The organism is Hydrogenophaga defluvii (assembly GCF_042665235.1).
GTDB classification, from domain to species: domain Bacteria; phylum Pseudomonadota; class Gammaproteobacteria; order Burkholderiales; family Burkholderiaceae_C; genus Hydrogenophaga; species Hydrogenophaga defluvii_A.
The window spans coordinates 1-54,689 of the sequence record NZ_JBHTBZ010000034.1 but is presented as its reverse complement, the minus strand read 5'-3'; the positions used below and the strand labels follow the sequence as shown (position 1 = coordinate 54,689).

54 protein-coding genes and 1 pseudogene (1 of these 55 running past the window's edge) are annotated in these 54,689 nt (G+C 66.3%); 30 read left to right on the top strand and 25 right to left on the bottom strand.

The window, feature by feature from the left end:
- The 6 genes from ACFQU0_RS12600 to ACFQU0_RS12575 all read left to right on the top strand — a co-directional run.
- Positions 1–530, top strand: the 3' portion of a protein-coding gene (locus ACFQU0_RS12600; protein ID WP_382201273.1) for a PulJ/GspJ family protein. 226 nt of this gene lie to the left of the window's left edge; 530 of the gene's 756 nt are visible here — the last part of the coding sequence; the start codon falls outside the window, past its left edge; the stop codon is at positions 528–530.
- A 9-nt stretch (positions 531–539) separates the two neighbouring features.
- Complete coding sequence (locus tag ACFQU0_RS12595; RefSeq protein ID WP_382201271.1) at positions 540–1,724, top strand: pilus assembly PilX family protein; 1,185 nt, start codon at positions 540–542, stop codon at positions 1,722–1,724.
- Positions 1,725–1,806: 82 nt separating this feature from the next.
- A complete protein-coding gene (locus ACFQU0_RS12590) occupies positions 1,807–3,957 on the top strand; it encodes a hypothetical protein (RefSeq protein ID WP_382201269.1) in 2,151 nt (716 codons plus the stop codon).
- 509 nt (positions 3,958–4,466) lie between these two features.
- Positions 4,467–5,120, top strand: coding sequence for a hypothetical protein (locus ACFQU0_RS12585; RefSeq protein ID WP_382201267.1), 654 nt, complete (start codon positions 4,467–4,469; stop codon positions 5,118–5,120).
- Positions 5,121–5,546 carry a type IV pilus modification PilV family protein gene (locus ACFQU0_RS12580; protein ID WP_382201265.1) on the top strand — a complete coding sequence of 142 codons (426 nt, stop codon included), beginning with the start codon at positions 5,121–5,123 and terminating at the stop codon, positions 5,544–5,546. It abuts the gene before it with no gap.
- 43 nt (positions 5,547–5,589) lie between these two features.
- On the top strand, positions 5,590–6,504 hold the full coding sequence (locus ACFQU0_RS12575) for an NAD(P)-dependent oxidoreductase (protein ID WP_382201262.1): 915 nt from the start codon (positions 5,590–5,592) through the stop codon (positions 6,502–6,504).
- 439 nt (positions 6,505–6,943) lie between these two features.
- Here the strand turns inward: ACFQU0_RS12575 and ACFQU0_RS12570 are convergent, their stop codons facing one another.
- The 5 genes from ACFQU0_RS12570 to ACFQU0_RS12550 all read right to left on the bottom strand — a co-directional run bounded on the left by ACFQU0_RS12570 (position 6,944) and on the right by ACFQU0_RS12550 (position 9,387).
- Positions 6,944–7,594 carry a BON domain-containing protein gene (locus ACFQU0_RS12570; protein ID WP_382201252.1) on the bottom strand — a complete coding sequence of 217 codons (651 nt, stop codon included), beginning with the start codon at positions 7,592–7,594 and terminating at the stop codon, positions 6,944–6,946.
- Positions 7,591–8,199 carry an SIS domain-containing protein gene (locus ACFQU0_RS12565; RefSeq protein ID WP_382201250.1) on the bottom strand — a complete coding sequence of 203 codons (609 nt, stop codon included), beginning with the start codon at positions 8,197–8,199 and terminating at the stop codon, positions 7,591–7,593. The genes ACFQU0_RS12570 and ACFQU0_RS12565 overlap by 4 nt, the downstream gene beginning before the upstream one ends.
- 69 nt (positions 8,200–8,268) lie before the next feature.
- Positions 8,269–8,637, bottom strand: coding sequence for a HepT-like ribonuclease domain-containing protein (locus ACFQU0_RS12560; protein WP_382201248.1), 369 nt, complete (start codon positions 8,635–8,637; stop codon positions 8,269–8,271).
- Positions 8,634–8,924, bottom strand: coding sequence for a nucleotidyltransferase family protein (locus tag ACFQU0_RS12555; protein WP_382201246.1), 291 nt, complete (start codon positions 8,922–8,924; stop codon positions 8,634–8,636). The genes ACFQU0_RS12560 and ACFQU0_RS12555 overlap by 4 nt, the downstream gene beginning before the upstream one ends.
- A gap of 40 nt (positions 8,925–8,964) precedes the next feature.
- Positions 8,965–9,387 carry a YraN family protein gene (locus ACFQU0_RS12550; RefSeq protein ID WP_382201245.1) on the bottom strand — a complete coding sequence of 141 codons (423 nt, stop codon included), beginning with the start codon at positions 9,385–9,387 and terminating at the stop codon, positions 8,965–8,967.
- Here ACFQU0_RS12550 and rsmI point away from each other — a divergent pair.
- Complete coding sequence (gene rsmI, locus ACFQU0_RS12545; RefSeq protein WP_382201400.1) at positions 9,387–10,316, top strand: 16S rRNA (cytidine(1402)-2'-O)-methyltransferase; 930 nt, start codon at positions 9,387–9,389, stop codon at positions 10,314–10,316. The two genes, ACFQU0_RS12550 and rsmI, sit on opposite strands and share 1 nt — an antisense overlap.
- On the opposite strand, the gene ACFQU0_RS12540 is transcribed toward rsmI, so the two are convergent.
- Positions 10,317–10,652 (bottom strand): hypothetical protein, encoded by a 336-nt coding sequence (locus ACFQU0_RS12540; protein ID WP_382201243.1) that lies wholly within the window; start codon positions 10,650–10,652, stop codon positions 10,317–10,319.
- A 141-nt stretch (positions 10,653–10,793) separates the two neighbouring features.
- On the opposite strand from ACFQU0_RS12540, the gene ACFQU0_RS12535 reads away from it, so the two are divergent.
- The 6 genes and pseudogenes from ACFQU0_RS12535 to ACFQU0_RS12510 all read left to right on the top strand — a co-directional run.
- On the top strand, positions 10,794–11,390 hold the full coding sequence (locus ACFQU0_RS12535; protein WP_382201241.1) for a DUF502 domain-containing protein: 597 nt from the start codon (positions 10,794–10,796) through the stop codon (positions 11,388–11,390).
- Positions 11,387–14,062: a bifunctional acetate--CoA ligase family protein/GNAT family N-acetyltransferase gene (locus ACFQU0_RS12530; protein ID WP_382201239.1), complete on the top strand. Its 2,676-nt coding sequence runs from the start codon at positions 11,387–11,389 to the stop codon at positions 14,060–14,062. Before ACFQU0_RS12535 ends, ACFQU0_RS12530 begins: the two co-directional genes overlap by 4 nt.
- Positions 14,063–14,108: 46 nt before the next feature.
- Positions 14,109–14,735: a dioxygenase family protein gene (locus tag ACFQU0_RS12525; RefSeq protein ID WP_382201238.1), complete on the top strand. Its 627-nt coding sequence runs from the start codon at positions 14,109–14,111 to the stop codon at positions 14,733–14,735.
- A 44-nt stretch (positions 14,736–14,779) separates the two neighbouring features.
- On the top strand, positions 14,780–15,796 hold the full coding sequence (locus ACFQU0_RS12520; RefSeq protein ID WP_382201236.1) for a metal-dependent hydrolase: 1,017 nt from the start codon (positions 14,780–14,782) through the stop codon (positions 15,794–15,796).
- 176 nt (positions 15,797–15,972) lie between these two features.
- Complete coding sequence (phaP, locus tag ACFQU0_RS12515) at positions 15,973–16,503, top strand: TIGR01841 family phasin (protein WP_382201234.1); 531 nt, start codon at positions 15,973–15,975, stop codon at positions 16,501–16,503.
- Positions 16,504–16,663: 160 nt separating this feature from the next.
- Positions 16,664–18,414 (top strand): annotated as a pseudogene (locus ACFQU0_RS12510) (carboxyl transferase domain-containing protein); the annotation flags it as partial.
- A gap of 2 nt (positions 18,415–18,416) precedes the next feature.
- Here the strand turns inward: ACFQU0_RS12510 and ACFQU0_RS12505 are convergent.
- Genes ACFQU0_RS12505 through ACFQU0_RS12495 form a run of 3 tightly spaced genes read right to left on the bottom strand, consistent with a single transcriptional unit; the run spans position 18,417 to position 24,987 of the window.
- A complete protein-coding gene (locus tag ACFQU0_RS12505) occupies positions 18,417–21,776 on the bottom strand; it encodes a tetratricopeptide repeat protein (RefSeq protein ID WP_382201232.1) in 3,360 nt (1,119 codons plus the stop codon).
- A 19-nt stretch (positions 21,777–21,795) separates the two neighbouring features.
- The gene (locus tag ACFQU0_RS12500) at positions 21,796–23,460 is read right to left on the bottom strand and encodes a sensor histidine kinase (protein ID WP_382201229.1); all 1,665 of its coding nucleotides are present in this window, start codon (positions 23,458–23,460) and stop codon (positions 21,796–21,798) included.
- 30 nt (positions 23,461–23,490) lie between these two features.
- On the bottom strand, positions 23,491–24,987 hold the full coding sequence (locus ACFQU0_RS12495; protein WP_382201227.1) for an FAD-linked oxidase C-terminal domain-containing protein: 1,497 nt from the start codon (positions 24,985–24,987) through the stop codon (positions 23,491–23,493).
- A 161-nt stretch (positions 24,988–25,148) separates the two neighbouring features.
- Here ACFQU0_RS12495 and ACFQU0_RS12490 point away from each other — a divergent pair, with 161 nt between their 5' ends.
- Entirely contained in the window at positions 25,149–25,571 is a 423-nt protein-coding gene (locus ACFQU0_RS12490; RefSeq protein WP_382201225.1) for an Hsp20/alpha crystallin family protein, read from the top strand.
- A 30-nt stretch (positions 25,572–25,601) separates the two neighbouring features.
- On the opposite strand, the gene ACFQU0_RS12485 is transcribed toward ACFQU0_RS12490, so the two are convergent.
- Both ACFQU0_RS12485 and purU read right to left on the bottom strand, forming a co-directional pair.
- A complete protein-coding gene (locus ACFQU0_RS12485; protein ID WP_382201222.1) occupies positions 25,602–26,471 on the bottom strand; it encodes a LysR substrate-binding domain-containing protein in 870 nt (289 codons plus the stop codon).
- Complete coding sequence (purU, locus tag ACFQU0_RS12480) at positions 26,471–27,319, bottom strand: formyltetrahydrofolate deformylase (RefSeq protein WP_382201220.1); 849 nt, start codon at positions 27,317–27,319, stop codon at positions 26,471–26,473. Before purU ends, ACFQU0_RS12485 begins: the two co-directional genes overlap by 1 nt.
- 181 nt (positions 27,320–27,500) lie before the next feature.
- On the opposite strand from purU, the gene aptA reads away from it, so the two are divergent.
- Entirely contained in the window at positions 27,501–28,841 is a 1,341-nt protein-coding gene (aptA, locus tag ACFQU0_RS12475; protein WP_382201218.1) for an omega-aminotransferase AptA, read from the top strand.
- Here the strand turns inward: aptA and ACFQU0_RS12470 are convergent, their stop codons facing one another.
- Positions 28,842–29,693: a ChaN family lipoprotein gene (locus ACFQU0_RS12470; RefSeq protein WP_382201216.1), complete on the bottom strand. Its 852-nt coding sequence runs from the start codon at positions 29,691–29,693 to the stop codon at positions 28,842–28,844.
- Positions 29,694–29,762: 69 nt separating this feature from the next.
- Here ACFQU0_RS12470 and ACFQU0_RS12465 point away from each other — a divergent pair, with 69 nt between their 5' ends.
- Complete coding sequence (locus tag ACFQU0_RS12465) at positions 29,763–30,845, top strand: AbrB family transcriptional regulator (protein ID WP_382201397.1); 1,083 nt, start codon at positions 29,763–29,765, stop codon at positions 30,843–30,845.
- Between the two features lie 55 nt (positions 30,846–30,900).
- Here the strand turns inward: ACFQU0_RS12465 and ACFQU0_RS12460 are convergent, their stop codons facing one another.
- The gene (locus ACFQU0_RS12460) at positions 30,901–31,182 is read right to left on the bottom strand and encodes a BTH_I0359 family protein (RefSeq protein ID WP_382201213.1); all 282 of its coding nucleotides are present in this window, start codon (positions 31,180–31,182) and stop codon (positions 30,901–30,903) included.
- A 125-nt stretch (positions 31,183–31,307) separates the two neighbouring features.
- Positions 31,308–32,378 (bottom strand): DUF3108 domain-containing protein, encoded by a 1,071-nt coding sequence (locus ACFQU0_RS12455; RefSeq protein ID WP_382201211.1) that lies wholly within the window; start codon positions 32,376–32,378, stop codon positions 31,308–31,310.
- A 41-nt stretch (positions 32,379–32,419) separates the two neighbouring features.
- Between ACFQU0_RS12455 and ACFQU0_RS12450 the strand changes: the two genes are divergently transcribed.
- From ACFQU0_RS12450 to ACFQU0_RS12425, 6 genes are read left to right on the top strand one after another with little or no spacing between them, the layout of a single operon-like run.
- The gene (locus ACFQU0_RS12450; RefSeq protein WP_382201209.1) at positions 32,420–33,433 is read left to right on the top strand and encodes a fumarylacetoacetate hydrolase family protein; all 1,014 of its coding nucleotides are present in this window, start codon (positions 32,420–32,422) and stop codon (positions 33,431–33,433) included.
- A 46-nt stretch (positions 33,434–33,479) separates the two neighbouring features.
- Positions 33,480–34,520: an SPFH domain-containing protein gene (locus ACFQU0_RS12445; RefSeq protein WP_382201207.1), complete on the top strand. Its 1,041-nt coding sequence runs from the start codon at positions 33,480–33,482 to the stop codon at positions 34,518–34,520.
- A gap of 15 nt (positions 34,521–34,535) precedes the next feature.
- Positions 34,536–36,032 (top strand): DUF4178 domain-containing protein, encoded by a 1,497-nt coding sequence (locus ACFQU0_RS12440; protein ID WP_382201205.1) that lies wholly within the window; start codon positions 34,536–34,538, stop codon positions 36,030–36,032.
- Positions 36,033–36,064: 32 nt separating this feature from the next.
- A complete protein-coding gene (locus ACFQU0_RS12435; protein WP_382201203.1) occupies positions 36,065–36,286 on the top strand; it encodes a DUF350 domain-containing protein in 222 nt (73 codons plus the stop codon).
- Positions 36,279–37,823, top strand: coding sequence for a polyamine aminopropyltransferase (locus ACFQU0_RS12430; RefSeq protein ID WP_382201201.1), 1,545 nt, complete (start codon positions 36,279–36,281; stop codon positions 37,821–37,823). Before ACFQU0_RS12435 ends, ACFQU0_RS12430 begins: the two co-directional genes overlap by 8 nt.
- Positions 37,824–37,831: 8 nt before the next feature.
- Positions 37,832–39,397, top strand: coding sequence for an FAD-dependent oxidoreductase (locus ACFQU0_RS12425; RefSeq protein ID WP_382201199.1), 1,566 nt, complete (start codon positions 37,832–37,834; stop codon positions 39,395–39,397).
- On the opposite strand, the gene ACFQU0_RS12420 is transcribed toward ACFQU0_RS12425, so the two are convergent.
- From ACFQU0_RS12420 to ACFQU0_RS12405, 4 genes are read right to left on the bottom strand one after another with little or no spacing between them, the layout of a single operon-like run.
- Positions 39,387–39,767 carry an S-adenosylmethionine decarboxylase family protein gene (locus ACFQU0_RS12420; protein WP_382201197.1) on the bottom strand — a complete coding sequence of 127 codons (381 nt, stop codon included), beginning with the start codon at positions 39,765–39,767 and terminating at the stop codon, positions 39,387–39,389. The genes ACFQU0_RS12425 and ACFQU0_RS12420 overlap by 11 nt on opposite strands.
- Positions 39,768–39,774: 7 nt before the next feature.
- Positions 39,775–40,197 (bottom strand): VOC family protein, encoded by a 423-nt coding sequence (locus ACFQU0_RS12415; protein ID WP_382201195.1) that lies wholly within the window; start codon positions 40,195–40,197, stop codon positions 39,775–39,777.
- A gap of 31 nt (positions 40,198–40,228) precedes the next feature.
- Complete coding sequence (locus ACFQU0_RS12410; RefSeq protein WP_382201192.1) at positions 40,229–40,606, bottom strand: hypothetical protein; 378 nt, start codon at positions 40,604–40,606, stop codon at positions 40,229–40,231.
- Between the two features lie 33 nt (positions 40,607–40,639).
- Positions 40,640–41,026: a TraR/DksA family transcriptional regulator gene (locus ACFQU0_RS12405; protein WP_382201190.1), complete on the bottom strand. Its 387-nt coding sequence runs from the start codon at positions 41,024–41,026 to the stop codon at positions 40,640–40,642.
- Positions 41,027–41,186: 160 nt separating this feature from the next.
- Here ACFQU0_RS12405 and ACFQU0_RS12400 point away from each other — a divergent pair, with 160 nt between their 5' ends.
- Both ACFQU0_RS12400 and ACFQU0_RS12395 read left to right on the top strand, forming a co-directional pair.
- On the top strand, positions 41,187–42,182 hold the full coding sequence (locus ACFQU0_RS12400) for a PhaM family polyhydroxyalkanoate granule multifunctional regulatory protein (RefSeq protein WP_382201189.1): 996 nt from the start codon (positions 41,187–41,189) through the stop codon (positions 42,180–42,182).
- A 1-nt stretch (position 42,183) separates the two neighbouring features.
- Positions 42,184–43,467: an FIST signal transduction protein gene (locus ACFQU0_RS12395; RefSeq protein ID WP_382201187.1), complete on the top strand. Its 1,284-nt coding sequence runs from the start codon at positions 42,184–42,186 to the stop codon at positions 43,465–43,467.
- A 22-nt stretch (positions 43,468–43,489) separates the two neighbouring features.
- Here ACFQU0_RS12395 and ACFQU0_RS12390 read toward each other — a convergent pair whose 3' ends face one another.
- Positions 43,490–43,768, bottom strand: coding sequence for a cupin domain-containing protein (locus tag ACFQU0_RS12390; protein ID WP_382201186.1), 279 nt, complete (start codon positions 43,766–43,768; stop codon positions 43,490–43,492).
- A 125-nt stretch (positions 43,769–43,893) separates the two neighbouring features.
- Here ACFQU0_RS12390 and ACFQU0_RS12385 point away from each other — a divergent pair, with 125 nt between their 5' ends.
- The 3 genes from ACFQU0_RS12385 (at position 43,894) to ACFQU0_RS12375 (ending at position 45,419) form a co-directional block, all read left to right on the top strand.
- Entirely contained in the window at positions 43,894–44,760 is an 867-nt protein-coding gene (locus ACFQU0_RS12385; protein ID WP_382201184.1) for a transglutaminase-like domain-containing protein, read from the top strand.
- A 63-nt stretch (positions 44,761–44,823) separates the two neighbouring features.
- Positions 44,824–45,102 carry a YlcI/YnfO family protein gene (locus ACFQU0_RS12380; RefSeq protein ID WP_382201182.1) on the top strand — a complete coding sequence of 93 codons (279 nt, stop codon included), beginning with the start codon at positions 44,824–44,826 and terminating at the stop codon, positions 45,100–45,102.
- Entirely contained in the window at positions 45,102–45,419 is a 318-nt protein-coding gene (locus ACFQU0_RS12375) for a type II toxin-antitoxin system RelE/ParE family toxin (RefSeq protein ID WP_382201179.1), read from the top strand. Before ACFQU0_RS12380 ends, ACFQU0_RS12375 begins: the two co-directional genes overlap by 1 nt.
- Before the next feature lie 29 nt (positions 45,420–45,448).
- Here ACFQU0_RS12375 and ACFQU0_RS12370 read toward each other — a convergent pair whose 3' ends face one another.
- Both ACFQU0_RS12370 and ACFQU0_RS12365 read right to left on the bottom strand, forming a co-directional pair.
- Positions 45,449–46,447 carry a GNAT family N-acetyltransferase gene (locus ACFQU0_RS12370; RefSeq protein ID WP_382201178.1) on the bottom strand — a complete coding sequence of 333 codons (999 nt, stop codon included), beginning with the start codon at positions 46,445–46,447 and terminating at the stop codon, positions 45,449–45,451.
- A gap of 36 nt (positions 46,448–46,483) precedes the next feature.
- Positions 46,484–48,505 carry an alpha/beta hydrolase family protein gene (locus tag ACFQU0_RS12365; protein WP_382201176.1) on the bottom strand — a complete coding sequence of 674 codons (2,022 nt, stop codon included), beginning with the start codon at positions 48,503–48,505 and terminating at the stop codon, positions 46,484–46,486.
- A 96-nt stretch (positions 48,506–48,601) separates the two neighbouring features.
- Between ACFQU0_RS12365 and ACFQU0_RS12360 the strand changes: the two genes are divergently transcribed.
- The 3 genes from ACFQU0_RS12360 (at position 48,602) to ACFQU0_RS12350 (ending at position 51,236) form a co-directional block, all read left to right on the top strand.
- Positions 48,602–49,258 carry a response regulator gene (locus ACFQU0_RS12360; protein ID WP_382201174.1) on the top strand — a complete coding sequence of 219 codons (657 nt, stop codon included), beginning with the start codon at positions 48,602–48,604 and terminating at the stop codon, positions 49,256–49,258.
- Positions 49,255–50,718, top strand: coding sequence for a sensor histidine kinase (locus tag ACFQU0_RS12355; RefSeq protein WP_382201172.1), 1,464 nt, complete (start codon positions 49,255–49,257; stop codon positions 50,716–50,718). The genes ACFQU0_RS12360 and ACFQU0_RS12355 overlap by 4 nt, the downstream gene beginning before the upstream one ends.
- 137 nt (positions 50,719–50,855) lie before the next feature.
- Positions 50,856–51,236 (top strand): cyclic nucleotide-binding domain-containing protein, encoded by a 381-nt coding sequence (locus tag ACFQU0_RS12350; protein WP_382201170.1) that lies wholly within the window; start codon positions 50,856–50,858, stop codon positions 51,234–51,236.
- 1 nt (position 51,237) lies between these two features.
- Here the strand turns inward: ACFQU0_RS12350 and ACFQU0_RS12345 are convergent, their stop codons facing one another.
- The 4 genes from ACFQU0_RS12345 to ACFQU0_RS12330 form a co-directional block, all read right to left on the bottom strand.
- Positions 51,238–51,384, bottom strand: a complete 147-nt coding sequence (locus tag ACFQU0_RS12345; protein WP_382201168.1) for a hypothetical protein — start codon at positions 51,382–51,384, stop codon at positions 51,238–51,240.
- 515 nt (positions 51,385–51,899) lie between these two features.
- A complete protein-coding gene (locus tag ACFQU0_RS12340; protein ID WP_382201166.1) occupies positions 51,900–52,220 on the bottom strand; it encodes a helix-turn-helix domain-containing protein in 321 nt (106 codons plus the stop codon).
- Between the two features lie 5 nt (positions 52,221–52,225).
- Positions 52,226–53,554: a type II toxin-antitoxin system HipA family toxin gene (locus ACFQU0_RS12335; RefSeq protein ID WP_382201165.1), complete on the bottom strand. Its 1,329-nt coding sequence runs from the start codon at positions 53,552–53,554 to the stop codon at positions 52,226–52,228.
- A 79-nt stretch (positions 53,555–53,633) separates the two neighbouring features.
- Positions 53,634–54,317, bottom strand: a complete 684-nt coding sequence (locus ACFQU0_RS12330; protein ID WP_382201163.1) for a ProQ/FINO family protein — start codon at positions 54,315–54,317, stop codon at positions 53,634–53,636.
- Positions 54,318–54,689 lie beyond the last annotated feature (372 nt).

The following is a 54,689-nucleotide window of genomic DNA, read 5'->3' as shown; positions in this document are numbered from 1 at the left end:
GCGCGTCATCGGTTGAATTGGTGTGCCTCAATGCCGCCAGCGGTTGCGACCCTGGCGCCGCCGTGCCAGAGATTGGCGACTGCGTGGTGTTCAACACCAACGTGGACCAGAGCGATGTGGTGGACGTCGTGGTCACGGTGCCCGCTGGCTACCGGGTGCGCAACGGCGTGCTCGAAATGTGGTGGCCAGGCAAGCGCGACACGACCAACCTGACGACCTATGGTTACGCCTCGTCCGCCGGCCAGTGTGCGGTGGACGACCCGAACCGGTGGATACCCATTGTCGATTCGGCCGATTCGGGTCTGCAGAATTTCAGGTTGCAGGTGGCGGCCACCGACACACGTTGCCTCGACCTCTACGTGGCCGACGTGGAAGCCGCGGGGCGCTGTGGTGCTGCCCCGACGGAAAAAATCGAAATGACGCTGCTCAACGTGGTGCTGTCTGGCGATGCCAGGGTGGCCACCGGGGGCTTCCAGCAGTTTTCCTTTTCGGACACCGTCAAGGTCCGCAACGACGCCGTTTTTCAGTAGGAGCCCATGATGAACCCCCTGTCCTCCAATCGGGCCGTGCCACGTGGCCGTCAGCGGGGTGCCGTCACCCTCGTGATCACCATGCTGATTCTGGTGGCGGTGGCGCTGGGCATGTACTCCATGGTGGGCACCACGTCCATCGAGTCGCGCATGACCGCCAACGACAAACGCGGCCGCCAGGCCATGCAGGCGGCGCAGGCGGGCATTGACTACCTGTTGGCAGGCTTGCAAGGCAACGCGTTGGACCGCACTTACCTGTGTTCGAACACCACCAAGGCCACCCACAGCTTTGTGCTCGATTTTGGCCCCACCCCATGCGATGAGATCCCTTTCGAGATCATCACCAAACTCGACAAGGTGCGCTCCTGGGGCTACTCGCCCGATGGCGATGCGGTCCGTGTCATCGAATCCACCATCGACCTGACTTCGGCCTGGAACTGGGGCATGTCGGCGGCCAGCCTGCCCAACTCCGGCGGACTCGCACCCGTGGTGACCCGCAACAACGTGGACTTTCAAGGTACACCCGAGGTGGCCAACTGCAACCTCACGGGATCGGCGCCGCTGTGTTCCAGCCTGGCCACGCCGGGCAACAAGAGCGGCATCATCTCTGGCACCCTGGTGCGCGCAGGCGGCTCCATCATCGAAGGCGGCAACGTGCCCATGGGCCAGGAAAACTACGCTGCCAGCGACAGCACCCTGGCCAACATGGGCAGCGAGCAGCTGTTCCAGGATTTCGCCAGCGGTGGCATGACGCAGGCCGACTTCAAGACCAAGGCCTACACCTATGGCCAGACCAGCGGTGTGCCCAATGCGGGCAACAACCAGCTGATTTATGTGCCGGGCGACCTCACCTTCAACAACGGCGAACTGGGCAGTCCGACCAAACCCGTCATCCTGTTTGTGGACGGCAACCTCCAGTTGAAGGGCAACGTTGTCATCTGGGGCGTGGTCTACACCAAAAGCACCGACTTTTCGGTGGGCACCAACAAGATCATGGGTTCGCTCGTCTCGGAAGGGGCGGTCAACATGAAGGGTAACGCGTCGGTGTACTACAACGCCGACTTGCGGCCTAACCCCACCACCATCGATCCCGCCACCCTGCTGGCCAACCAGACCGGCAAGACCACCACCGTGCGCGTGGGCTCCTGGCGTGAACTCACGCTGCCGGCCACCGCTGCACCGGTGACCCCCTGACCTGAAACCGACAGAGCGCCCTGGAGCGCGGCTGCTCTGCCCATGGCCTCGTTCATTTGCCCCAGTCCCGTGAGGTGATCACATGATCCGCAACAAACCGTCCCAACCCACCCCACTGCGAACGCGGATGTCGGGCATCGCGCTCATTGAGGCGATGCTGGCCCTCGGTGTGGTCATGGCCGCTGTGGTCGGCGTGTTGTGGTTCAACGCCACCATCCTGGGTGCCAGCGCCGGTGGGCGTGTGAATTCGGCCGGCATGTTGGCCGCGCAGGCCAAGCTGGAGGAGTTGCGCAACACCCCCTTCACCGCTATCGCCGGCGGCAACGACGTGGTGGCCTTTGACTCCCCCGGTTTTGTCGGCCAATCCTCCGTCAGCGTGAACCGTTGCTGGTCCGTCCAGGCCTTGCAGCACGGTGGCGCAGCCGTGCCCGACATCGTTCGTGTGATCGTCTCGGCGGTGGCCCAGGGCACCGCCTGCGACACCTCGGACGCCGACGCCCCGGTGCGTCTGGTCTCACTGCTGGCCAAAAGCGACCCGCGCCTGGCCGCCCAGAACAGCATTGCCAACGCACCCGCCGACGGCAAGGGCAAGCTGGTCAGCGCCTACACCCCGCCTTCTGGTGCGGACGCTCCCCAGCCCATGCCTTCTGGTTTCAACATCATCACCAAAGACGGTGTGGTGGTGGCGATCACCCCCCCTGCAGGCGGGCCGGCCCTGGTGTCGGAGGATGGCAGCAGCCTGAAGTTCGCCACCATCAGCGGCAACATCATGTTCGATGGTGCGCGCACAGCGGCCGAATTCAGCAAACTGCTGCTCCGCATTGAGGGCAACGCCATGTGCCGTGTGTACTACCCGGCCTACAACCCGGCCACACCCACGGCCACCGTGCCTCCCACCATCACAGACGGTGGCAGCAACACCATGGCCTACGTGCAGTACGCCTGTGTGGTGGGTGATGGGTGGCGACGCTCCATCTCGGTGCTCACTGGCAACGTCGATGAAAAAGTGTGTGTGGGCTACCCCGCCATGCAACCGGTGGATGAATTGACGGATTTGCTGGAGTCTTCGGGGCGCCAATACGTGGGGCGCAAGGCCGGTGCCACGGCGGGCGAATGGGTGTGGGAAGGTGTGCGTGGCGCCACCGACGGCACGGCCGCCATCGGCAGCGTGTGCTCCAGTGACGACGCCTCGGGCTGCTGGGCCAACGACAGCCCCAATGGCACCCGGGGCTGGGTGCCCGGTGGCCACCACTATTTTGTGATGGACAAATCGGCCGGCCTGTGTGCCGACCGCATCGAAGCCTTGGGCACGGCCATCGACAACGCCAGCGCAGGCCAGTCCAGCGTGGCGTCCTCGCTTTTCACTAACTACTTCTTCCGCAATCCGCACAAGGTGTACTGCACCAACGACAAGGCCTACACCAACACCTTGCCGGCCATCCCGGCCAACGAAGATTTCACCACCAGCGACTGCTATTCGTATACCAAGGTCAGTGGTTTCATCAACCAGAACACCGGCATCGTCATCAATGGCAATCAGATCGTGTTCGGCTCCAGCTCGCCCTATTACGCGCCGTGCCGGGCCATGGGGGCGTATGGCAACTTCGGTGGCGGCTACGTGTGTGGTTTTCCTGAAAACGTGACCACCTCGCTCACGCCTTTGTTGAGTGGCTACACCTTCACCCCGGGCAGCTATTCCGGCCTGTCTCCGTTGAGCACGCCGTTGGATTTTGTGCGCAAGTCGTTTGCGCTGGGCAGTTCAGGGGGAACGTGTGGTTCTGAAACTAAAACTTGGACGGTGGGTGCAAACACATGCCAAGGGACGATCTCTGTGGCAAATAACGGCCAATCGATGGTCGCGAATTCCTCTACTTCTGGCCTAACCGGTCAGGCTACGTATGCTTGTGGGGCGTCGGGTTGGGCTTCGACGCCGACTGGTGCGACTTGTAGCAGCAGTTCTACGCCCCCGCCAGTGACGGAGTGCAAGCCGTTGGAGGCGAGTGTCGCGCTTGCAAAGAATAATTATTCGGCCACCATAACGTACGGTGCGACTTCAATTGCATGCACGCAGAATTCCAATGGTTCAAAGAATTTCACTTGCAAAATTGGTGCGATTGCTGAAGGTATAGGCTACACAATTACGCAAAAGAACAACAAAGGTGTCAATGAGGGAACGCCAAAAACCGGGGTTGTTTCCTCAACGAATTGCTATCCATCTCACGGAAGCTTTTGAGTTTCCCCGTGAGGACAATTCATCGCGAACGTATTCGGAGAGACGGTAGTCTTGGCGGCTTGTTTATTCCGATTGCAATGATGTTGGTTCTGTTGTCATCTGTCGCCGTCATTTTCTTGAACCGCCCCCAGATCGCAGAGCAGCGCGCCGCCACGAACACGTACCATGCCGCCCGAGCCGCCCATGCCGCGTCGGGCGGGCTGGCTTGGTCGCTCGCCACTCTGAATGGCCCCAAGCCCGCTGGCCGTGTGTGCGCGCCCAGCGGGCAAACGCCTTGGAAGGCGGCATGCGAATGGACCGAGCAGGGTGGGTTGTCTTGTGATTGTGCTGCGCCACACGGCGGCGATCAGGCCCGCCTGGGTGTGGGGTTTCAGGTGGCTGTGTCGCCAGTCAATCGGGCAGTGGCTCAGACCGACGCGTTGGCCCTGTGGGATGTGGCCGTCACCGGCTGTTCGGTGCCCTCCGAGCGGAACGCTCCCGGCGGGTGTTCGGCGTCAGAGGGGGTGGCCTTGTCTGCTCTCAAAACCCGGCTTCGGTTTGTGTCGTTGTTGGGCCAACGCCCTGACGTGGCGTTGACCGCTGGTGGCCCCATCACGTTGCCGTCGCCATCCGCCAACCACGGGCTGGCCTGGGGGGGCTACGCCATGGGGGTTTACTGGACGCCCACGGTGCCTGATGCCGCCACCCAACCGGGGTCTGCCGCGTCGGAGGTGGCCAGCGCCCTGTTGCCGCGCGACAAGCTGCTGGGTGTCGGCAAGGCTGCGCTGCGAGATGTGGCATGGCGCCTCGCGTGCGAAGCCGACTGCAGCGAACAGCTCCAGCGTGTGGTGCAAAGCGGGCACGCGGTCATATGGGTGGATGGCGATCTGACCTTGGCGTCGGCATTGACGCTGGGCAGCGACGAACACCCGGTGCTCTTGTGGGTGGAGGGTGACGTGCGCCTCGGCCCCCGGGTGTCTCTGACCGGCCTCTTGTTGGCACGTTCGGTGGTGTGGGGGGCTTCTGATGAGGGCGAATCCCATGTCAGGGGCGCCATCGTGGCCGACGGCCCGATCACCGTGACCGGTTCACCCGCCATCGAGTGGGCGCCCCAGGTGCTGGACCGCCTGGCCGCCTCCGCAGGCTGGTTCGAGCCGGTGCCGGTTGGAAGCAGGGTGAACTGAATGGACAAGCCCACGGGTTCACGGCGATTGGCCCACAGGGGGGTGGCTTTGGTGGAGGCCTTGGTGGCGCTCCTGATCCTGGGGTTGAGTGCGCTCTCGTTGTCGGGCGTGCAAAGCCTGCTGTGGCTCAATGGCGAGACGGCCCGGCAGCGCGAGCATGCCCTGCTGGTGGCCACCCAGCAGCTTGAAGCGCTCCGAATGCAGGCGCGCACCGTTTACGACCAGGTGGACAGCCTGCCACAAGCCGACACCCAAACCGACGCCGCAGGCACCGCCTATGCACTCACCCAGACGGTGGTGGCTGGCGAGCACTTGCCCTACAAGACGGTCAGCGTGGTGGTGCGTTGGAACGACCGCTCGGGCCGACCGCAGGACGTGGTGCTGGGCACGGTGGTGTCGCGGCCCACGCCCCATGCGCCAGGCTGACTGATGTGGTGGAGGCGGTAAACATTCCCGATACATTTCAGGTATGAGCACCATCTCCTCCAAAACCTACGATCCCACCCCTTCCCAATCCGTCGCCTTCCTGGGCCTCGGCGTCATGGGCCACCCCATGGCCGGGCACTTGGTGTCGGCCGGACACCGTGTCACCGTCTACAACCGCTCGGCCGCCAAAGCCCAGGCGTTTGTGGCCGAGTTCGGCCCCACCGGCCGTGCCATCAGTGCCGCCACGCCGCGCGAGGCCGCCGTCGGCGCCGATATCGTGTTTTGCTGCGTGGGCAACGACAACGATTTGCGCTCGGTGGTGCTGGGCGCCAACGGCGCGCTTGCGGGCATGAAGCCGGGCGCGGTGTTGGTGGACCACACCACGGCCTCGGCCGATGTGGCGCGCGAGCTGTACACCGCCGCGCGCAACCTGGGCCTGCAGTTTGTGGATGCCCCTGTGTCGGGCGGTCAGGCCGGGGCGGTCAATGGCGCGCTCACGGTGATGTGTGGTGGCGACGCCGCCGCGTTTGACGCGGTCAAGCCGGTGGCCATGGCGTTCTCGCGTGCGTTCACCCTCATGGGTGCCAGCGGTGCAGGCCAGCTCACCAAGATGGTCAACCAGATCTGTATTGCCGGCTTGGTGCAAGGCCTGAGCGAGGCGGTGGCCTTTGGCCAGAACGCTGGCCTGGACATGAACCAGGTGCTGGACGTGATTGGCAAGGGCGCGGCCCAGAGCTGGCAGATGGACAACCGGGGCAAGACCATGGTGGCCGACAAGTTCGACTTCGGTTTTGCCGTGGACTGGATGCGCAAAGACCTGGGTCTGGTGCTGGACGAGGCCAAGCGCAACGGTTCGCGCCTGCCGGTCACGGCGCTGGTGGACCAGTTTTATGCCGACGTGCAGCGCATGGGCGGCCACCGCTGGGACACGTCCAGTCTGATCAAACGCTTGAAGTGAGCGCCTCGCGGGCCGACATGGCGTGAACACACTCAAATGTCACAGATGTGGGCGTTTGATTTAACTAAAACACCTACAGTTGAGCCCAAGGGAGCAAGAACAAGAAGCACCAAAAAACGGCAGACCGACACAGCGCACACAGGGAGTGGACACAACAACAGCGCGTGACCGGGCAAGCCCAGAAAAGCAGGGAGTTGGGGTTGGGACGTCAGGGGGAAGGAAACGGAAGGCGCCACAGAGCGACCGAAATCACAAGAAGCTCAGGGAGAAAAAGTGAGGCACCGCAGAGTGCCACAAGAAGCAGCAGGGATACAGGCGGGCTGCCACGGGAGCCGGTCGATGCGAACGACATCGACCGAACTCCGGGAGGCGTGGCGGACCCGCCCTGATCCTGGCCTGTGGTTCAGACTGTGGCCCCAGCGGCCAAGCCCAAATAACCTTACTGCAGGGGTCGGTTTTCCACCGGCGCCTGTGTGGCTGCGGCCGCCTGGATGCGGCGCAGCTCGTCGTCGCTGATGATTTCCAGCACGCGCACCACACGCGACACACCGGTGATGTTGCGGGCCACTTCGGTGGCTTTGTCGGCTTCGCGTTGTGTCACCCGGCCCATGAGGTACACCGAGCCGCGTTCCGTGATGACCTTGAAGGCGCTGGCCGACAGGTCTTTGGCGTCCACCAGGCCGGCTTTGACCTTGCCGGTGGTCAGGGTGTCGTTGGCTTGCTGGGTCAGCGTGGGGCTGGCGGTGATGGACAGCTCGTTCACCAGGCTTTGCACGTTGTCCACCTGCGAGACGATTTCTTCGGCCAAGGCTTTGTCGCGGGCGTTGGCCACTTCGCCGGTCAGCAGCACACGGCGGTTGTAGCTGGTCACGCTGATGCGGGCGCGGGTGCCGATCTGATCGCGCAGGCGGTTGGCCGCGCGCAGTTCAATGCCCTGGTCTTCCAACTGTGCGCCCGAGGTGCGGCGGTCGGTGGCCACCAACACACCGGTGCCCACGGCACCGCCCACCAGCAGGGGGGCGCAGGCGCTCAGGGCCGCACCCAGCAGGGTGGCGGTCAACACAGAACGAAAAGGAAATTTCAGGCTCATGCGGAGGTCTCCGGTTCCGGGCTGTCGCCCAACAGTTGTGCATCGACGCCATCAAACAGGCAGTGCAAGGTGAGCAACTGCACTTCCTGGGCGCGTGCCAGGCGGTCGTGTGGCACGCTGACCAGCACGTCGGTGTCTTTGAGCAAGGCGCCCATGGGGCCGGGGCGTGGGCCGGTGATGGCCACCACGGTCATGTCGCGTTCGTGGGCGGCACTCACGGCGTCGCGCAGCGATTCGCCATTGCTGCCCACGGCCAACACCAGCAACAGGTCGCCGGTCTGGCCCATGGCGCGCACCTGGCGGGCAAACACCGCCCGCGGCTCAAAACCCTGGGCCAGTGCGGTCAGCACCGTGGTGTCGGCGCTGAGCGCGGTGGCGGCGAGTTCGGGGCGGTCGCGTTCGAAGCGGCCCACAAAACTGGCGGTGAAGTACTGCGCCGCCGCGGCTGAGCCGCCCAGGCCACAGGCCAGCACCTTGCCGCCGCTGGTCACACAGGCCAGCAGCGCATGGACGGCCGCCTCCACCGGGGCGGCCAGCAACTGGGCGCATTGGTAGTTGAGATCGGCGCTGTCGATGAAGTGCTGTTGTATGCGTTGGGAAAGCATGTTGGGGTGGTGTGCGGTGGGGTGTGCGCTGCTGCGCTGCCGCAAAGGCTTGAATGATAGCGGTGGCGGCTATGGGGCCTGAAAGAGCGCCAGCAGCGCCTGCACTTGAACACCCAGTGTGGGCAGATCGTGTGTGACGGTTGTCCAGACGATAGGCAGGTCCACCGTGAAGTAACCGTGGGCGAGCGCATTGCGCATTTCGTACGCAAACCCCCAGGGCACCTGCGTGTGAAGCTGCGCAAACGCCGGGTCGTGCTTGAGCACGTTGCGGCACGCCTCGCCAATGATCTCCAGATTGCGAATCACGGCGTCTTGCGTCTTGCGGTCGCCCAGGAAGTCGCTGGCGTCCATGCCAGCGGTATAGGTTTGGATGAGGGCGATGGCCTCAGCAATGTGGGACAGGTAGTCGGGTGTGCGCAAGGGCCGAGCGCGCGTCACAAGCGAACCGCCTCACGCAGCACTTGTTCACGAAACTTGCCTGGCAATGCTGCGGGCGTCAACACGTCCACGTCCATGCCGAGCAGTGCCTTCAATTCATGGCGGATGGCCCCAATGTCCAACAAGGTGGTCGCCTCGGTGGGGTCCACCAGCACATCCAGGTCGCTGCCTTCTGTGTCGTCGCCGTGGACGGCCGAGCCAAACACACTCACGCCAGCCACACGGTGGCGCAGCGCGATTTCGCGTATTTGCAGGCGGTGCCGGGTCAGTGCTTCGGAGGGGCGCATGGCGGTAGTCTAAGTGGTGGTTTTCACTTGGAAACCGATTCTATGCAGCGTCGGCGTCAAACGCGGCGCGTATCCAGTCAAGCGACGGTAAAGCCTGGTGACCGTTTGCATCGCCCTGCACCAGCACCACGTCAAACCGGCAGGGCGGCACCTGGCCCAGGCGCAGCAGGTAGTGCCGCGCGGCAAACACGATGCGGCGCTGCTTGGTGGCGCCCACGCTGGCGGCTGCGCCGCCATGTGTGCTGCTCGCGCGCCGGCGCATCTCCACAAACACCAGCGTGCCGTCGCGCTCGCGCATAATCAAATCGATCTCGCCGCCGCCCCGTCCGGGCGTGCGGAAGTTGCGCGCCACCAGCCGCAAACCAGCCGCTTGCAGATGCGCCAGCGCCGCGTCTTCGGCGGCGTCGCCCACCGCCTTGGTGCTGGGGCCGTTGTTTTTTGTCTTGAACCGGGGCCATGCCATTGTCTGCCGCCTTCCTCCCTGCCCGCAGTGCCGCCGAGGCCGCTGCCGGTGCCCAGCATTATCCGCAGGCCAGCGTCTACATGGTGGCCACACCCATCGGCAACCTGGCCGACCTGAGCCTGCGCGCCCTGCATGTGCTGGGCCTGGTGGACGCCATCGCCTGTGAAGACACGCGCCACACCGCCGGGCTGTTGCAAGCCTTTGGCCTGCACAAGCCCTTGCTCGCCTTGCACCAGCACAACGAACGCGAGGCCGCCCAACAGGTGCTTGAACGCCTGCGCCGGGGCGAGCGCGTGGCCTTCGTCAGCGACGCCGGCACGCCCGGTGTGAGCGACCCTGGCGCGCGCCTGTGCGCCGAGGCGCAGGCACAAGGTTTTCGTTGTGTGCCGGTGCCGGGCGCCAGCAGCGTGACCACCTTGCTCAGCGTGGCCGGCCTCACCGAGGGCGAGGGGCGGTTTGCTTTTGTGGGCTTTTTGCCCGCCAAAGGGGCGGACCGGCAGCGGGCGTTGGATCAGCTCGCCCAACAGCCATTGGCCAGCGTGTTGCTGGAGGCGCCGCACCGCATGGCCTCACTGGCCAAAGACCTGGCAGCGCTGGGCGAGCGCCGCCTGACCGTGGGGCGCGAGCTGACCAAACAGTTTGAACAGGTGGTGCATTTGCCGTGTGAGGGCTTGGCCGCGTGGCTGTCGGCCGATGCCTCGCATGGTCGAGGCGAATTTGCCCTCTTGCTGCACCCGCCCGTGGCCGCCGGTGAGCACACCGAGGCCGCCTTGCCCCCTGCCACAACGCGTGCCCTGGATTTGCTGTTGCAGGAACTGCCCCTGAAAACCGCCGTGCGGCTGTGTGCCGAGATCACCGGCACGCCCCGCAACGCGGTGTACCAAGCGGCGCTGGCGCGGCGTCAGCAGGCCGGCGAAGACGACGACTGATCAGCGGTCGGTGGCGGGTGTGGCCGGCGGCAGGCTGTGTCCGCCCGTGTTGTCGTGCACCTCGCGCACCTGCACGTCCACCACTTCATCGGTGGTGGCTGGGGTGGCACCACGGCGACCGGGCCACACGCGTTCGCGGGCGTAGGTCTGGAACTGGTGTACGTACACCGGCCGCACCGGGCGGCGCCCGCGCAGCAAGGCCCACACCACGCCGACCAGCAGCAGCACGGCCACCACGCCCGCCAGCAGCAGGCCCAGCGCGGCAGCAAACAGCCAGAAGATCAGGCCCAGCACGGCGCTGAACAGGCGGCCCAGCGCGTTGAATAAATCGTTCATCAAGTCCGGCGCCTCAGCGGCGCGTCAAAAGGGCACGGAATGTGCAACACGGGGAATGCAATTGTGGGCGAAAAGCGCCTTCTCAAGGACCGCCCGTCATGTCATGACCCGCTGCTATGCTCAATGTTCCCTGGAGCCCCCATGAAACGCCTGTCCCAGTACTTTCTTCGTGGCCTGGTCACCATCCTGCCGGTGGGCGTGACCCTCTACCTGCTCTACATCTTCCTGGCCTGGTCCGAGGCGTTGGCCATGTGGGTCATCCGCCCGATGGTGGGCGATTTCTACCTGCCCGGCATGGGCCTGGTGCTGGGCGTGTTGGCCATTCTGGTGCTGGGTTTTGTGGTGTCGCAGCCCTTCATGGGCCGGCTGCTCACCTTGTTCGAATTCCCCTTCACCAACCTGCCGGTGGTCAAGAGCATTTACTCCTCGCTCAAGAGTTTTGCCGACTACTTTTCGCCCAGCCACGAACAAAGCCCGCAGCAGGTGGTGGCGCTGCGTTTGCCCGACCACCCGTTGGAGATCGTGGGCATGGTCACGCGGCAGTCGCTGGACGACCTGCCCGATGGCCTGCTGCGCGGCGACCGGGTGGCGGTGTATTTGCCCATGGGCTACATGATCGGCGGCTACACCGTGTTTGTGCCGCGCGCGTGGGTCACGCCCATGGATATGTCGGTCGAAGAAGCCATGCGCCAGTCGCTGATCGCCTGGATGGCCTTGAAACAAGGAAAACCCACATGAGCATCCGCAACCTCGACGCCTTGTTTGCCCCCAACACCGTGGCCGTGTTCGGGGCGTCCGAGCGCCCCGGCAGCGTGGGCGCCACCATCTGGCGCAACCTGCGCGCGGAATTCAGCGGCCAGCTGCTGGGCGTCAACCCCAAACGCCGCGAGATCGATGGCGTGCCCGTCTATCCCAATGCGGCCGCGCTGCCCGCCGTGCCCGACCTGGCCGTGATCTGCACGCCCGCGGCCACCGTGCCCGGTCTCATCGAGGAACTCGGTCGCCTGGGCACCCGTGCCGCCGTGGTGGTAACGGCCGGGCTCGATAAGGCACAAAAGCAGCGCATGCTCGACGCCGCGCGCCGCCACACCCTGCGCATCCTGGGGCCCAACTGCATCGGCATGCTCGTGCCCCACTGGGGCTTGAACGCCAGTTTTGCCCACATCGGCGCACAAAAGGGCGACATCGCCTTTGTGTCGCAGTCGGGCGCGCTGGTGACGGCCATGCTCGACTGGGCCGGCTCGCGTGGCATCGGTTTCTCGCACTTTGTCTCGCTGGGTGAACACGCCGACGTGGACTTTGGCGACATGCTGGACTACCTCGGCAGCGACCCGCGCACCCGCGCCATCCTGCTCTACATCGAGAGCATCGAGGCGCCGCGCAAGTTCATGTCGGCCGCGCGTGCGGCGGCACGCAACAAGCCGGTCATTGTGGTCAAGGCCGGGCGCTCGGCCCAAGGCCAGAAGGCGGCGGCCTCGCACACCGGCGCGCTGGCGGGGTCCGACGACGTGTTCGACGCCGCCATCTCGCGCGCCGGCATGCTGCGCGTGTTCACCTTGCAGCACCTCTTCCTGGCGGCCGAGCTGCTGGCGCGCTTTCGCGACAACAAGAGCGAGCGCATGGTCATCCTCACCAACGGCGGCGGCGCCGGTGTGATGGCGGCCGACGCCGCCGCGCACGCGGGTGTGGAGCTGACCGAACTCGACGAGGCCATGCTGGCCAGGCTGGATGCGGTGCTGCCCGCCAACTGGTCGCGGGGCAACCCGGTGGACATCATTGGCGACGCGCCTGGCCAACGTTATGTGGATGCGCTCACCGCCCTGCGCGAAGACCGCCATAGCGCCATCCTGTTTGTGCAGGCACCCACCGCCATCGTGCCCAGCACCGACATCGCACGTGCCCTGCTGCCACTGGCCACGCTCAAGCCCTCGCGCCTCATGGGCTGCTGGCTGGGCTTTGATGCGGTGAACGAGGCGCGTGCCATCTTCCGCGGTGCCGGCGTGCCCGACTACGACACGCCCGAAGAAGCCGTGCGCGCCTTCAGCTTTCTGCAAGCCTACCGCCGTCATCAGGAAGAGCTGCTGCAAACGCCATCGTCAGCGCCGCTGGGCCCGGTGGCCGATCTGGCCGCCATCCGCGCCATCGTGAACGACGTGCTGGGCAGCGGGCGCGAGCTGCTGAGCGAACCCGAGGCCAAGGCCTTGCTGCACGCCGCTGGCCTGCCGGTGGTGCCCACCCACATCGCTGCCGCCGACGCGGAAGCCGCCGTGCGCGCGGCCCAGGCGGTGGGGTTTCCGGTGGTCATCAAAATCCTGTCGCACCAGATCTCGCACAAGTCCGACGTGGGCGGCGTGCGCCTGAACCTGGCGAATGCCGACGAAGTGCGCGAGGCCGCCCGCGCCATGCTGGCCCGCGTGGCCGCCGAGCGACCCGGCGCGTTGGTGGACGGTTTCACCGTGCAGCCCATGGTCAAACTGCGCCAGTCGCATGAGCTGATTGTGGGCGCCAGCGTCGACCCGCTGTTTGGCCCTGTCATCCTGTTCGGGCAGGGCGGCGTGTCGGTGGAGGTGGTGGCCGACCGTGCGCTGGCGCTGCCGCCGCTCAACGGCCCGCTGGCGCAGGCACTGATTGCCCGCACGCGTGTGGCCAAGCTGCTGCGCGGTTACCGCGACCAGCCCGCCGCTGACATGGCCGCCATCGAGCGCGTGCTGGTGGCCATCTCGCAACTGTTGGCCGACGTGCCCGAAATCGCCGAACTCGACATCAACCCGCTGGTGGTGAACGCCGACGGCGCGGTGGCGCTGGATGCGCGGGTGCGCCTGAGCGCCCAGCGCCCGGCGGGCGCGGCCAACTTCGCCATCCGCCCTTACCCGGTGGAGCAGGAAGAGCGCATCACCCACCTGGGTCGTGAACTGCTGCTGCGCCCCATCCGTCCTGAAGACGAGTTGCAGCACCGCGCCTTCATCGAAAAGCTCTCGCCCGAAGACGTGCGCCTGCGCGTGTTCTACAGCCGCCGCACCATCGAACATTCCGAGCTGGCGCGGCTGACCCAGATCGACTACGCCCGCGAGGTGGCCTTCATCGCCGAAGGCGAGTTGCCCGACGGTGGGCACGAGACCCTGGGCACCGTGCGTGCCGGCATCGACCCAGACAACGACAGCGCCGAGTTCGACGTCATCGTGCGTTCCGACATCAAGGGCGGTGGTCTGGGCCACATGCTGATGGACAAGCTGGTTCGCACCTTGCGCGCCCACGGCACGCGCCGTATCGTGGGCACGGTGCTCAAGGAGAACAGCCGCATGCGGCTGCTGGCCAAGCGCCTGGGTTTTGCCGAGTCGCCGTCGGACGACGACCCGGGGCTGGTCCACATCGAACTGCCGCTGCACACCACAGGCGCCCAGGAACCCTGAGCGGCGAACGGAGTCGCACCGGCTTCCACCCCGTCGGAGTGTTGCCATGAACCTGTTGTTGTCCCGCCGCCGTTTGCTGGGGGGTGTTGCGTCCGTGGTGGCCGCGCCAGCACTGCTCACCCCCGCGCTGGCCCAGGCCCGGCGCCTGCCCACGCCGGCACAGACTGAAGGTCCGTTCTACCCGCTGGATTTGCTCGACGACACCGACTTTGACCTGCTGCGCAACGGCACCGCCACCTACGCGCAGGGCACACCCGCCTGGGTGGAAGGCGTGGTGACCGACACAGCCGGCGTACCGGTGCGCGGCGCCCAGGTCGAGATCTGGCAGTGTGATCACCAGGGTCACTACCACCATCCCGGTGACGGTGGGCGCGCCGACCAGGCCTTCCAGGGGTTTGGCCGCGTGGCGGTGGACGCGCAAGGCGCCTACCGTTTCCGCACGATGCGCCCGGTCGCCTACAGCTCGCGCACGCCGCACATCCACGTCAAAGTCAAGCTGGGCGAACGCGCTGTGCTGACCACCCAGTTGTATGTGCAAGGCGACCCCGGCAACGAGCGCGACTTTTTGTGGCGCCGTCTGCGCAGCGATGCCGAACGCGCCGCGCTGACCGTGCCTTTTGTGCCCGGAGCCGACGGGCAACACGCCCGTTTCCCCATCGTGTTGGCACTTTGACCCCGCGTCACATGGGTGCACGCCGAGCCTGAGAAGATCGGCGCATGGATTCCTTGTCTCAACTGGCGCTGGGCGCCGCTGTGGGTGTGGCGGTGATGGGCCGGCGCACCGCCGTGTGGACATCGGCCGCCTGGGGCGCGGTGCTGGGCACACTGCCCGATCTGGACGTGGTCATCGACCACGGCGACGCCCTGCTCAACATGGTGTTGCACCGTGCCGAAACGCATGCCTTGTTCTGGCTCACGCTGCTGGCGCCGCTGGTGGGCGCGGCCATCGCGCGCTTGCATGGCGAGTGGGCACATTGGCGGCGCTGGTGGCTGGCGGCCTGGCTGGTGCTCGTCACCCACCCCCTGCTGGACACCATGACGGTGTATGGCACCCAACTCGCGCTGCCGTTCAGCAACCACCCGTTTGGCGTGGGCAGCATCTTCATCATCGACCCGCTCTACACCCTGCCGCTGTTGGTGGGCGTGCTGGTGGCCTTGGGGCTGGCGCGTCGGCGGCCGGTGGGCGCCTTGCGTGCCAATGCCTGGGGCTTGGCATTGAGCACCGCCTACCTGGCCTGGGGTGTGGCGGCGCAGCAGCACGTCACATCCATTGCCCAGGCCTCGCTGGCGCGCCAAGGCATTCAGGCGCAGGCGCTGCTGGTCACGCCCACCGCCTTCAACACCGTGTTGTGGCGGGTGGTGGCCACCACGCCCACGCACTACCACGAGGGTTTTTATTCGCTGCTCGACACCGGGCCCGAGCCGCAGTGGGACGTGTTTGACCGTGGTCCTGCGTTGCTGGCCGCTTACGCGCGCGACCCGGCCTTCCAGCGTCTGAACACCTTTGCCAAAGGCCTGGTGGCCATGCACGCTGTGGATGGCCGCGCGCACGTGAGCGACCTGCGCATGGGCCAGACACCCACCTTCAGTTTCACCTTCGACATCGGGCCGGCGGCTGGCCCCGCGCCTGATCCCCAGCCCGCGCTGCCGCGCGGTGGGCGCCCCGACGTGGACCGGGCGCTGCCCTGGTTGTGGGCCCGTATCCAGGGCCAGGTGTTGCCGCCGCCCCGCTGAGGACGGGCCATGGTTTGGAGTCCACCCCCTAATTCATTTGCTGCACTGCAGCAAAAAACGCTTGCATGTGCCTAGGGGTATCCCTATACTTCGAGTCATGTTGCAGTGCAGCAAAGCCGAATCCCCGGCGATGAACGCGAAGCAACACCCTCAACCCCTTTTTGAAGGAAAACACCATGCTGACCGTTGAACAAATCGCCGCCGCCCAACAAGCCCAACTGAACACCCTGTTTGGTTTTGGTGCCAAGGCCGTGGAAAGCGCTGAAAAAGTGATCGAGCTGAACCTGCAAGCCTCCAAGGCCCTGCTGGCCGACAGCGCCGAGTACACCAAGAGCCTGCTGTCTGCCAAGGACGCACAGGAATTCCTGAAGGTTCAGACCGGCTTTGTGCAGCCCCTGGCCGAGAAGTCGGCTGCCTACGGCCGCCACCTGTACGACATCGCCGCTGGCGCCAACGCCGAGTTCACCCAGGCCGCCGAAGCCCAGACCGCCAGCGCCCAGAAGCAGTTCGCTTCGGCCGTGGAAGCCGCTGTGAAGAACGTGCCCCAAGGTGGCGAAGCCGCCGTGGCCGCCATCAAGAACGCCATGACCGGCGCCAACAGCGCTTTCGAGCAAGTGCAAAAAGTGGTGAAACAAGCCACCGAAGTGGCCGAGTCCAACTTCAAGGCCGTGACCGCTACCGCCACCAAGGCCGCCAAGGCCAAGTGAGCGTGAAGCGCCGCTCGCGGCGCTGTGCATTCCAAGGTTGAAGAAGCCGCATCCTGAAAGGGGTGCGGCTTTTTTTCGTGCGGCGACGCGTGGGCTGTCGCCTCCCCGACGCGCCACGGGCGGGCCGCGTCACACAATCCCGCGCATGATCGAACTGCGCGCCCCCCTGCAAGCCCAACTCGTGTCCTGGCTGGTCAAACCCGGTGACACGGTGGCCGCCGGACAGCCTCTGGTGATCCTCGAAGCCATGAAGATGGAACACGAGCTGCGGGCCGAAGGCGCGGTGCGGGTGACGGACATCTTGCTGGCAGAAGGTGAAACGGTGCAGGAGGGCGAGCTTTTGATGCGTGCCGCGCCAGCGACGCTGGCCGACAACCCGGCAGCCAATTCTGCACAAACTGGTGCTGCCACCCAGCCAGACACCGGCCCGCGCCCCGATCTGCAGGCGGTGCTGGACCGCCACGCCTTCACGTTGGACGCCGCCCGCCCCGAGGCCATGGCCAAACGCCACGGCCTGGGGCAGCGCAGCGCACGCGAGTTCATCGCCAGCGTGTGCGAACCCAACAGCTTCATCGAATACGGCGCCCTCGCGGTGGCCGCTCAGCGCAGCCGCCGCAGTGACGAGGACTTGCAGAAAAACACCCCGGCCGATGGCCTGGTGGGGGGCATCGGCCAAGTGGGCACGGCGTCGGCCGTGGTGATGGCCTACGACGCCACCGTGCTGGCCGGCACGCAAGGCATGCGCAACCACCAGAAGACCGACCGCCTGCTGGGCGTGGCGCTGGCGCAAAAGCTGCCGGTGCTCTTGTGGGCCGAAGGTGGGGGGGCAGGCCTGGCGACGTGGACATGCCCATCGTCGCCGGCCTGCACGTGGGCACCTTTGCGGCGTTGGCGCGTTTGAGTGGCCAGGTGCCGCTGATCGGCGCCACCGGCGGGCGCTGTTTTGCGGGCAACGCGGCCCTGCTGGGTTGTTGCGACATCGTGATAGCCACCCGCGCGAGCAACATCGGCATGGGCGGCCCGGCCATGGTGGAAGGCGGGGGCCTGGGCGTGTTCAAGCCCGAGCAGATCGGCCCCAGTGATGTGCAGCATGCCAACGGCGTGATCGACGTGCTGGTGGAAGACGAGGTCCAGGCCGCCGCCGTCGCGCGCCAGGCCTTGTCGTACTTTCAAGGGATGCAGCCGGCCGGCGAGGCGCCCGATCCACAGGCCTTGCGCGACGTGGTGCCTGAAAACCGCCTGCGCGCCTACGACAGCCGTGCTGCTGTGACGGGCCTGGCCGATGTTGGCTCGGTGTTGTGGCTGCGCGAGGGCTACGGCCGCAGCCTGCACACCGCGCTGGCGCGTGTGGCCGGCAGGCCGGTGGGTGTGGTGGCCAGCAACCCCCAGCACCTGGGCGGTGCGGTGGATGCCGACGCGGCCGAAAAACTCACCCGTTTCTTGCGCCTGTGCGACACCCATGGCCTGCCCGTTGTGAGCCTGGTGGACACCCCCGGCTTCATGGTCGGCCCCGATGCCGAAGCCACCGGCCTGGTGCGCCGGGTGGGCGATTTGTTCAACCAGACCGCTCGCCTGCGTGTGCCCTACCTGGCGGTGGTGCTGCGCAAAGGCTACGGTCTGGGCGCCATGGGCCTGACGGCCGGGGGTTTTCACGCACCCGTTTTCAGCGTCGCCTGGCCCACCGGTGAGTTTGGGGCGATGGGCTTGGAGGGCGCGGTGCGCCTGGGTTTTCGCAAAGAGCTGGAGGCGGTGCCCGAAGGGCCAGCGCGCGAGGCCTTGTTTGAGCAACTGCTGGCCCAGCAGTACGCGGCCGGCAGCGCCACAAACATGGCCGCCACGCTGGAGATCGACGCGGTGATCGACCCGGCCGACACGCGCCGCTGGGTGGAGCGCGGTTTGGCCGCGCGCTGAATTCAGGGGCGCCAGCGCACCAACAGCCAGTAGCTCGGGTCGGTGTCTTTTCTGGCCAGACCGAGAGCGGCCGCCACCAGGCTCCAGCGCCGGTCGGCCGATTCCCAGCCCCACGCCACCGCCGCGCCCCAGCCCGCTGGCCTGGGCAGGGTGTTGTCGGCATCGGCCCAGCGTGTGCCGCGCCACGTGGCGCGCAGCAGGGCGAAATGGCGTGGGCCCAGTGCGTAGGTGGTTTGTGCGAGCACCGTGTGGCGGGCGAAGTCGGGCAGTTGCAGACCCTCCCGGCCGGGTGCGGTGTTGCGGGCTTGGGTATGGATGTAGCTGCCCAACAGGCTCCAGCGTGGCGACAGCACCCGATTGATGCTGGCCGACCATTCGCGGAGATCGCCGCTGGCAAACAGCGCGTTGCCCTCATGGTGGGACAGCGTGGTTTGTGAGTTCAACCGCACCGGCGCGATGGAGGTGACGGCATCGAGCATGGCGCCGGCGTCTTGTGCGTACAGCCGACCGGCGCTGTTGGTGGCGTTGCGCACTTGCAGGTCTTGTGCGCGCAGGCCCAGGAAGGTGGCGGCGTCGATTTGCCAGTCGAGCTGCAGCACGTTGCGCCGGGCGTAGCTGCCGGGCAGGGTGTGGGTGTTGTCGAGCGCGATGCCACCCGTCTGGGTGGGGGACAGCGTGTGTGTGCCCGGTGCCCTGATGTGCTGTTGGTGCGCCCAGTGCAAGGCGCGCGCCGCGCCCCAGCGGTAGCTCAGGCCGGCGCGGGGCAGTGCCTTGGAGGGCGCCCGGTAGGCCTGCGACTGTGGGCTCACAAGGTCTTCGTTGGTGAGGCTGTCGGTGAAGCGGTCGAGTTGTGAGAAGCGCAGGCGTGGCCAGTAGGCCTCCAGCGCCAGGCTCCAGGGGCCGCTGCGCCACTCGCCGGCCACCCAGGGCATGTGGTAGTCGGCGGTGTTCGTGCGTGGGCTGGCCACCAGCGGGTCGCTGATGTTGCTGTGCACGGTCTGCCGCACCGCCTCCCAGCCCAGGCTCAGGCGGTGTGGCCCGAAGAGGTGGGTGTGGCGCAGAAACTGCCCATGCTCGCGCGAGTGGAAACGGTAGTCCTGCGGGCCCCACTGCATGTCGTCGAGCGTCAGCGCCGAGCGGCTGTGAGCCCCATGCAGCTTGAACCAAGTCTGGGCGTGGCTGCCCCAGCGCCACGACAGGCCGGCATCCAGCCGTTGGGCGCGGTTGCGCGCCACGTCACCCAAACTGACGCCGTTGCCCAAGTCCAGGGGCGTGTCGAACTGGTAACGCAGGGGCGTGGTGTTGGCCAGCACAAACAGCGCCAGGCGCTCGGTGGGGCGCATGCCCACTGCCAGGTCCAGCCCCGGCGAGCTGAGGCGGTATTGGGTGGCGGCCGGGCCCTCGCGCGGCCGGTACTCGACGTCGGACGCGCGCAACAGCCACGCGGTGGGCGACGGTGCCAGGGTCAGGCCACGCCAGCTCAGATCGGTGGTGAGTGTGTGCCGCAGGCTTTCTTGCCCCACGCTGCCCGCCATGGACACCTGTTGCTGAGGTTGCAGCATCAGCGGCGGCAACTTTTCTGACGCACCGAGCGCCAGCGGGTCGGTCAGGTAGCCCTGGAACAGCTCGGACTTGCGGTCGTGGTCATTTTCGGCGCGGTCGGCCAGGAAGAAGTGGCTGCCGCCCCACAGCGGGTAGTACGACGCCTGGGCATAGGCGCGTGCCCAGTGTTCTAGCCCAAAGTCGCCGAGAGCCTTGCCCAGGTTGGTCGAGCCTTGGCTGTCGGTGGCCAGGGCGTTGAGCGATTTGAGGTAGGGCAGGCGCACCAGCGCTTCGCGCGATGCGGCAATGGCCTCGGCCGGACGACCCTGGTCGTTGAGCACGGTGGCCCGCATTTGCCAGGGCAGGGGGTCCAACGGGTCGGCCAGGCTGGCACGCGCCAGCGAATCCAACGCCGCGTTCACATGGCCCAGTTGCAGTTCGGCCACCGCCAGCCAGACCTGAGCGCGGGCGTGGCGCGGTTCGATGAGTGTGGCCTTGAGCAGTTCCTGACGTGCGCGTTCCGGGTCGCCGGCCCGCAGCGCCACCTGGCCGGCGCTGGCCAGGCTCAGGTAGTCGTCGCCGGTGTGTTGCAGGGCGCGTTCCAGCAGCGCGCGTGCCGGCGCCAGTTGCCAGGCTTCGGCCAGCGCGGTGGCCCGTTCGCCCATCACCGGTGGGTGGTTTGGGTGTTCTTGGTCGGCTTGCGCCAGCAGTTGCAGGGCCTGGGTGAGGTCGCCGCGCTCACCGAGCGCGCTGCCCCAACGGGCCAGCAGTTGTGCACGCAGTGGGGCATCGTCGGCGGGCACCTGGTCCACCGCTTGCCGGTAGCGGGTCAGCGCGTCGTCGCCCCGGCCTTGCAGGCGCAGCAGCTCGGCTTGTGCGGCCAGCAGTTCGGGGGCGTTGGGATGGCGCTGCAGCGCCTGGTCGAGCAAGCTTGCGGCGCCGTCGGTGTCGTCCAGTGCCAGCAGCAGTTCGGCGCGGCGCGCGGCCACGCGGGCTTCGGCGTGTTGGTCCCAGCGCTGGCCCAGCAGGGCTGCCGCAGCGGCCGGGTCGCCGGCCTGGGCCAGCAGGTCGGCCCGCAACAGGTGCAACACCTCGGGGGCATCGGGTTCGCGCAAGCGGGTGTCGACCAGGGCGCGGGCGCGGGCAAGGTCGGCGCCCGCCAGCGTCTGTGCGATGGCGGCCAGCGCCGGGTCAAGGGGCGTGGCGCGGAATTCGCGGTAGCGCGTGGACGCCACTGGCCACGCCGCCACCCATTGCACGCGTTCGCGCGGGCGCACCAGCATGCGTTTGATGGGCGCCTGGCCGGGCCGCACTTCGGCCTGCTCGGACGCGCCCACCACCACCGAGCCTTGTGGGTTGCTCACGTCAATTTGGCCGGACAACACCGTGAGCAAGGTCCGGCCATCGGCATCCACTTCCACGTCCCAGTCGGTGCCCCGCACGGCGGCCACGGCGGCGGGTGTGCGAAGCTCCAGGTCCGCCGGTTCGCGTTTGGTGCGCGACCACAGTCGGCCCACGCTGAGTTCGAGCGCTGTTTTGCCCTGGGGCTGCGGGTTCAGCCGCAACAGCGACAGCGGCCCCAGGCGCAGCTGGGTGCGGTCGGCCAGCAGCAAAGCAGCCGACGACTGCGCCAAGGTGCGCATGTCGGCGCCGGTGTCCAGCGTCTGGCGCAGTTGCGCCGCTTGCCAGGGGCTGCTGGCGGCGGGACGGCTCTCACCTTGGCCGCTGAGGCTGACGATTTCGGCCGCTGGCTGCGCCCACGCGCTGCCCATGCCGCCCCAGAAAACCGCAACCAGCCAGGGGGTGTGTTTGTGGCGCATGGCCCAACGATAGGGCAGCTCAGGGCGGCAGGCAAGCGCCGCCGCCGGGCGGGAGTGCGAAGTAAAAACAACTGCCTTCGCCGGGCGTGCTTTCGGCCCAGATGTGGCCGCCGTGGCGCTCCAGGATGCGGCGGCACAAGGCCAGGCCAATGCCGGTGCCTTCGAACTCGCTGGCGCGGTGCAGGCGCTGGAACACACCAAACAGCCGGTGTGCCTGCCGGGGCTCGAAGCCCACACCGTTGTCGCGCACCCAGTACACACAGCCCCGCTCCGCATCGGGATGCCAGCCCACCTGCACCACCGAGCGCTCGCGCTGGCGCGAGTACTTCAGCGCGTTGCTCAGCAGGTTGTCCCACACCTGGCTGATCAGCAGCGGGTCGCCCAGCACCGCCGGCAAATCGGGTGCGATAGCCCAGTCCACCTGCTGGGCGCCTATGTCATGGGTCAGGCGGTTGATGCTGGCGCTGACCTGGGTGGCCATGCCCACTTCGCGCTTTTGCAGCGGTGCCAGGCCCAGCCTCGAAAAGGCCAGCAGGCCTTCGATGAGCGCGCCCATGCGCTGGGCGGCGTCTGCAATGGTGTTGAGGTGTTTGCGGGTGGTGTCGTCGGCCTGCTCTGCCAGGTGCTCTTGCAGGATGGCGATGAAGCTCGTGATGTGGCGCAGCGGCGCGCGCAAGTCGTGCGAAACCGAGCTGGAAAACGATTCGAGATCGCGGTTGGCTTCCAGCAATTGGCGGGTGCGATCCTGCACGCGCACTTCCAAGGTCTGGTTCAGATCCTGGAGCAATTCCTGCAGGCGGCGCACCTCGGTCATGTCGCGAGTGAGGGCCGAAAAACCCAAGGGTTCGCCATCGGCGCCACGCAGCGCGGTCAGCACCGTGTGACCCCAGAAGCGGCTGCCATCCTGGCGCTGTCGCCAGCCCGTGCTTTCGAATTGCCCAAACAGCGCGGCCCGCTCCAGCGCCAGCTCGGCGTCCAGGCGTTCGTCCTCGCGCACATCGGGGGCGTCGAAGCGGCGCGCGTCGGTGCCCAACACGTCGTAGGCGGCGTGGCCCAGCAGCCGTTCGGCACTGGATGTCCACTCGCTCACGCGGCCCTCGGTGTCCAGAAAATACACAGCGTGGTCGCGCAGCCCATCCAGCATCAGGCGCAGGCGGCGTTCGCCATCCGAGAGGTGCTCGCCCAGGGGCTGTGTGGGCTGCGTGAGCGGTGCCGCCGGGGCATCGGGCAGGCGTTCTGCGCTGATATCGGCGATGTGGCAGTACAGCCCCAGCACGCGATCACCGTCCACATCGGGCACCAGTTGCCCGCTGGCCACCCAGTGGCCACGTTGGGCATGGCCCACCCGCGCCTCAAAGGCCTGTGGCACGCCGCGCAAGGCCTGTGCCAGCCCGGGCAGCATGGCCTCCAGCAGCTCGGGCACAAACACCTGTTGCACCGCCAGGCCCACCGCGCTGTCGGCCGGGTGCGGCAGGTGGCGCAGCTGCGCGTGGTTGGCGTAGTGGCACACCAGGTGGTGATCGAAATAGCTCACCAAACCCGGCAGGTGATCCAGCACCCGGGTCAGAAACCCGGCCCCACGCAAGCGCTCGTTTTCGGCCGCCGACAGCGCTGCCGCCGGCTCGTTGAACAGCTCGGTGAAAAAGTCCTCGGGCAGGTGATCGGCTGCTTCGGGCAGGCTCATGTGAGCGACTGTAACCGACCCTCCGCCGCGTCAAAACCTTGGCAGATCCGCGAACTTGAGCTGCCCGCCCCGCACCAGTTCCTTGCCGTATTCGGCGCAGCGGTGTAGCGTGGGGATGACTTTGCCGGGGTTGAGCAGTTCGGCGGCATCAAAGGCGCGTTTGATGGCGAACATCTGTTCGTTCTCGGCGGCGCTGAACTGCACACACATGCTGTTGAGTTTTTCCACGCCCACACCGTGTTCGCCGGTGACGGTGCCGCCCATGGCCACGCTGGTTTCCAGGATGTCGGCGCCGAACAACTCGCAGCGGTGCAGCTGGTCGGGGTCGTTGGCGTCGAACAGGATCAGCGGGTGCAGGTTGCCGTCACCCGCGTGGAAGACGTTGGCGCAGCGCAGGCCGTATTTCTTTTCCATCTCGGCAATCGCCAGCAGGATGTCGGCCAGGCGCTTGCGCGGGATGGTGGAGTCCATGCACATGTAGTCGGGGCTGATGCGCCCGCTGGCGGGGAAGGCGTTCTTGCGCCCGCTCCAGAACTTCAGGCGCTCGGTCTCGCTGTTGCTCACCGCAATGGCGGTGGCACCGCAGCCACGCAGCACATCGCTCATGCGGCCGATTTCCTCTTCCACCTCCTCGGGCGTGCCGTCGCTTTCGCACAGCAGGATGGCTTCGGCCGTGAGGTCGTAGCCGGCATGCACAAAGTCTTCCACGGCGGCGGTCATGGGTTTGTCCATCATCTCCAGCCCGGCCGGGATGATGCCGGCGGCAATCACCGCCGCCACCGCATCGCCGGCTTTGCGCACGTCGTCGAAGCTTGCCATGATGCAACGCGCCAACTGCGGCTTGGGCACCAGTTTGACGATGACCTCGGTGGTCACGGCCAGCATGCCTTCGCTGCCGATGAGCAGGCTCAGCAGGTCGTAACCGGGCACGTCCAGCGCATCGCTGCCAAACTCGATGGGTTCGCCTTCGACGGTGAAGCCGCGCACCTTGAGCACGTTGTGCACGGTGAGGCCGTACTTGAGGCAGTGCACGCCGCCGGAGTTCTCGGCCACGTTGCCGCCGATGGTGCAGGCGATCTGGCTGCTGGGGTCGGGCGCGTAGTACAGGCCAAAGGGCGCGGCGGCCTCGCTGATGGCGAGGTTGCGCACGCCGGCTTGCACGATGGCGGTGCGCGAGACCGGATCGACCTTCACGATTTTGTTGAACTTGGCCAGCGACAGCGTGACGCCCAGCGGGTGTGGCATGGCGCCGCCGGAGAGGCCGGTGCCCGCGCCGCGTGCCACCACCGGCGCGCCCACCGCGTGGCAGGCCTTGAGCACCGCGGCCACTTGCGCCTCGGTTTCGGGCAGCGCCACCACCAACGGGCGCTGGCGGTAGGCGGTCAGACCGTCGCATTCGTAGGGCGTGGTGTCCTCGTCGCGCCACAGCAGGGCGTGGGCAGGCAGGGCGGCCTGCAGGGCGGCCACGATCTGGCGCTGGCGCGCGGCGGTGTCCTGAAGGGCGGCGGGGTCGGCGACGGTGTTCATGGCGGGCAGTTTAGGCCAAGGTCGCGGCGCATGGTGTTGAAGAAAACCATGGCCTCTTGAAATCTTCTTGGGTCGTCGCTATTTGATGTGTACAGGGCAGCGATGCCTGCCTGGCCAGGGCAAATCACCATTGTTTTCACTCAAGCACTGAGGAGTTTGTCATGAACCAACTGATCGCCCGTTCCGGCTTGCTGGACGACTTTTTCAAGGACGTTGCGCCCGGCTTTTTTGTCAAGCCGCTGCACGGCGAAGGGCTGCCGGCCCAGATCCGTGTCGACGTGAAGGAGACGCCTGAGGCCTACCAGCTTTCGGCCGAAATTCCGGGGGTGAACAAGGAGGACATCCATGTTCACATCGACGGCAACATGGTCAGCTTGCGTGCCGAAGTGAAACAACAGGACGCCCAGACCGACAACGGCAAGCTGCTGCGCAGCGAGCGGTATTACGGTGCGGTGTCGCGCAGCTTTCAGCTGCCGGTGGACATCGACAACACCACCGCGCGGGCACGCTACGACAACGGCATCCTCAACCTCACGCTGCCCAAAAAGGGCGCCAGCGTCAGCCAGCGGCTGGCGGTGGAGTGATCAGAGGGGCCCACCGCCGGGCCGTGGGGGCTAGAGGGCCTTTGTGATCCAGTCCGCAAACGCCGCGCATTCCCAGCGGTCCATGTTGCCGGGGCGCCAGCACAGGTAGTGCGCGTGGGGGCTGGGCACGTTGCGGTCGAACAGGCGCACCAGGGTGCCGTTTTGCAGCCAGGGCGCGCCCAACTTCAGCCGCACCAGGGCCACGCCCAGGTGGTAGGCGGCGGCGTCACACATCAGGCCCACGTCGTTGAACTGCGAGCCGTCGCTGGGTTCGGGCCAGTCGAGTTCGTGGGCGGCAAACCAGGTGCGCCAGGGCTCCAGCGGCGAACACAACAGGGGCACCGCCTGCAGATCCTGGGTGTTCTCGAAGGGGCCATGTTCTTCGATGAAGGCGGGTGAGGCCAGCGGCGTCACCTCGTCTTTGAGCAGGCACACGTGCTCCACATCGGTGTAACGCCCCACACCAAAGCGGATGGTCAGGTCGGCGTCTTCGGCCACCACATCGAGCTTGGGGATGCTGACCTGGTGCAGCACCAGGTCCACTTCCGGGTGCAGCTGGGCAAACTGCTTGAGGCGTGGCATCAAGATGCTGCGCGCAAAGGTGCTGGTGACGGCCACCCGCAGTTTGCGACGGCCACTGCCGCGCGCGCTGCTGGGGAATTTTTGCAGCGTGGCCAAGCCATCGCACACGTGGGCCAGGTACTCGACCCCTTCGGGCGTGAGCGAAAAATCCGCCCGCGCAAACAGCGGCGTGCCCAGGATTTGCTCCAGCTGCTTGACGCGGTGGCTCACCGCGCTGGGCGTCACGTGCAGCTCTTCCGCCGCCTGCGTCACGCTGCGCAGGCGCGCCAGCGCCTCGAATGTCAGCAGGCACTGGATGGGCGGAATGCGTATCGCCATTACTTGAAAATCACCGTTTTGTGGCCGTTCAAAAGCACCCGGTGCTCGCTGTGCCATTTCACGGCGCGCGCCAGCACCTGGCTTTCGGTGTCGCGACCCATGGCTGTCAGGTCTTCCACGGTTTTGCTGTGGTCGGCGCGGGCCACGTCCTGCTCGATGATGGGGCCTTCGTCCAGGTCGGCCGTCACGTAGTGGGCGGTGGCGCCGATCAGCTTCACGCCACGGTCGTGTGCCTGGTAGTAGGGCTTGGCGCCCTTGAAGCTGGGCAGGAAGCTGTGGTGGATGTTGATCGCTCGGCCCGCCAGCTTTTTGCACAGGTCGTCGCTGAGGATTTGCATGTAGCGCGCCAGCACCACCAGCTCGGCCTGTTCGTTCTGGATGATTTCGAACTGCTTGGCCTCGGCCTGCGCCTTGGTGGCCGCCGTCACCGGGATGTGGTGGAAGGGCACGTTGTAGCTGGCCGCCAACTGGTAGAACTCGCGGTGGTTGCTGATGATGGCGCGGATGTCCAGCGGCAGCAGGCCACTTTTCCAGCGGAACAGCAGGTCGTTGAGGCAGTGCCCTTCCTTGCTGACCAGCAGCACGGTGCGCATGGGCGCGCTCAGGGGGTGCAGTCCCCAGTTCATGCTGAAGCCATCGGCAAACTGGGCCAGTTGGGTGCGCAGCGTTTCTTTGCTCAGCTGGTCGCAGGCGAATTGCACCCGCATGAAAAACAGGCCGGTGTCGTGGTCGTTGTACTGGGCGGCTTCTTCGATGTTGCCGCCGCGCTCGAACAGGAACCCCGACACCGCGTGCACGATGCCGGGCCGGTCGGGGCAGGACAGGGTGAGGACATAGGTGTGTTGCATGGGGCGTGATTGTCGCAGGGTGAGGAAACGCTCCCCCCGCGCCGCCTTTGGCGTCATCCCCCAGGGGGCGATGCCGGCCGACTGGCAGAGCCAGATCGGCGGCATCCCCGGCCGCTGACCCGTGCGTGCCCAAAGTGCCACAATGGCCGACGTTCCAATGTTTTCACCGCAGGAGACACCCATGGCCTACAACGATTTCCGCATGGACAACCACTGGTTGCCGTTCACCCCCAACCGCGGCTTCAAGGACGACCCCCGGGTTTTTGTCGCCGCCGACGGCATGCACTTCACCACCCACGACGGCCGCCAGGTCATCGACGGCATTTCCAGCCTGTGGTGCGTGGGCGCCGGCCACAACCGCAAGCCCATCAACGAAGCCATCAAGAAGCAGCTCGACACGCTGGACTACGGTACTGCTTTCAACGTCACCAACGACAAGGCTTTCCGCGCGGCGGAAATGATCGCCGCCATGGCGCCGGGTGATCTCAACAAGGTGCTGTTCTGCAACTCGGGCTCTGAAGCCGCCGACACCTCCATGAAGGTGGCACTGGCCTACCACCGCGCGCGCGGCGAAGGGCACCGCAATGTGTTCATTGGCCGCGAGCGTGGCTACCACGGCGTGGGGTTCGGTGGCATGAGCGTGGGCGGCATCCCGGCCAACCGCAAGGCCTTTGGCACCGCGCTGCTGCCGCGGGTGGACCACCTGCGCTTCATCCACGACCCGGTCAACCACGCCTACATCCACAACGCGGAGCCGGTGTGGCAGGAAGACATCCTGACCGAGCTGGAAAACCGCATCCTGCCCCTGCACGACCCGAGCAACGTGGCCGCGGTGATCGTGGAGCCCGTGGCCGGCAGCGCCGGCTGGTACCTGCCGCCCCAGGGCTACTTGAAGCGCCTGCGCGAGATTTGCGACAAACACGGCATCTTGCTGATTTTTGACGAGGTCATCACCGGCTTTGGCCGCATGGGCACCAACTTTGCGGCCGACTTTTACGGTGTCGTGCCCGACATGCTCAACTTCGCCAAGTGCGTGACCAACGGCGTCATCCCGCTGGGCGGCGTGATCTGCCGCGACCACATCTACGAAACGATGATGGGCGCGCACAGCAAGGCGCCCGAGCACGCCATCGAGTTCTTCCACGGCTACACCTACAGCGGCCACCCCGTGGCTTGCGCGGCCGCCATCGCCACGTTGGAACTGTTCCAGCAGGAAAACCTGTTTGCGCGCGCCGGCGAGATGGGCAAAGTGTTGGGTGACGCCATGCACAGCGCCCTCAAAGGCTTGCCCAACGTCATCGGCATCCGCAGCCTGGGTCTTGCCGCTGTGGTGGAGCTCGCGCCCGTTCCCGGTCTGCCCGGCAAACGCGCCTTCGACGTCTTCATGGATTGCTACCACAAGGGCGTGCTGGTGCGCAGCGCCGGCGACAACCTGGTGTTCGCTCCGCCCTACATCGTCGAGAAATCGCACATCGAGACCATGGTCTCGGTGTTGGCCGACGCGGTCAAGGCACGGGCCTGATCAAGGCGCCGGAGGTTTGCCCCAGCGCCGACGCAGCTCGGCGCAGTGATCTTGTGGGGCGGTCGCCGGGGTGATCCACAACCGGTCAACACCCAGACGCGCGTTGGCGTCGGGTGGGCCACTGTGCATCACCACCACCCAACTGTCCGCGTGGTCCCGAGCCGACCAGTGGGCTGGCACCCCCACGCTGCGCCGCACGTGCTCGGTGCCGGCGACCAGCACCACCACCCCGCTGGCGCTGGCGGCTTGCGCCATGGTCTGAGCCATGCTCAGGTCGCGCGCGATTTGGATGCGTGCCATGGGTGTCAGTTGGCTCGCTGGCAGCAGGCCGCAGTGGCCGTCGCGGATGTTGTCGCGCTGGCGCGCCAGGGCCTGCGGCGTCAGCCGCGCGTCCAGCGAAGCATCGGCCATCGCCGCCCGCATTTCGTTGCGAGGCAGGTTGCCACCAAGCACGGGCACACCAGCGCGCACGGCCGTCATCACCACCGGGCCATAGCGCGTCCAGGGCCAACCAGCGTCGTCCCACGCCAGTCGGGACCGAACATCCGCCTCCGTGGCATCGGTGGCCAAGCCCCGGGTGTGGGTACCTCGCGCTGCCATTTCCAGCACCAGCGCGGTCAAACGCCCGGAATGCGCCAGGTGGGCCACGGTGGCGCGCTCAAGCGCCTGATGGGCGTCGGCGTCGTGCTGTTCACCCAGCAACAGCAGGCGCGCGGGCGCCAGGTTGCGCAGTGTGGCTGGCACGTCGGCGGGGGACATCATGGCGCCCAGGGGCTGGTGGGCGGCACAGCCTGCCATGGCGAGGGCCAGCAGCAGGCACGGAAGGTGCGTCATGACGCGAAGGCGTTTCATGGTCCGATACTATCGGGGCAGTCTGGCGGTGCGCTGCCGCCGTCCCTTTGATTTCCCCTGTACTTCATGATGTTTTCGCGTGCCCCGCGCGTGGGTTTTGCTGTTCGTGTGTTGGGCACATTGGCCCTGGCTGCGGCCGCCGCCGTGATGTGTGTTCGGCTGCACACCCCCATTCCCTGGATGCTCGGGCCCTTGGTGGTCACCGCTGTGGCCTCGTTGGCCGGGGCACGTACCGCCAGTTGGGCGCCCTTGCGCAACGGTGGGCAGTGGGTGATTGGCACCGCGTTGGGGCTGTACTTCACGCCGCAGGTGGGCACGCTCGTGGCCGGGCTGTGGTGGGCGATTGCGCTGGGCATCGCCTGGGCGCTGGTGCTGGGCTGGGGCTTTGGGCGGTGGTTGCAGTGGGTTCACGCGCGCCATCTGGTTGACGTGTCGCCCGCCGGCTTGCGTGCCACCACCTACTTCTCGGGGGCCATCGGTGGAGCTTCCGAAATGACCCTGCTGGCCGAGCGCGCCGGTGCCCGCACCGATCTGGTGGCGTCTGCCCACAGCCTGCGCGTGCTGATGGTGACCATTTGCCTGCCCTTCGGCATGCTGTTCTGGGGCGTACATGGGCTGGACCTGTCGCCGCCCGCCATCCGCGACGTGTCCGGGACCGGGTTGCTGTTGCTGGCCACGCTCACCTTGGCAGGTGCACTGGTGGCACAGCGCCTGGGGCGCGCCAACCCCTGGTTCATGGGGGCGTTGCTGGTGACCATGGGGCTGACACTCAGCGGTCAGGTGTTGTCGGCCATTCCCACGGCGGTGTCCAACGCCGCGCAGCTGGCGATTGGTGTCAGCCTCGGCGTGCGCTTCACCCCGGTTTTTTTGCACACCGCACCGCGCTGGCTGGGCTCGGTGGCGCTGGCATCGGTGGTGATGATGGCCATCTGCGCCGTGTTTGGCTGGGGCCTGGCGCGGCTGATCGGGCAGCACCCCGCCACCTTGATCCTGGGCACCTCGCCGGGCGGCATTGCCGAGATGTCCATCACCGCCAAGGTGTTGCAGCTCGGTGTGCCGGTGGTCACGGCATTTCAGGTGTGCCGTCTGGTGGCGGTGCTGGTGTTGGCCGAGCCCCTGTACCGCTGGTGGACGGCGCGTTCGCCGCTTTGATACAGAAACAACAACGCCGGCACGGGGCCGGCGTTGTTGTGGGGCGAAAGGCGTGTCAATGCATCACGACGGGCATTTGGGCCAGCACCGCATAGCCTTCCAGCGTGTCTTCCACCTCCTCTTGGCTGGGGGTGTTCTGTTGCCAAGCGCTGATGCGCTGCTGGAACATTTCGGCCCACGAACCATCGAGGTAAATTTCTTTGCCCGAGCGCTTGTCCACGATTTCAAAGCCGTGGCGGGCCAACTGCGGGCCGGCGGGCGTGGCGTCGTTGTCCATCAACGCGTCGGCCTGGATGTGGACCACCGCGAAGGATTCAGAGTCGTAGAGCATGTGCATGGATGAAATGTCCTTGAAACTCGACCAATCTGCTGACGGGATGCTGATGTCCTTTGCAGGGATATCGGCATTCAGCATACCGGCTATATGGGCCGTTCGGCGGAAATTTCAAGTTCCCGGCGGGATCATGGGGTAATCAGTCGCTGGTCGGCCACATTGCCGTTGGCCTCCTGCAGGCGCATGCGCACCGGCAGGTGGCCCAGCGCGGGCGCCAGCCACACGTCCACCGTGGTGTCGACTTCTTTGCGCGGCAGGCGGCGCAGGTGCAGTGTGGCCAGGTCGCCATGGGGCAGCGCAATGGTTTCCGTGCCCTTCACTTCGAAGACCCAGGTTTCCGAATCGCGCACCCCGCTGGTGGGCATGTGGATGGTGTGCCCGGCCGGAAAACGCTCGGGCCGCGCGTGCACCAAGCCGGCGAGCTGCATAAACACGCTCAAGCGGTCCTGGTGTCCGGGCAGCAAGGGGGCGTCAGGCGTGTTGGCGCTGTAGCGGATGCGGGCGCCCGCTTCGTCGAAATGAGCCGCACGTTCGCTGCGGGTTTTTTCTGAAAAACGTTGCGGGTGTATGCCATGGCGGCCCAGCCGGCCTTCGCTGAGCTGCACCCGGCTGCCCAGAAAAGGCATGGCCACCGCCATGTGCAGGCGGTAGCGCTCGCCATCGTGTTGCCAGTCCAGGGTGCCGTTGAGGGTTTGGCGCACACCCCGGTATTCCACGGCCACGTCGTAGTTCAGGCGGGCGGTGGGTGGTGGCGAAAAGGGCACCGCTGCGGGCTCTGCCGCAGGTGGGCCACCGTCCCCTGACGTTGCGGCGACCACGTCCTCCGCCACCGGTGTGCTTGCCACGGTCTCGACCGAAGGGGCTTCGGGCAGGGCCTCGGCGGTGACGGATTCGTCAGGTGCCGCCACCGGCTCAGGTGTGGGTGTGGTGGGCACCAGCGATGCGGGCGCGGTGGATGGCTGAGCGCGGGGGCGTGCCACCTGTCGAGGGGCGCGCGGTACCGTTGGCGCAGGGCTGGTCGCCACAGCGGGCGCGAGGGACACGGTGCGTGTCTGCAAGGGGCGCGGCGCGTTCAACGGCGGCGGTGCATCGGACGCGGGCAGCAAAGGCGAGGCCAGCAGCCAGGCGTGCGCGGCCAGCACCGCGCCGGCCAGGCTGGCCAGGCGCCAATGGGCAGAACGTGGAGCGCAAGCGTGCATGGTGGCCCATCTAGAATACCAAACGACCTGCTTGGAGCCCCATGAAAATCGCCACCTACAAGGACGGCTCGCGCGACGGCCAACTGGTTGTTGTCTCGCGCGACCTCAGCACCGCCCACTACGCCACCGGTATCGCCAACACCCTGCAGCAGGCGCTGGACGACTGGAACTTCATCGCCCCGCAGTTGCAGGATTTGTATGTCACGCTCAACCACGGCAAGGCGCGCCACAGCTTCAACTTCGACCCGCGCCTGTGCGCCGCGCCCTTGCCGCGCGCCTTCCAGTGGGCCGACGGTTCGGCCTTCATCAACCATGTGGAGCTGGTGCGCCGCGCGCGTGGCGCCGAGGTGCCGGCCAGCTTCTACACCGACCCGCTGATGTACCAGGGTGGCAGCGACGACCTGCTGGGCGCTTGCGACCCGGTGGTGGTGCCCAGCGAAGCCATGGGCATCGACTTCGAGGCGGAGATCGCCGTCGTCACTGGCGACGTGCCCATGGGCGCTGACGCCGATGCGGCCCTGGCCGGCGTGCGCCTGCTGATGTTGGCCAACGACGTCAGCCTGCGCAACCTCATCCCCAACGAGCTGGCCAAAGGCTTTGGTTTCTTCCAGAGCAAGCCCGCCACCGCCTTCAGCCCGGTGGCCGTCACGCCCGACGAGCTGGGCGATGCCTGGCAGGGTGGGCGCGTGCACCTCACGGTGCAAAGCACGTGGAACGGCCGCAAGGTCGGCATGTGCGACGCCGGCCCCGACATGACCTTCCACTTCGGTCAGCTCATCGCTCACATCTGCAAAACACGCCGCGTGCGCGCCGGCTCCATCGTGGGCAGCGGCACCGTGAGTAACCCGGGTTTTGAGCAGGATGGCCGCATGGAATGGCCCAAGGGCTACAGCTGCATCGCCGAAAAACGCGCCATCGAAACCATCCAGGACGGCGCACCCAAAACCGAGTACATGCAATTCGGCGACACCATCCGCATCGAGATGAAGGGCAAAGACGGCCAGAGCATTTTTGGCGCCATCGATCAGGAGATCGCACCGCTGAACGCTGGCTGACGCGTATCATTTCCAGCGCACCCACACTTTCGCGAGGAGGCGAACCATGGCGCTGATGGATTTCATCAAAAAGCAGTTCATTGACATCATTCAATGGACGGAAGAGGGCGATGGGACGCTGGCCTGGCGTTTTCCCATGCGCGACATGGAAATCCAGAACGGCGCTTCGCTCACGGTGCGCGAGTCGCAACTGGCGGTGTTCGTCAACGAAGGCCAGGTGGCCGACGTGTTTGGCCCCGGCATGTACAAGCTCACCACCCAGACGCTGCCGGTGCTGACCTACCTCAAGAACTGGGACAAGCTGTTCGAGTCGCCGTTCAAGAGCGATGTGTATTTCTTCAGCACCCGCCAGCAGGTGGACCAGAAGTGGGGCACGCCCCAGCCCATCACCGTGCGCGACCCCGACTTTGGTGCCGTCCGCCTGCGTGCCTTTGGCAACTACGCCTACCGCGTGGCCGATCCCAAGCGCTTCCACACCGACATTTCGGGCACACGCGAGACCTACACCGTGGCCGATCTGGACGGCCAGCTGCGCGGCCTGGTGTTGCAGAACATCAGCAACGCCATCGCGTCCAGCGGCATCGCATTTCTGGACTTGGCGGCCAACCAGCTGGCTTTCGCCCAGGCACTGAGCACCCAGCTTGCGCCCGAGTTCGAGAAGATCGGCCTCAAGCTCGAAGGCATGACGGTGCAGAACGTGTCGCTGCCCGAAGAGCTGCAGAAAATCCTGGACCAGAAAATTGGCATGGGCATGGTCGGCAACGACATGGGCAAGTTCATGCAGTACCAGACGGCGCAGGCCATCCCCAAGTTTGCCGAAGGGGCGGGCGGTGGCAGCGGCATTGCCGGTGACGCCATGGGCCTGGGCGCCGGCGTGGCCCTGGGCCAGGTGTTGGCGCAAAACCTGGCGCAAGGCCTCAACCCGGCCGCCCAGCCGCCGGCCGCTGCGGCCGCCGCGCCAGTGGGTGTCAAACCCGACGAGGTGATGGCGCTGCTCGAAAAGCTGGCCGACCTCAAGGCCAAGGGCATCCTCACGGCCGAGGAATTCGACGCCAAAAAGGCCGAGCTGCTGAAGAAGCTGGTCTGACGGTCTGTTTTGTCTGTGGCCGACACCAACGCCCAGCGCAGCTACCGCGCGCCCTGTCCGGGGTGTGGTGCGCCGGTTGAATTTCGCAGCGCCCAGTCCACCCACGCGGTGTGCGGCTTTTGCCGCTCCACCGTGGTGCGCGAGGGCGACCACCTGGCCCGTCTGGGCAAAATGGCGGATGTGTTCAGCGACTTCAGTCCGCTGCAATTGCTGGCCAGCGGGCGCTGGGCTGAACGTGGATTCACCGTGGTGGGACGCCTGGCCTACCGCTACGAGGGCGGCAGCTGGACCGAGTGGCAGATCGCTTTTGACGACGGTGGCACCGGCACGCTGAGCGAGGACAACGGTGCTTTTGTGTTCAGCGAGCCGCTGGACGCCGGGCGCGACCTGCCCGACCCCGCGCACCTGCGCGTGGGCGCGCAGACCGCCATCAACGGCGCCACCTACATAGTGGCATTCAACCAGCCGGTGTCGCTGGCGGCGGCCGAGGGCGAGTTGTCTCACCTGCCGCCCATTGGACAGCCCTTTGCTTTGGTGGAATTGCGCAGCGCCAGTGGCGAGGTCTGTGGTCTCGACTGGGGCACCCAGCCGCCCGGCGCGTCGCTGGGGCGCGAGGTGCGGCTCGAAGACCTGGCGCTCCAGGGGCTGCGCAGCGAATCCACTCGGGACGACAAGGGCCGCCACTTCAATTGCCCGCATTGCGGCGCGCCGGTGGACGTGGCACTGGAGCAGAGCCAAAGTGTCACCTGCGCTTCTTGCAACAGCATCATCGATCTGAGTGCGGGCCTGGGGCACGAGCTGCTCAAGGCCGCGCAAGACGAACCGGTGCGCCCGCTCATTGCGCTGGGCAGCAGCGGCCAGTTGCAGGGGGTGCATTGGCAGGTGGTGGGTTTCCAGCACCGCATGGGCCAGGCGCCGGGCGATGACGAGCACTTTGGCTGGAGCGAGTACCTGCTGTTCAACCGCAAGCGCGGGTTTTGCTTCTTGGTCGACGCAGAGGACGGTTGGAGCGTGGTCAAACCCACCACCGGCGCACCCGTCATGACCGGCAACGGCCAGAACGCGAGCTACCTGGGCACCCACTACAAACTGCAATACGCCTACAACGCCGAAACCACCTACGTGGCCGGTGAGTTTTACTGGAAGGTCGAGCGCGGGCAGAAAAGTTTCCACCGCGATTTCGCCCATGGCCCGGCCTTGTTGTCCCTGGAGCAGACGCAGAACGAACTGACTTGGTCCAGCGGCAACCGCCTCAGCGCCGATACCGTGGCCAAGGCCTTTGGCCTGGCGGCGCAAAAAGGACTGTTTGAACGCGCCGATGCCTCGCCGGTGAGTCAGAGCGTGGGCAGCAACTTCCGCACCTTTGTCATCATCGTCGTGGTGCTCGTTCTGCTGTCCATGCTAGAAAGCCGCTGCAGCAGCTGCGATCCGGCGGTGGAAAACTGCAGCAGCAGCTACCGCAGCTCGGGCGGTTCGTTTGGCGGCTGGTCCAGCGGTGGGGGCCACAAATGAACGTTTCAACAACTTTTTGACTGGAGGTCCACATGGGCATGGAATGGTTGAGAGCCGGTGCCGTTTTTGGCTCCATCTTGTACGCGCTGATCGGCGTGCTGGTGTTCTGGCTCAGCTTCATCGTCATCGACAAAATCACGCCTTACAACCTGTGGGAAGAGCTGGTGGAAAAGCAGAACGTGGCCTTGGGCGTGGTGGTGGGCGCCATGTGCCTGGGCATCTCGGTCATCGTCGCTGCAGCGATTCATGGGTAGTTCCGAGCGCGCCCCGCCGCGCCCGGTCGAAGTAGCGCTGCTGGCCAGCGTGTTTGTGGTGGCGGCCTGTGGGCTGGTGTACGAACTCGCGGCCGGCGCCCTGGCGTCTTATGTGCTGGGCGACTCGGTGCTGCAGTTCTCCACCGTCATCGGCACGTATTTGTTTGCCATGGGCATCGGCTCGTGGCTGTCGCGGTTTTTTGAGCGCCAGTTGCCGGCGCATTTCCTGCGCATTGAACTGCTGGTCGCACTGATCGGTGGGCTGCTGCCGGCCACGCTGTTTCTGGCCAACGCGTTTGTGCCCGACAGCTTCCGTTTCCTGCTCTACGGCCTGGTGCTGGTGGTGGGCACGTTGGTGGGGCTGGAGATCCCGCTGGTCATGCGCATCCTCAAGCGCAACGTGGCGCTCAAAGACCTGGTCTCGCAGGTGCTCACCTTCGACTATCTGGGCGCACTGGCCGTGTCCATCGCCTTCCCACTGTGGCTGGTGCCACAGCTGGGCCTGGTGCGCACCGGGCTGCTGTTTGGGCTGATGAACGCGGCTGTGGCGCTGTGGGCCTGGTGGCTGTTTCGCCACGAGCTGCCGCACCGCCTGGCCCACCTGGCCGCTGCCGTGTTGACGCTGGGCGCGCTCACCACCGGCTGGTTCGGCGCGCAGCAACTCACCACCTTGGCCGAAGACCGCTTCTACCAGGACCGCATCGTGTTGGCCGAGTCGTCTGACTGGCAGCGCATCGTGTTGACACACGGCCGCGCCGGCCACCGGCTCTACCTCAACGGCAACCTGCAGTTTGCCGAGCGCGACGAGTACCGGTACCACGAGGCCCTGGTGCACCCGGCCATGGCCGCTTTTGCGCAGGGCGGCGGCACACCGCGCCGCGTGGCGGTGCTGGGTGGTGGCGACGGCATGGCGGTGCGCGAGGTGCTGCGTTACCCCGGTGTCGAGTCCGTTGCCCTGGTGGAGTTGGACCCGCACATGACGCGCCTGTTCTCGCAGAACCCGGCGCTGCGCGCGCTCAACGCTGACGCCCTGCATTCGCCCCAGCTCAGCATCGTCAACACCGACGCCTTCAAGTGGCTGGAGCAGGACGGCGACAGCTTCGACGTCATCGTGGTGGACTTCCCCGACCCCACCAATTTTTCCATTGGCAAGCTCTACACCAACGCCTTTTTTGCCAGCCTGCAACGGCGCCTGTCGGCCAGCGGTTTTGCGGTCATGCAGACGACCTCGCCGCTGGTGGCGCGCCAGAGCTTCTGGACCGTGGTGACCACCATGGAGTCGGTGGGCCTGCGCACCGCGCCCTACCACGCCCACGTGCCCAGTTTTGGCGAATGGGGCTTTGTAATTGCCAGCCGCCGGCCCTACACGCCCCCTGCGCAGTTGCCGCCAGGCCTGCGCTTCCTCACGCCCGAGACGCTGCGCCTGCTGTTCGATTTTCCGGCCGACATGGCCCGCGTCCCCGCCGAGGTGAACCGCCTGTCCAACCAGGTGCTGGTGCACACCTACGAGCAGGAATGGGGCCGGGCGCTGCCGTGACACGCCACATGACGCTGCGTCGGCGCGACTTGTTGGGTGCTGCGGGCGCGTTGGCCTTGGCGGGTTGTGGCGAAACACCCGAGACCACCGGCGGTTTTGTGGGCACCCATCCCGAGCGCGGCCATGTGCTGCGCGAGCCCACCACACGAACGCCAGACAGCACCCGCCGCACCCGCGTGCTGATCGCCGGCGGCGGTGTGGCCGGCCTGGCCGCCGCGCGCGCACTTCGGCTGGGTGGTGTGGACGACTTTGCCCTGTTGGAGCTGGAAGACCAAGCCGGCGGCAACGCCCGCGCCGGCCTCATGGACGGCCTGGCCTGCCCGCTGGGCGCGCACTACCTGCCACTGCCCGGTGACAACGCCCATGAGGTGCAAGACCTGCTGGAAGAACTCGGCCTGCGCCAGCGGGTGGCCGGCCGGTGGGTGTACGACGAACGCCACCTGTGCCACAGCCCGCAGGAGCGGCTGTTTTTTCAGGGCCAATGGCAAGAAGGCCTGCTGCCCTTGGACGGTGTGCCGCCCGACACCCTGGCGCAGTACCGCCGTTTTGCCCACCTCGTGCGCGGGGCGATGGCGCAGACGCGGTTTGCCATGCCCACGTTGCGTGCGCCCATCACACCGTTGACGCAGGCCTTGTCGGGCCAGACCTTTGCGCATTGGCTCGACGGCGAAGGGTTGACCGACCGTCACCTGCGCTGGTACCTCGACTACGCCTGCCGCGACGACTATGGTGCGGGCACCGCCGTGGTATCGGCCTGGGCCGGTTTGCACTACTTTGCCAGTCGGCACGGCTTTCACGCGCCGGGTGAGCGAGACACCGACGCGGAGCCGGTGCTCACCTGGCCCGAAGGCAACGCCTGGCTGACGCAGCGCCTGGCCTTGTCCTGCGCCGAACGCATCCACACGGGGCGCACGGTCCTGCGCATCGAGGCGCACCCACACGGCGTGGCGTTGGATGCGCTGGACCACGCCACAGGGCACACTGAACGCTGGCTGGCCGAGCGTTGTGTGGTGGCCTTGCCGGTGTTGGTGGCGTCGCGTGTGTTGCAGAACCCGCCGGACTTTGTGCGTCAGGCCACACAGCGTCTGACGTATGCACCGTGGCTGGTGGCCAACCTGCGCTTGCGCGCGCCGCTGCGCGACCGGCCTGGCGCACCCCCCAGCTGGGACAACGTGTTGTTTGGGAGCGCCGGCCTGGGCTATGTGGACGCGAGCCACCAGTCGCTCAACCCACGCCGGGGCGCCACGGTGCTGACCTGGTACCTGCCGCTGGGCGACGCCGCTGCGGCGGCGCGGCGTGCCTTGCTGGACAAGCCCTGGACACACTGGCGCGACCAGGCGCTGGCCGAGTTGTCTGTGGCCCACCCCGACCTGCGTGAACCGTTGCAGCGCGTGGACATCACCCGCTACGGCCACGCCATGGCCATGCCCACGCCGGGCGCGCAGGTGGTGTGGCCCACACGCGCGGGCCGACTGCACTTTGCGCACAGCGACTGGTCGGGCTATTCGGTGTTTGAGGAGGCCTTCACGCGCGGGCACTTGGCGGGCGCTGCCATCGCTGGGTTCAAGGGCTGACGCTGCCGCGCTGCAACGCCTGCTGCTGCACCTGCTCTGCATCGAACAGCACCAGCAGCGATGACAACAGCTGGTGCGCCTTGGCCGAATGGTCGGCGCCCAGGTTGCAGACGTAGACGTCCAGCGTGGCGCCGCGCTGCTCGGGCCAGGTGTGCACACACAGGTGGGATTCGGCCAGCAGCACCGTGGCCGTCACGCCGCCGGGGCCTTGTGTTGTGGCGGGGAAGGTGTGTGCGAGTTGCGCCACCGATTGCAGGCCAGCCGTTTGCACCAAAGCCACACAACGCGCCAGCAGTCGGTCGGCGTCGGTCAGCCAGGTGCCGTCGCAGCGGCAGCCGCGCAAATCGGCGGTGAGGTGCAGGCCGTCCACGGCAACCTCAGGTGGCGTACACCGTGTCCAGCGAGGCGAAGCCCTTGACCTCGATCGGGTTGCCAAAGGGGTCGCGGAAGAACATGGTCCACTGTTCGCCGGGCTGGCCGGCAAAACGCAGCTGGGGCGGCAGCACGAAGTCGGTGCCGGCGGCGCTCAGGCGGTCGGCCAGCGCCTGCCAAGTGGCTTGTTCCAGGATCAGGCCGAAGTGTGGCATGGGCACCAGCTTGTCGCCCACGTGGCCGGTGTTGGCGGTGGGGAAGGGCTGACCCAGGTGCAGCGAGATCTGGTGGCCGAAGAAATCGAAATCCACCCAGGTGTCGGTGCTCCGGCCCTCGGTGCAGCCCAGCACACCGCCGTAAAAGCGGCGCGCGGTGTCGAGGTCGGTGACATTGAAGGCGAAGTGGAACAGGCTGCGTGGGGTGTTCATGCGCCCAAGGATAGCGCAGCCTGTGCTGCGCTCAGCGCTGTGTCGGGTCGGCGGCCTTCTGGTCGAACTTCACGAAATACTGGCGCGCCATGGCCACCAGTTGGGCGTCGGTGGGGTGGTCGGCCGTCACCACGTCGACAATGGCTTTGTCCACGGCGTGGGCGTGGTGTTTGCAGAAGTCGCGGAACTCGATCTTGGCGTTGGCCGGGCCGGTCACCAGCACTTCGCTCACGCCTTGCAGGGCCTGGGCAACTTCTTCAAAAAAGGCCTTGTCGGCGCCCACGTGGCCGTGTTTGGGGGTGTGCTGGCTGCGTGCCTTGACGCGCTGGGCTTCAACGTGCTCGCGGTCGAACATCAACACGTGGGCTTGGGTGTGGTCGATCCAGACAACGGCGTGGAAAGTGGTCATTCAATGGGCTCCTGTTTCAACAAAAAAATCGGGTCACATCTTGGGGGCGTTCACGCCGCCTTGGGCGTGTTCGGCCTTGTCCTGGCAGGCCACGCAGCGTTGAGCGGTGGGGTTGGCGTGCAGGCGGGCGGTGGCGATCGACACGCCGCAGTCCACACACAGGCCGTAGCTGCCGTCGGCGATGCGCTTGAGTGCGGCGTCGATGGCCACCAGCTCGGCGGATTCGCGTTCTTCGAGCGCGATGCTGAGGTCGCGTTCGGCATCGGCCTGCGCCCAGTCATCGCCCACGTTGTCGCGCGCTTCGGCTGCGGCTTCGGCGCGGCCAATGCGCCCGCCGCGCTGGGCGCGCAGCTGGGCCAACACATCGCTGCGCATCTGGCGCAACTGGTCGCCAAAGGTGTCGGATATCGGGGTGCTCATCGGGTCTCCTGAAGGTGTTTGCTGCTTGGGTTTCATCATGCGCCGCCGGTGCGTTGGTCGCTTTGACACACGTCAACCGCATCCGGGATAAGTCCCCCATGGTCAGCGCTTCTCGCTTGCGGTAAGCTGGCTCCACGCAGCAAACAACGCGGAGCAAGTCATGAGCGATCCCCTGGGTTTTGGCAAATACGTGCCGGGTTTCGATTTCCTGCAGAGCCTGGCCAAACAGGCCGCAGGGGGTGTGGCACAGGGGGTGCAGCAAAACCTGCCGCAAATGCCCGCGCTGGGCAACTGGATCGCGCCCACCTTCAATGTGGAGGAGCTGGACAAACGCATCGACGAACTCAAGGCGGTGCACTTCTGGCTCGATCAGAACAGCAAGGCGCTGGGGGCCACCATCCAGGCGCTGGAGGTGCAGAAGATGACCCTGGCCACCCTGAAGGGCATGAACTTCAGCCTGGGCGACGTGGCCAACGCGCTCAAGATCAAGGCGGCCGACACCGTGGCCGGTGTGGCCTCGGGTGTGGCCAGCACCGCCCACAGCGTGGCCGGCCGCACACCCACCCAGTTTGCCGGGCTGGAAATACCGCCCAGCGCCTACCACGCGCAGGCGCCTGCGGTGCACGTCGATGCCCCGGCGCCAGAACCCGTGCCCGAACCGGAGCCGGCACCACCGCCCGCGCCGCGCAAAGCCACAGCCAAAAAAACCCATGCCCCCAGCGCGGACGCGCCGGCCATGCCCGGCGTGGTCGATCCCATGCAATGGTGGGGGGCGCTGAGCCAGCAGTTCCAGACCATCGCTGGCAACGCACTGAAAGACGCGGCCAAACAGTCGAGCCTGGACGTGACCCGCAACGTGGCCAGCGGCTTGACCGGTGAGGCCATGAAGGCCGCCACCGGCATGGCAGGCAACGTGGCCAAGACGGTGTCGGACACCGTGGGCGCTGCCGCCGCGCTGGGCAAGGCCGTCACGGGCGTGGGTGGGCGGGGCCGTGGCAACGCGCTCAAGTCTGCCGCCTGGCCGATTCCCGGCGCCGTGTCGCCCGAGCTGGACAAGCCTGCCGCCAAGAAGCCGGCCCGCAAAGCAGCCGCCAACAAGGCGCTCGCCAAAAAAGCCACGGCCAAAAAAGCCGCAGTCAAAAAGCGCCCGGGGTGACATGAAACGTTTTGCGCTGGCCCATGCCACCCACCCGCAATGGCGCATGGCCGCCGCGCTGGTGCTGGCCCAACTGCGTGCGCAACTGGCCCTGCCTGAGCATGCCGGTGCACCCGGCCTGGCTCTGCTCTACATCACGGACCACTACGTCGAAGCCGCGCACGACATCCTCGACCACCTGAGCGCCGAGCTGCCCGAGGTGACGGATTGGGCGGGTACCGTGGGCGTGGGCATTGCCGCCACCAACGTCGAGTACTTTGACGAACCGGCCATGGCCGTGATGTTGTGCGATCTGGCGCCCGACCAGTACCGCGTGTTCAGCGGCGTGGCGCCCTTGCCCGCCGCCCACGGCGGGCCGGGCGGTTTTGTGGCCCACACCGCCTTGCTGCACGCCGACGCCCAGACGCCTGACGTGGCCGAACTGATCGCTGAAATGGCCGAGCGCACCGCCAGCGGCTATGTGTTTGGCGGCCTGGCCTCCAGCCGCACCGACACCGTGCAGTTCGCGCTGGGCAGTGGCGGCCACCTGAGCGGGCAGGGTGCGGCCGGCGGGGTGTTCCATGGCGGGTTGAGTGGTGTGGCCTTTGGCCCTGACGTGGCGCTGGTGTCGCGGGTGACCCAAGGCGCCCACCCGGTGGGACGCACCCACCGCGTGACCGCCGCCGACCGCAACGTGGTGCTGAGCCTGGACGGCGAGCCTGCTCTGGACGTGCTCTTGAGCGCGTTGGGTGTCTCGCTGGACGAGCCGCAGGTGGCCATGACGCGGCTGCGCCAAACCCTGGTCGGGCTCACGCTGGACGAACCCCAGGGCGCAGGCAATACCCCGCAGCGCCCAGGCGCATTTGGCCCCGAAGTGCTGGTGCGTCACCTGATTGGGCTGGACCCGATGCGCCGTGGCATTGCGGTGGCCGATGTGGCACCCGTGGGCGCACAACTGAGCTTTTGTGAGCGCCACGTTGGCGCCGCACGCGCCGACCTGATCCGGGTGTGTGCCGAGGTGCGCGATGAACTGGAGCCGGAACTGCTGAGCGTTGAGGCGGCGGCCATGGCGGGCGCGGCCGGCGCCGAAGGCCCGCAGGCGCCGCCGCGCATGCGCGGCGCGGTCTACGTGAGCTGCACCGGGCGCGGGGGGCTGCATTTTGGTGGTCCCAGCGCCGAGTTGCAGATCATCCGACGCGCGTTGGGCGACGTGCCCCTGGTGGGGTTCTTCGCCGCGGGCGAAATTGCCCACCACCGGCTCTACGGTTACACCGGCGTGCTGACGGTGTTTGCCGACACCGCCTGAGGCCACTTGAGGTGTGGCCGGCTCAGCTCTTGCGGGCCACCCAATAGGTGGCGCCATCGGGGCCGTAGCGCTCGGTGTGGGGCGCGTCGCGGTCCAACGCAAAGGTGTCGCCGGGGCGCAGGTGCAAGGTCTTGCCGTTCACACCCAGCCACATCTCGCCGCGCGTCACCAACGCTTGCGCCACAAAGGGGTGCGAATGGGTTTCCAGCACCGTGCCGGGCGCCCAGTCGCGCTCCAGCACCTCGTCAAAACCGTGTGCCAACCAATGGGCCTTGAATGCCTCGAAGGATTCGGTGTTCATGGCGCGATTTTGTGCCCCGCGCCTCATCCCTGCTGGCGGCGCGGGCATGGCCTTTGCATGCACAGGCGCATACTCAACACTTTACGTTAGGAGGGCCTCAGCGACCCGCGCGCTGCGCCCACACCATGATCCGCCTCGACCTGCGCATCGAACTGAACTACGACATCGATGCCTTCGGTGCCGACTTCATTCTCAACATCCACCCCGCACTCACATCGCAACAGCGTGTGCTGAACGAAAACCTGTGGCTGAGCCAGCCGCTGGCGCCGCTGCTGCAGACCGACCGCCACACCGGCAACCGCCTGCTGCGCCTGCGCGCCGGCCCTGGGCCGCTCAAGCTGGTCTACACCGCGCTGGTGGAAATCGACCACCACAGCGTGCTGCCCACCCAGTTGCCCGAGGTGCCGGTGGCGCAACTGCCACCCGAGGTGCTGGGCTACATCTACCCCAGCCGCTACTGCCAGTCGGACCGCCTGGGGCGCCTGGCCAACCAGGCTTTTGGCACCCTGTGGCAGGGACATGGCCGTGTGCTGGCGGTGCAACAGTGGGTGCAACGCCACGTCACCTTCACCTCCAACACCACCAACGGCAACACCTCGGCGGTGGACACGCTGATCGAACAGGTGGGCGTGTGCCGCGATTTTGCGCACCTGATGATCGCGCTGCTGCGCGCGCTCAACATCCCCGCGCGCATCGCCACCGGCACCGACTACGGCGCCGATCCCGCGCTGGGCCCACCCGACTTCCACGCCTACGTGGAGGTCTATCTGGGCGGGCGCTGGTACATCTTCGACCCCTCGGGCACCGGTATCCCCATGGGTTTTGTGCGCATCGGCACCGGGCGCGACGCCGCCGACGTCGCCTTCGCCACGATTTTTGGCGGTGTCAAAACCCAGGCACCCGTCATCAGCGCCGTGCCCGTGGCCGGCAGCCCGGCGCCCATCCACAGTGCCTACGCGCTGTCCACCGATGCGGGGGTGGTGTTGCCTTGATGTGCGAGAGGCTGTGCCTGCAGATGCCTGTGATGCGCATTGCATATGCAATACATTTGAGGCATGAAAACCGCCTCACTCCCTCCCGTGCGTGTTGCGCCCGAATTCCGGCAAGAGCTAGAAGGCGTGCTGGAAGATGGCGAAACGCTGTCGCAATTTGTCGAGAGTGCGGTGCGCAGCGTGGTCGAAAAGCGCAAGCACCAGGCTGAGTTTGTGCGACGTGGCATCGCGGCCATTCAGGACACCCAGCGCACCGGCGCCGGTGTGCCGGCCGACGAGATGCTGACTCGCCTACAAACGCATTTGGATGCGGCCAAGTTGGCTCGTGCGCAGCGCGGCTGATGTCCTTTCGGGTGATTTTCAGCGAGGCGGCGGCCCGTGACTTGGAGGTGCTGTTCGATTTTGCGCTGCAGCGCGAACTTGACAGCGAAACCGGCGATTTCGATATCCCCGCCCGTGCGCTGCGAGCCATCCGGGACGGCCTCGCGCTGTTGGAGCTGTCCCCGTTTGCGTGCCGCAAGGCTGGTAGCAACCCGTTTCTGCGCGAACTCGTCATTCCCTTCGGTGGGTCGGGTTATGTGGTCTTGTTCGAGATCGTGGACCAACGTCGCGTGATCGTGGGTGCTGTGCGCCATCAACGCGAGGACGATTACCACTGACGCACCCCGTTCACTCGCTCAACTCAGCGTCATTCGCTTGTGCTCCACTGAATCGGTTTTCGGTAGACACAGTTGCGGCGCGTGACCACAAACCCGCAGTCTTCGTAGACGCGGCTCGCGCCACTGGCGTTCTGGCTGTCCACCCCCAGTGCCGACTCGGTCATGCCTGCCGCCGCCTGGGCGCGAAGGCTGCGGGAAATGAGTGCTCGCGCGAGGCCTCGGCGGCGCCAGGGTTTGCCTACGCTGACGAACTCTGTCCAACCCCGTAGACGGCCGTTCCCCGCGTTCCATGTGTCGTCGATGTACGCGCGAACCTGACCCGCCACCTGGTTGGTTTGCGCATCCCAGGCCACCTGCCACAGGTGCGGCTGGAACACCTGACTCACCAGCCAGCGCTGGTAGTCGGCTTCGTCGGGTGGGCAGTAGCCCCAGTGGGTTTGGAACGCTTTCGTGTGGGCATCCCAGATGGCGCGGTGGTGTTCGGGTTGCACCGGCCGAACTTCCAGTCCATCGGGCAGGGAGAAGTCGGCAATGTCATGGAGCGAGGCGCGCTCCATGGTGAAGAAATAGCGTTCAGGCCGGTAGCCGGACTTCTCCAGCAAGGCCGCACGTGCAATTTCGCCTTGAGTGACGAACGCATGGTGGGCGTGCCGCAGATGGGGGCCGTGTGCTTTTGCCATCTCACGCTGACGCGACTCCAGCCATGCGTGCAAAGCTTTACCGATGCCCTGGCGGCGCCACTGCGGTGCCACAACGGCAAATTGGGAGTACAGCTGCAGACCGTCTGCCTGTGCCCAGTGCCAGGCACGCACGTAACCGGCGATTTCGTCGCCAGCGTCAGCGATCCAAACATCTCGCTCTGGCACGCAGGTGGTGAATGCGGCGTAATCCCGCGCCACGTCGTCGACCCGTCGAAACCATCCGGTCTGGTCTGCGGCAAAACTTGCGTTGGCGCAGGCCACCATGGCCTCGAAGTCCGAAGGCCCTGCAAAGGCGCGGTACATCAGTTTATGGGCTGGGTGGTGCATCGTTCTTTCTCCCGTTTCACGCCTTCTCTGCCCATTTCAGAACGCCCACGCTGCCAACTGGTAGTAGTCGAACCCGCGGTTGCGCCCACCCAGGCATCGCGCCAGGAAGTCCTCCGTCTTGCGGTACATGGTGAGGTTGTTCGGCCAGCGCTGGTTGTTGTGGCCGTCGCCCTGGAAGGTAAAGAACTCCACTGGGCGACCCGCTTTGCGCAGGACCTCGACCATCAGCTCGGACTGCTCCAGCCGCACGCGCACGTCGTTCACGCCATGCATGATGAGCAGCGGACGCGTCTCGGGACCAACCCTGAACAGGGGCGATTTGGCATCCATCACACGACGCTCTTCTGGCTTGGCTGGGTCGCCCACGTAGCGGTGCCAGCCGATGATGCCCATCTCCCAGTAGGGCGGTGCCTTCTCCAGGGACAAGGCCAGGTGCGACACGCCCACCACGCTCACAGCGCAGGCGAACACCTCGGGCGTGAAGGTGGCGCCCACCAGAGCCGAGTAGCCGCCATAACTGGCTCCATAGATGGCCACGCGCGTGGGGTCGGCAATGCCCCGCTGCACGGCCCAGCGCACGCCGTCGACCAGATCGTCGTGCATGCGGCCGGCGAACTCGCCTATCGCCTTTTCCATGAAGGCGCGGCCATAGCCGGTCGAGCCCCGGTAGTTGATCTGCAGCACCGCATAGCCTCGGTTGGCCAGAAACTGCTGCATCGACCGGCTGGCGGGACCGGCCGTCCAGCGGTCGCGCGACCAGGGGCCTCCGTGCACCAGCAGCACCAGAGGCAGTCTGTTTGGCTGCACACCTTCGGGCAGGGTGAGGTAGCCGTGCAATGGCAGGCCGTCGCGCGCGGCCAGTGTGATGGGCCGGCTGCGCGCCAACTGACCGCTGATCAGGCTCAGGCCGCTTTCCCCCAGCAGCTGGGCAGGGCCGTCGGCCGGCAGCAGGTAGCTGCGCCGGCCGCGTTCGGTGGCCACCACGGCCGTCATGGTGCGTTCGCTGTCGTCCATGCTGGTGATGGACACTTCGGCCGGCTCGCCGCCGACCAGCGCGTCCAGCCGCTCGCGCAGCGCGGCATCGAATACCTCACGGCGCGGGTAGCCGGGCATGGAATAGGCCACCAGCGGCTGGTGCGTGCGGCGGCTGATGAGGGCGTGGTCCGAATCCACGTCGTCCGTGGCGTGCACCACGGTCTCGGCCCCGTCGCTCAGGCGCAGGCGCACCAGGGCCGACTTGTCCCGCCCGCGGGAGGACATGGCCCACACCGCCTCGGCATCGTCGTCCAGCTCCAGCAGGCGAACAAAGTCGAAGCGGCTCCATTGCACTGCATCGCTCCAGCCACCGGGTGTTGTTGTATGAGGCCGTTGCAACGTGGCCTGATCGCCAGCCACCGCCACGCGAGCGCGCAGGCGGCCCCGGTGGTCCACGATCCAGGCGCTCACGTTGCCGGGGTTGGTGGCTTCCACTGTGTGCGCGCCGGTATGTGGGTTCACCCGGTGGAGGTCAAAGACCTTTTGATCACGCCGATTGGTGGCGACCATCAGGTCAGAGCTGCCCTCCACCGTCTGAACAATGTGGCTTGCGACCTTGTCGAACGGCGTCAGATCAACCCAGGCGGCGTCTTCCTGGTCCACGGCCACGGCGTGGATGTGGCTGTTCTCGTCGCCGGTGGCGTCAACGGTGGCGGTCAGGTAGCGGCTGTCGGCGGTCCAGCGAAAGCCGCGGGCGCGAATCGGGTAGGCGCGGGCATCGTCTTGGCCCATGGTGCGTACCCAGATGGCGGGGTGCGTGCCCTTTGCCCCCATCCATGCCAGGCGGGTGCCGTCGGGCGACACGCGGTAGTTCCCCGTGCCCTCCAGACTGGTCACGAAGTCGCGCACTGGAATCAGTTCGGGCAGTTGCGCTCCCGCCAGGGCTGGATGTGTGGGGCCTGTGGCGCAGCCTGACAGAACCAACAAGCTTCCCAGCGCAGCCAGCGTGATGGTGGGCAGCCAGCCCCCTCGGGATGCAACGGCGTCCCCTCGGAATATCGTGTGCGTATCGCGGTCGTTCATGCAGGCATTGTGCAAATGCCTTCCTTAACGCAAGCCAAAGGCACGCACGCGGCGGCCATCACCAACCGCAGGCGCCGCGTCACAATAGGCCTCACCATGCACATCCTGTTGATCGAAGACGACCTGGACCTGGGGCGGGCGTTGCAGTCTGCGTTGAAGGTGGAGGGCCTGACCAGCGAATGGTTGCGCCGCGCCGTGGACGCGCCGGCTTCTGTGGATGCCACGATGGTGGACTGTGTGCTGCTGGACCTGAGCTTGCCCGACGGCAGCGGGTTCGAGTTGCTCGCCCGCTGGCGTGCGCAGGGCGCGCAGGTGCCCATCATTCTGGTCACCGCTCGCTCGGCGGTGGAGGACCGATTGGCGGGACTCGACGGTGGGGCGGATGATTTTGTGGTCAAGCCATTCGCCATGGCCGAATTGATGTCGCGCATTCGCGCCGTGCTGCGGCGCAGTGCCCGTCAGGCCAGCGAGCGCTGGGCAGTGGGTGAGTTGGTGATCGAACCCCGACGGCACCAGGTGCGTCGTGGCGGTGTGGCGCTGGATCTGTCTCCGCGCGAGTTCCAGTTGCTGCTGGAGCTGGCACGCGAGCCCGGTTCCGTGGTGCCCAAGGGCGTGCTGGCGCAGCGGTTGGACCCGCTGGGCGATCCCGTGGATTTCGGCGCGATCGAGGTGCACGTGTCCAATCTGCGGCGCAAGATCGGAGCAGAGTGGATCCGAACGGTGCGTGGCGTGGGCTACCTGCTGCAAGCATGAACACGAACGTGACGCCAGCGCCTTCCCGGTCGAGCCGGCTGCGTGTGTTGTGGTCGCGTCTGGCCGAGCCGACCTTGGTGCGCCGCAGCGTGGCCTCCGTCATGGTGGCCTTCGTGCTGGTGTGGGCTGTGCTGTTGGGTTACAACTACCATAGGTACAAGCAGGCCATCACCTACGATCCCGGCTTGCTCAAGTACGGTGACGCCGTGCTGGCGTCGCTGGCTGGCATGACTGACGCGGCACATGCGGCCGCGGCGCTCGCTTCCACCGACCACTGGACCAATGTGCGCCGCCGCCAGAGTGGGCTGCTGCCCGGCACGCTTCTGCACGAGCTGCAGGACCGTGCGTCGGGCAGAACGCTTTATGCCGCCAGTGGCCTGCAGGACAAGCAACTGCCACCGGCCACCCTCGGCCCCGATTCAGGTCTTGTCGAAGCGACGGTTCAGGGGCGGCCCTATCGCATCTACACCGGGCAAAACGGGCGCTGGGTGCTGCGTATCCTTGAGCCCAAGCGCGCCGATGCCGACTACTTGCTCTACAACGGACGCAACTTGCTTCCCTACCTTTTGCTGGCCTCGCCGTTCGTGCTGCTGCCCGTGTGGCTGTCGGTACGCAACGGGCTGCGGCCGTTGCAACAACTGGCTGACCGCATCGCTCAACGAAGTGGCGACGAGCTGCAGCCTGTGGGTTTCAATGCCCGACACCGCGAACTCAAACCGCTGGAGCAGTCGTTGGATGCCATGCTGGCCCAGCTGCGCCAGAAGGTCGAGCGCGAACGTGCCTTTGTGCAGGACGCAGCGCACGAAATCCGCACCCCATTGGCCGTGATCAGCGCGCAGGTGCATGTGATGGCTCGCGCTTCAAGCGAGCAAGAGCGCACCCGGGCGCAGGCACACATGGAGGAGGCCATCGCTCGCACCTCGCATTTGACCCAGCAACTGCTGGACCTCGCCGCGCTTGATGAAGCGCAGCGCCCTGTTCCTCGCCATCTGGACGTTGCTCAGTGGCTGCGGACCGCCATGGCGCACGCTGCACCCCGGGCCATGGCACGGTGGGTCGAGCTGTCATTGGATGCGCCTGACAAGCTGCCGGCCAGGCTGGACCTGTTCGCGTGGGAGTCTATCGTGCACAACCTCATCGACAACGCCCTGCGCTACGTCCAAGAGGGAGGTAACGTGTCTGTCGGACTGAAGCAGGAAGACGGTCAACTCCGTTTGGTGATTCAGGACGATGGCCCCGGGATTGCCCCGGCCGAGCACCAGCGCATCTTCGAGCGCTTCTATCGCGGCGTGGGTCATTTCGCCAATGGGTCGGGCCTCGGCTTGGCCATTGTTCGGCAGGCAGCCTGGCGGATGGGTGGCCAGGTACAGGTGGGCCCCGGCCTGGGTGGGTCGGGTGGCCCGGGGGTCGGGTTTTTCGTGAGCTTGCCGCTCGATCGCATGATTGAATTGACGGCATGAATGGTTCCAGAGTGGGTTTCACGTACCATGGTTTCAATGAAGAATCTGCTGGAACGCTTCCACCACCTGCCCGAGCACACGTTCGCGGCCGTTGACACGGTGGTGCGCGAAGGTGGCCCGTCGGGGGCATCTGGATCTTGGGAAGTGGTGCGCTGCAGGTGCGCAAGGGCGGCGAGCTGGTCAATGCGGTCAACCGCCCGGGCGCCATGATTGGCGAGGTCTCGGTGTTGCTGAACAAGGCCTACGGCGCCACCGTCGAGGCCACGGCCCCCAGTGTGCTGCGCCACGCCGCCGACCGCCAGGCCTTTCTCGCCACCGACCCCGAGATCAGCCGCCTGGTGGCCGTGGACCTGGCCGAGCTGCTTAATTTTGTGTCCAGCTATCTGTCTGACCTCAAGCACCAGTATGGCGACGCGCCGGGTCTGGCCATGGTGTCGGACGTGCTCAAGCAACTGGCGCTGCGCCAGGCGCCCCTGGCCCGCCCCGGATCCGCGCGCGACCCCGATCCGGATTCCTGACTCAGAACACCGTGCGTGGCGGTCGGGCCGTGTCGTACAGGCGCAGGGTTTCCATGCCCATCATGGACTTCCAGACGGCGTCTCCCGCACCCAGGTCGATTTCGATGTGTGCCGGCACTGGCCCAATCTGGCGCCCGGCGTTGAACACCAGGTCTGGCTCGGGCGGTCGGCCCAGGCGCCGTTGGGCTTGAAGGGCGATTCGTGCACGTGGCCGGTGAGCACCATGTTAGGCCGGTGCTGGGCGATCCAGCCGCCGATGTCCGCATTACCATAGTCGCGGCGACCCGTCCAGCAGGTGGGCGAGCCCAGCGGTGGCCAGTGGTAGATCCACACCCAGCGTGCGCCTCGGTCTGCCACAGCGCGGCCTGCTCGCCCTGCGCATTGGGCCCCGTCAGGTCGTGGTTGCCCGAGCTGATCACTACCCGCCCGAGCGCCTGCAGCAGCGAGAGGTAGCGTCGGATGACCACCGACTGGGTGTCCAGCGCCACCGCTGAACTGATGCCCAGCTGGTCCCCAGCCAGCACACCAGATCAAAAGCCGGCGCAACCCGAACCACCCAGTCGAGTTGCGGCAGGGTGTAGTGCAGATCGGAGACGAGCAGGATGCGCACGGTGCGGGTGGGTCTGGCCTGAGCGGGTGTGCTGGAGGCTCACCAGAATGCCGTCAAAGCGGTAATCGGGTGTCGTCGGGGCTGTCGATTTCTCTCGTCATCCGCCCCACACTCAACTTGAGCCCCAACATGCCAAAGATGCGGTTCATGGTCTGCACACTGCCGTCGCTGCGTTCCTGTTCGATGTCCTGGAGGGTACGGTAGGCGACGCCAGAGAGCTTGGCCATGTCGGCGGTGGTCAGGCGCATGGTTTTTTTGAGGTGGCGCACGGCCTGTGGCAAAGACCATTCGGGGTGGGCCAGCACGTCTTCGATGGCTTGTTGGCGCAGGGCCAATTGCTCTGCCACCGGAATGGGGTTGAAGCGTTTGTCCATGGTTTTCAGCTCAGCGTGGCCAGTTCTTGTGCTCGGGCCAGAATGCCTGGGCGCAGGTGCTGGAGCAGCCCAGGCTCCAAACCCATGGTTTCACCTTCTGCGGCGATGCGCTCCAGTGTGGGCACCATGATTTTCAGGCCTTGAACCAGTGGCTTGCGCTGCACCAACTCCGGGCCTTTTCTGCGCTGTTCTTTGTGCACTTGCGCGCTCAGTTCGCAGACGCGGTCGAGTACGCGGCGCCAGTCGGGCTGGCCACCATCGTTGCCTTCCCAGCGGATGCGCCGCGCGATGCCGTCGGGGTGCAGGTACATGGGCGCAAAGTCGAACAGCGGCGTCAACGCGATGTGGCCCTTGAAGTCGCGTTGGATGGCGGTGTTGCGGGCATGGTTGTCTTTGTTGCCCAAGGCCAGGTTGGCCACGTCGCGTTTGAGGTACTCCAGCACCTCGGTTTGTGGGTTTGTGCAGTGCCGCAGGAGGGCCAGGCACACCTGGTCGTGGCTTGGCACCCCATCAAAGCCGGGCAGGCCGGTCAGGGTGGCGATGCTTTCCTGCGCCAGGCGTGTCACCCCACCGGGGTGTACCTGCCGGTCAAACCGGGGGATGAACAGTGCGCGCTGGCGCAGCGTCAGGGGCGCGTGCACGCGCAGGCCCAGCTGTCGGGCAGCGGCCATGTAGGGCGCTTCGTGCCGCAGGATGCTGGCGAGCTGTGGGTCGGTGCCGCGTCCAAACTTGACGATCAGGTGTTCGACCGCGCGCTCGTCTGGCAGGGTGTGGTCCAGGTAAAGCAGGCCGTCGTCGGCCCGTGTGAGCAGCACCTTGGGCCATTCGCCCTGCACGCCCGACGAGCCGGCGACAAACAGACCGTGTGAGGCCAGGTGCTCGGCGAAGTGGTCGCCGCGTTGCGCCACCTCGTCGTCGGTGAAGCCACGCGTTGCACCCGCGTTGGCATTGAGCCAGTCGGCCGCTTCCTTGACCCGCAGGTGACCTATGGGGTTGCCGGCGCCGGCCTGAAGCAAGGGCCAGTCGGCCACCAGACCGGTGCTGGCCGGCAGGCCGATGCGTTGCAACAGCTCTTGCCGGCCAAAGCCTTGCGGCAGCATGTCGATGAGAAACACCGGCCAGTGCGCCGCTTGCAGTGGTTGGAGGCCAACAGGCCATGCGGCGCAAAGTGCGTGTGCGTCGGTGGTGCCAGCGTGCTCAACCGCCCATTCGACCGCATACCCCGAGTAGGTGTGGGCCCGCCAACCGTCGTTCTCGGAACCATGCAGGTGCACGCTGGCAGCGTCGTGCCAGGCACCGTTTGCAAACAGTTGTACCGTGCATGTGCGTTGCATATGCACGAAATTTTAGCTAAATCAAGCCGAAATCCGGTTTTTTTCTGCGCATTTTTTCGTGTAAATAAAGGTGGGCGGATCAGGCTGCCGCCCGCCCCAGCGCCCGCATCACCTCGCGCAGCGGCATGCCGTAGCTGCTGGCGAAGTCGGCTTCGCTCAAACCGCTGGCGCTGAACGCGCGGCGCAGGGCTTCGTCGCGTGCTTGGCGACTGGCCACTTCGGCCAGGGCTTCGAGGGTCAGCGCGTTGACTTGTTCGTCGCGGCCGAGCACCTTTTCGGCATAGGCCTCGCGGCTCAGGCCCGATTGCTCGAAGGCCTGTTCCACACGCTGGCGGAACTTGGGGCTCAGGTCTTCGGCCGTGCGCGTCTGGCGGCGGCGGAACACCTCCACCAGCGCGTGGTGCACCTGTTCGGGCAGCAGCGCTTCCACCGGTTGGCCGCTCAGGTCGTGGCGTTGTGCGCCGCTGGCCACGGCCGAGAGGTAGCGCGTGGAACGCGTGTGCAGCGCCAGCGCGGCCTTCAGGCCTTCTTTGTCCAGCACCTCGGGCTGGGCGTCCAGCAGGTCCTGGAAGATGCCGCGCTTGAGTGGGCGCAGCACCTCACCAAACAGGGCGGGGTAAAGCTCGGCCAGTTGGGCCAGCACAGGGTGTAGCGGCTTGGGCGGTGTCGCTTCGCGGGCCGGGCGGGCGCCCGAGGGGCGGCGGCGATTGCCTGCGGCGGTGCGCTGGTGGGTCGGCGGTGTCGGGGAGTCGGTGTGTTGCATGGGGGACGGGCCGTCGAACGGGGTGTCAAGGGGGTCGATTGTGACCGTTTTGCGGGCGGGGCTTTACGCGGATCGTTCGTCGCGCCACAGCGGACGCAGGGCCCACAGCCCCAGTGCCGGGCCGATGGCCAGGCCGGTGAGCAGCCAGTGCAGGGGCCAGGTCCGAGTGAGTTCGACGAACATGTGGGTGGGTGCTGCGCGCCGTGCGTTATTTCCGAAGCTGGGCGAAGGCCTCGAATTCCCATCGGCGCATGGCCAGCACCAGGGTGTAGCCTTCCCGCTCCTTGACGGCTAGTGTGCTGTCCCGTTATTTTCTGGCATTAATCCTGCATGCCAATGCGGTATCTTGGGAACGGAGATACCGCCATGAGA

Excerpts from the sequence above, each read along its gene's own strand:
- ACFQU0_RS12335 (WP_382201165.1), bottom strand. The coding sequence starts at position 53,554 with ATGCAACGCACATGCACGGTACAACTGTTTGCAAACGGTGCCTGGCAC.
- ACFQU0_RS12455 (WP_382201211.1), bottom strand. The coding sequence starts at position 32,378 with ATGCACGCTTGCGCTCCACGTTCTGCCCATTGGCGCCTGGCCAGCCTG.
- ACFQU0_RS12395 (WP_382201187.1), top strand. The coding sequence starts at position 42,184 with ATGAAACGTTTTGCGCTGGCCCATGCCACCCACCCGCAATGGCGCATG.
- ACFQU0_RS12570 (WP_382201252.1), bottom strand. The coding sequence starts at position 7,594 with ATGAGCCTGAAATTTCCTTTTCGTTCTGTGTTGACCGCCACCCTGCTG.
- ACFQU0_RS12590 (WP_382201269.1), top strand. The coding sequence starts at position 1,807 with ATGATCCGCAACAAACCGTCCCAACCCACCCCACTGCGAACGCGGATG.
- ACFQU0_RS12430 (WP_382201201.1), top strand. The coding sequence starts at position 36,279 with ATGGGTAGTTCCGAGCGCGCCCCGCCGCGCCCGGTCGAAGTAGCGCTG.
- ACFQU0_RS12400 (WP_382201189.1), top strand. The coding sequence starts at position 41,187 with ATGAGCGATCCCCTGGGTTTTGGCAAATACGTGCCGGGTTTCGATTTC.
- ACFQU0_RS12535 (WP_382201241.1), top strand. The coding sequence starts at position 10,794 with ATGAAACGCCTGTCCCAGTACTTTCTTCGTGGCCTGGTCACCATCCTG.
- ACFQU0_RS12540 (WP_382201243.1), bottom strand. The coding sequence starts at position 10,652 with ATGAACGATTTATTCAACGCGCTGGGCCGCCTGTTCAGCGCCGTGCTG.
- ACFQU0_RS12460 (WP_382201213.1), bottom strand. The coding sequence starts at position 31,182 with ATGCACATGCTCTACGACTCTGAATCCTTCGCGGTGGTCCACATCCAG.
- ACFQU0_RS12370 (WP_382201178.1), bottom strand. The coding sequence starts at position 46,447 with ATGCACCACCCAGCCCATAAACTGATGTACCGCGCCTTTGCAGGGCCT.
- ACFQU0_RS12410 (WP_382201192.1), bottom strand. The coding sequence starts at position 40,606 with ATGACCACTTTCCACGCCGTTGTCTGGATCGACCACACCCAAGCCCAC.
- ACFQU0_RS12555 (WP_382201246.1), bottom strand. The coding sequence starts at position 8,924 with ATGCGCCCCTCCGAAGCACTGACCCGGCACCGCCTGCAAATACGCGAA.
- ACFQU0_RS12505 (WP_382201232.1), bottom strand. The coding sequence starts at position 21,776 with ATGCGCCACAAACACACCCCCTGGCTGGTTGCGGTTTTCTGGGGCGGC.
- ACFQU0_RS12470 (WP_382201216.1), bottom strand. The coding sequence starts at position 29,693 with ATGAAACGCCTTCGCGTCATGACGCACCTTCCGTGCCTGCTGCTGGCC.
- ACFQU0_RS12425 (WP_382201199.1), top strand. The coding sequence starts at position 37,832 with ATGACGCTGCGTCGGCGCGACTTGTTGGGTGCTGCGGGCGCGTTGGCC.
- ACFQU0_RS12575 (WP_382201262.1), top strand. The coding sequence starts at position 5,590 with ATGAGCACCATCTCCTCCAAAACCTACGATCCCACCCCTTCCCAATCC.
- ACFQU0_RS12450 (WP_382201209.1), top strand. The coding sequence starts at position 32,420 with ATGAAAATCGCCACCTACAAGGACGGCTCGCGCGACGGCCAACTGGTT.
- ACFQU0_RS12465 (WP_382201397.1), top strand. The coding sequence starts at position 29,763 with ATGTTTTCGCGTGCCCCGCGCGTGGGTTTTGCTGTTCGTGTGTTGGGC.
- ACFQU0_RS12355 (WP_382201172.1), top strand. The coding sequence starts at position 49,255 with ATGAACACGAACGTGACGCCAGCGCCTTCCCGGTCGAGCCGGCTGCGT.
- ACFQU0_RS12385 (WP_382201184.1), top strand. The coding sequence starts at position 43,894 with ATGATCCGCCTCGACCTGCGCATCGAACTGAACTACGACATCGATGCC.
- phaP (WP_382201234.1), top strand. The coding sequence starts at position 15,973 with ATGCTGACCGTTGAACAAATCGCCGCCGCCCAACAAGCCCAACTGAAC.
- ACFQU0_RS12390 (WP_382201186.1), bottom strand. The coding sequence starts at position 43,768 with ATGAACACCGAATCCTTCGAGGCATTCAAGGCCCATTGGTTGGCACAC.
- ACFQU0_RS12375 (WP_382201179.1), top strand. The coding sequence starts at position 45,102 with ATGTCCTTTCGGGTGATTTTCAGCGAGGCGGCGGCCCGTGACTTGGAG.
- ACFQU0_RS12495 (WP_382201227.1), bottom strand. The coding sequence starts at position 24,987 with ATGAACACCGTCGCCGACCCCGCCGCCCTTCAGGACACCGCCGCGCGC.
- ACFQU0_RS12330 (WP_382201163.1), bottom strand. The coding sequence starts at position 54,317 with ATGCAACACACCGACTCCCCGACACCGCCGACCCACCAGCGCACCGCC.
- ACFQU0_RS12595 (WP_382201271.1), top strand. The coding sequence starts at position 540 with ATGAACCCCCTGTCCTCCAATCGGGCCGTGCCACGTGGCCGTCAGCGG.
- ACFQU0_RS12340 (WP_382201166.1), bottom strand. The coding sequence starts at position 52,220 with ATGGACAAACGCTTCAACCCCATTCCGGTGGCAGAGCAATTGGCCCTG.
- ACFQU0_RS12580 (WP_382201265.1), top strand. The coding sequence starts at position 5,121 with ATGGACAAGCCCACGGGTTCACGGCGATTGGCCCACAGGGGGGTGGCT.
- ACFQU0_RS12360 (WP_382201174.1), top strand. The coding sequence starts at position 48,602 with ATGCACATCCTGTTGATCGAAGACGACCTGGACCTGGGGCGGGCGTTG.
- ACFQU0_RS12415 (WP_382201195.1), bottom strand. The coding sequence starts at position 40,197 with ATGAACACCCCACGCAGCCTGTTCCACTTCGCCTTCAATGTCACCGAC.
- ACFQU0_RS12565 (WP_382201250.1), bottom strand. The coding sequence starts at position 8,199 with ATGCTTTCCCAACGCATACAACAGCACTTCATCGACAGCGCCGATCTC.
- ACFQU0_RS12530 (WP_382201239.1), top strand. The coding sequence starts at position 11,387 with ATGAGCATCCGCAACCTCGACGCCTTGTTTGCCCCCAACACCGTGGCC.
- ACFQU0_RS12520 (WP_382201236.1), top strand. The coding sequence starts at position 14,780 with ATGGATTCCTTGTCTCAACTGGCGCTGGGCGCCGCTGTGGGTGTGGCG.
- ACFQU0_RS12365 (WP_382201176.1), bottom strand. The coding sequence starts at position 48,505 with ATGAACGACCGCGATACGCACACGATATTCCGAGGGGACGCCGTTGCA.
- ACFQU0_RS12490 (WP_382201225.1), top strand. The coding sequence starts at position 25,149 with ATGAACCAACTGATCGCCCGTTCCGGCTTGCTGGACGACTTTTTCAAG.
- ACFQU0_RS12485 (WP_382201222.1), bottom strand. The coding sequence starts at position 26,471 with ATGGCGATACGCATTCCGCCCATCCAGTGCCTGCTGACATTCGAGGCG.
- ACFQU0_RS12435 (WP_382201203.1), top strand. The coding sequence starts at position 36,065 with ATGGGCATGGAATGGTTGAGAGCCGGTGCCGTTTTTGGCTCCATCTTG.
- ACFQU0_RS12405 (WP_382201190.1), bottom strand. The coding sequence starts at position 41,026 with ATGAGCACCCCGATATCCGACACCTTTGGCGACCAGTTGCGCCAGATG.
- ACFQU0_RS12550 (WP_382201245.1), bottom strand. The coding sequence starts at position 9,387 with ATGGCATGGCCCCGGTTCAAGACAAAAAACAACGGCCCCAGCACCAAG.
- ACFQU0_RS12500 (WP_382201229.1), bottom strand. The coding sequence starts at position 23,460 with ATGAGCCTGCCCGAAGCAGCCGATCACCTGCCCGAGGACTTTTTCACC.
- ACFQU0_RS12380 (WP_382201182.1), top strand. The coding sequence starts at position 44,824 with ATGAAAACCGCCTCACTCCCTCCCGTGCGTGTTGCGCCCGAATTCCGG.
- aptA (WP_382201218.1), top strand. The coding sequence starts at position 27,501 with ATGGCCTACAACGATTTCCGCATGGACAACCACTGGTTGCCGTTCACC.
- ACFQU0_RS12445 (WP_382201207.1), top strand. The coding sequence starts at position 33,480 with ATGGCGCTGATGGATTTCATCAAAAAGCAGTTCATTGACATCATTCAA.
- purU (WP_382201220.1), bottom strand. The coding sequence starts at position 27,319 with ATGCAACACACCTATGTCCTCACCCTGTCCTGCCCCGACCGGCCCGGC.
- ACFQU0_RS12525 (WP_382201238.1), top strand. The coding sequence starts at position 14,109 with ATGAACCTGTTGTTGTCCCGCCGCCGTTTGCTGGGGGGTGTTGCGTCC.